This is a genomic window from Mesonia algae, assembly GCF_003253545.1.
Classification (GTDB): domain Bacteria; phylum Bacteroidota; class Bacteroidia; order Flavobacteriales; family Flavobacteriaceae; genus Mesonia; species Mesonia algae.
Map to the genome: position 1 here is coordinate 1 of NZ_QKYV01000010.1, position 57,671 is coordinate 57,671.

Sequence of the window (57,671 nt, forward strand, 5' to 3'; positions counted from 1 at the left end):
TCGACTTGCATGTGTTAGGCCTGCCGCTAGCGTTCATCCTGAGCCAGGATCAAACTCTTCATCGTTGTTTTTTAAATATATTTACAATACCTTTAAATATCAACTGGAATTTTTAATTACTAAAACTTACGTTTTAATAAAGACTCAAAACTTATTCTATAAAGCCTTAATTTTTTTATTCGTCTTTCGTTTAACTTGCGTTAATCGAAAATACACTGTCAATTCAATACTTCAATGAACTTTTTAAAAGTTATTCTCACAACTTTTCTTGCTAAAATAAAAGGAATCGAACCTCTTCTTTTCTCGCCCAACCAAGGGATTTTATTTTTGTTATTTTAAGAACTCTTAACACTTGCTGTGTTAGCGGCTGCAAATGTAAAACCTTTTTTTCTTTCTGGCAAATAAAAAATGAAATAATTTATTTTTTATTTTTTGAAAGCCAATCTCACAATGAACACACTCAACTCTATTTCGCTAAGCGGATGCAAAACTAATACTTATTTTTAATTAAACAAGCCTTTTTTGAAAATTAATTTTTTTATTTTTAACTCTCAAAAACGATCCTTAAAACTCAATGAACTACCGCGCTAAGCGGGGTGCAAATATACAACCCTTTTTCCCTAACCAACAAACAAAATCGCAACTTTTATTTAATATTTTCTTAACAACTTAAAAATGAATTATATGCAAAGTAACATTTGTTAGTATTAATCGTTGATCATCAAATATCATAGTATAACATCTATTAAAATTAGTTAAATCTTATAAGTTCTAGATGACATTTATATATCTTTCAATTATGGAATATTTTACTTGGCACCTATATATAATGAGCGGAATGTATATTATCGCTGGTCTTTTTCATTTTATTAGACCTAAAATGTATTTAAGGATTATGCCTAGGTACCTACCCGCTCATCTCAGTTTAGTTTACTTAAGTGGTCTTCTAGAAATTGCATTAGGTATACTTCTTTTATTTAAAGCCTACAAGGATTGGGCTATTTATGGTATCATTCTTATGCTACTCATTTTTTTATTAGTCCATTTCTATATGCTAAGTTCTAAGAAAGCTAGTGCTGGTATCCCGCGATGGATTTTATTATTAAGACTCCCTCTTCAATTTCTTCTTATATGGTGGGCCTACTTTTATTTAAAATTTTAATTCCGTGAAAACGTTATATGAAACCTTTACTTCTACCCGATTCTGAAATTTATTATGAAAATCATTTTTTAGATGATAAAGAAAGTATTACTCTTTTTAATACTCTTAGGAAAAAAGTGGAATGGCAAAAAGACTCCATTAAAATATTTGGAAAAGAATTTGACCAACCTAGATTGACTGCCTTGTATGCTGAGAATAATCAGACCTATTCTTATTCTGGAATTACTATGCAGCCAAAATTGTTTACACAAGAGCTATTAGATTTAAGAGATCGGTTAAAGGAGGTTACAGGAATTCATTTCACTACTTGTCTTTTAAATTTATATAGAGATGGACAGGATAGTAATGGTTGGCATGCAGACAATGAGAAGGAATTGGGTGAAAATCCGCCTATAGCTTCTATTAGTTTGGGAGCAGAAAGAGTTTTTAAATTAAAACACAATACTTTAAAGGAAGAAAAGAAAAAGCTACTTCTTGAGAATGGAAGCTTACTATTCATGAAAGGAACCACGCAACATTATTGGAAACACGAGATTCCTAAAACCAAAAAAATAGTTGGGGAAAGAATTAACCTAACATTTAGAATTATAACATAATTATGGAAAGAGATTTCACCGAAAGAGAATTAGATAGAATTATTGAAATGGCCTGGGAGGATAGAACGCCTTTTGAAGCTATTGAATTTCAGTTTAATATTTCTGAAGACGACGTTATTAAAATTATGCAGCGAGAACTAAAACCTTCTAGTTTTAGAATGTGGAGAGCTCGCGTACAAGGAAGAAAAACAAAACACTTCAAACTAAGAGGCGATGGTGTAAATACTTTTAAGTCTAAACAGCAAAAGCACATTTCTCAAAATAAATTATCTAAAAGATAATAAGATTAACAAGGTCACCGATTATAATAGATATAGGAAAGGATGGTTCGAGTTTGATTATCCGTAAATTTCATTTAAAATTTTAGCTAATCGAATCCCTCCTTTTTGCAATTGTTTTTTCAATTGAGGAAACCAATCATACATATACCTATATCCTAAATTTCTATTATCTTCTACAGACTCATATATTTTTTTTGCTAAAGATTGAGATTCTAAAGCCCAAGTTTCAGCACTTCCTTGTTTAATTTTTGAAATTTCAGATTTAGAAAGCTGTTGTGCGTGAGCAGACAATTCTGTAAAACTCATATCGTAACTGTCTATCATATTAGAATCCCATACACGATGCAAGTTAGATTTTTCACCAAACCACTCTACTTTAATATCGTTCCCTCCTCTATCTTCTGCTCTACCTACGTGCATAGGTTGATGTAGATCTCCTACCAAATGAACTAACATTTTTAAATAAAACTGTTGATCTTTAACCTCTGTATCTTTAGATTGTAATTTATTAATGCACTCTTCTATTCCCCACACTACATTTTCTTCTAGATCTTTTTCTATTTCTGCATAAGTCTTACCATCGGGAATATTTACATAATGCCATTTACTATAACCTCTAAAAGCTTTATCACTTTTAATCTCGTCTGCAAAAGTAGATCCCACTGCAATGGTATTACCATCCAGCAACTTGGTAATTCTTTTTAAAGCTTTTTTAGAAAGATGCTTTTGTGCGATTTGCGCAGTAGTTCTATGTCCATTTTGTCCCCAATCTTCGTTTGCAAAGATTTGCATAGAAGTCATGCTAATTAGTAAAAAAAGTAAACTTAGAGAGATTTGTTTTTTCAAAACTTATATTTTTTTCAAAAGTACAATATTGTTTTAAAAATTATTTCTCTTTGCTTCAACTTAATCTAAATTTAAAACAACATTTATCTCTACAAATCGTTTTATATTAGCAAAAATTGAATTTATCCTTATGAAAAAGTTTTGCTTTTTAATTTTAGCCACTATTACACAAATTTCCTTTGCACAATCTAATGTGATTGCAAACGATATTAAAATCAACCAATTTGTAGAAGGAACTCTTTTAACTAGCACTGCTAAGGAAAGTCCGCTTGTAATTATACTCAATGATGCTGGCGCAATAGACCGTAATGGTAATGAAAGAACTCAAACCAATAATGCTACTAAAAAATTAGCAGAAAGCTTAGCTCACCGAGGTATTAGTTCTTTTAGATACGACAAAAGAATTTTAAAAGCGCAAAAACTTAATCTGCAAGAAAAAGACTTCAGGTTCGATTTTATGGTCGAAGATGCCAAGACGACCATAGATTACTTTAAGAATAAACAAAAATATACCTCTATATATATTATAGGACGCGGACAAGGTTCTTTAGTAGGAATTTTAGCAGCGCAAAACAACGTAGACGGTCTTATAAGTATTGGCGGGGCAGCACAAAGTATAGATCAAACTATTTTAGGTAAAATCAAACTTCAAGCTCCTGGTTTAGCTCAAGATGCCACTAGCGCTTTCGCGGAATTAAAAAAGCGAGGCAAGGTTAAAAACTATAATCCAGCATTAGAGTCGATGTTGCGTAAAGATTTGCAGCCTTTTATGGCTTCTTGGATGGCTTACACGCCTACTCAAGAAATTCAAAAAATTAATATCCCTATACTTCTTATCCGCGGAAGCAAAGATTTACAATCCACTCCAGAAGATTTATCTGCTTTACAAAAAGCTTACCCTAATGCTTCCGTTAAGGAAATTGAAAATATGAATTACGTATTAGTAAATGTAGAGGGCAATAATGATATGGTGAACCAGAAAAGTTATTACCGTAAAGATTTGCTTATTTCTGAAGAACTTACTAAAACAATCTCACTTTTTATTGAAGATAAATAAGAAGTCCTTCCTCAAAATATTTGAAGTTTTGCTAAAGTAAGTATATTTACCAAAAATCAGATATTTTATGGAAAACGCACCTGTTTTTACGAACGATGCCATTGTTTTTGGAATACTAATGCTCATTTTAGCAGCTGTATTTTATACCTCTTCAGCCAAAACTGGCTTTTGGAAAAGCTTTTACAAAGTAGTACCCGCACTTTTAATGTGTTATTTAATTCCTGCAATTTTTAATACACTAGGAATTATAAGTGCAGAAGAATCTCAACTTTATTTTGTAGCCAGTAGATACCTTTTACCTGCTTCTTTAGTTTTAATGACATTAAGCATAGACTTAAAAGCAATTTTTAATTTAGGACCAAAAGCTTTAATTATGTTCTTTACGGGTACCATTGGTATTGTAATTGGCGGACCTTTAGCGATTCTTTTAATTTCTGCTGTTTCTCCAGAAACGGTTGGCGGATCTGGTCCAGATGCAATTTGGAGAGGTCTAGCTACTCTTGCGGGGAGTTGGATTGGTGGTGGCGCTAATCAGGCTGCTATGTTAGAGATATTCAAATTCAATCCAGAGAAATATGGAGGAATGGTATTCGTAGATATCGTTGTCGCTAACCTATGGATGGCGGTGATCTTAATGGGAATTGCCAAAACCGAAGCGATTGATAAATGGTTAAAAGCAGATTCTTCTGCGATTACCAAACTTAAAAATAAGGTACAAGATTATACTGCTGGGATTACAAGAAACCCTTCTTTAGCAGATTATATGATTATGCTAGGTTTAGCATTAGGTGCTGTGGGTATCGCACATTGGGGAGCCGACGGTATTTCTGCTGCTTTAATTAATAATTTTGAAGTATTTAATGATAAATCATCTGCTCTATCATCGTTTACTTCTACTTTCTTTTGGATGATAACCATCGCTACCCTTATCGGAATTTTACTTTCCTTTACTAAAGCCAAAAAATATGAAGGAGCTGGTGCTAGTAAATTAGGAAGTATTTTCATTTACATTTTAGTGGCAACTATAGGAATGAAAATGGACCTTTTAATGATTTTTGAAAATCCAGGTCTAATCGCTATAGGTTTAGTGTGGATGACCATCCACGCAGGCTTACTTGTTGGAGTAGCTAAACTTATTAAAGCACCATACTTTTTCTTAGCCGTAGGAAGTCAAGCTAATGTAGGTGGCGCAGCCTCTGCTCCTGTTGTGGCTGCAGCTTTTCACCCCTCTTTAGCTACAGTTGGTGTACTTTTAGCAGTGATGGGATATGTAGTTGGTACTTGGGCTGCATATTTATGTGCTGTATTAATGGAAATTGCCGCAGTAAGTGCCTAAATTCACTTGTCCTAAATTTGATTCAGTATTCATAATCTAATAGTACAGTTCAATAAAAAAAAGCATATTTGCACCCAATTTAAAAAAGAAGATGAAAAGAATATTTATTTTAACACTCACTATTTTAGTAATGGTTTCTTGCCAAGAAAAAGAAACTAATTTTAGCCTTAGCGGAAATATTAAAGGATTAAAGCAAGGGTCACTTTATTTACAAAAAATAAAAGATACCAGTATCGTAAATATAGATTCGGTTATTATTGATGGAGATTCTAATTACCTTTTAGAAGCTTATATAGATGAACCCGAAATCATGTTTCTATACTTAGATAAAATTGATGGAGACAAAAATGATGACATCATTGATTTCTTTGCGGAAAAAGGAGAAATGACCATCAACTCTACTTTAGACAATTTTGTGGCGAACTCAAAAGTTTCAGGGTCTAAGAATCAAGCTATATTAGAAGAGTATGAAGGAATCATTAAAAGGTTTAATGAGCAAAATTTAGATTTAGTAAAAGAAAGTTTTGATGCCCAAAAAGCAAACGACCAAGAAAAAGTATTAGCTATCAATAAATCGTATGAAAATTTATTAAAGAGAAAGTATTTATATACTGTGAACTTTGCTATCAACCATAAAGACAAAGAAGTTTCTCCTTATATTATCTTAACGGAAGCTTTTGATGCCAACATCAAATATTTAGATACCGTTTATAATTCTTACCAAAAAGAGATTAGAAAATCTAAATATGGTAAAGAGCTGAAAGATTTAATTAAAGAACAGCGTAAACTTTTGAAGCTAGAAGATAAAGTCAGTGATAAATAGTAATTTACAAATTCATAAAAAAAGGCGATGTTTTTACATCGCCTTTTTTTGTATTTACTAATTGAATTTTACATTTCTTGCATAATTTCAGCAAAGATCTCATAAGACTTTACCCTGTCTTGATGATTATAAATATGAGAAGCAACAATAATTTCGTCTACTTGGGTATCTTCTAAAAATTGTTTCGTGCTTTCCTTAATACTTTCCTTATTCCCAACAAACGCATATTTTGTCATCTGCTGAATGCTAGGGTGACTAGCAATTTCTTTTAATTCTTGAGTCATATTAGTGGGTGCTTGTACATAATCTATATTTCCAGTCACCACTCCTAAAATCATACGCAGCATAGAAGTAGAAAGCTTTTCGGCTTCTTCATCTGTATCAGCTGCAATTACATTTACTCCAGCAATGGTATAAGGCTTGTCTAAATATTTAGAGGGCTGGAATTTTTCGTGATAAATTTGCAAAGCTTTATGTAATTGTGCAGGTGCAAAATGACTTGCGAACACATAAGGTAAACCCTTTTGAGCTGCCACGTGCGCACTATCTGTACTAGAACCCAAGATATAAATAGGCATCTCTACTCCTTCAGAGATATATGAGCGTACCTTATCCTTATTTTCAGCAGAGAAAAAATGTTGAATTTTATCTACTTCCTCTGGAAATTGATATACAGCTTTCATACGATCAGATCGTATCGCATGTGCGGTTTCTTGATCTGTTCCTGGTGCTCTTCCCAAACCTAAATCTATACGGTTGGGATATAAATTACCTAGTGTACCAAATTGCTCTGAAACTACTAACGGAGAGTGATTGGGTAACATAATTCCGCCAGACCCTACTCTTATTTTTTTAGTTGCTCCAGCAATATGACCAATAAGTACCGATGTTGCAGAACTCGCAATACTTTTCATATTATGATGTTCTGCTAACCAAAATCTTGTGTATCCTAATCTTTCAGCCGCTTGTGCTAAATCTACACTTTTGGCAAAGGTTTGTCCTATAGTAGAATCTTTAGCAACACTTGCCAATTCTAAGATTGAATATGGGGTTTTCTTTTTCATAGTATTAGAGATAAAAAAACGCAACTCCTTTTGAGAGTTGCGTTTTATATATTAAAATATTTAAAGAACTTATTTCACTTCTTCGAAGTCTACGTCTTCTACATCGTCTCCGCTTTTAGCGTCGTCTGCTCCTTCTGCACTTCCGCCAGTTGCTCCTTGTTGAGCTCCGCCTTGTTGTGCTTCAGCTTGTGCTTTATACATTTCTTCAGAAACGCTTTTCCAAGTTTCATTTAACTTATCTAAAGCTGGCTCTATCTGCTCTAACTCTTTAGTTTCGTATGCCTTCTTTAATTCTTCTAAAGCATCTTCAACTGGTTTCTTCTTATCGTCAGAAAGTTTATCACCAAACTCTTTTAATTGCTTCTCTGTTTGGAAAATCATAGCATCAGCTTCATTAAGCTTATCTACTTTTTCTTTAGCTTTCTTATCAGACTCAGCATTAGCTTCAGCTTCTTGCTTCATTTTTTCGATTTCCTCTTCGGTTAAACCTGAAGAAGCTTCGATACGAATGTCTTGTTTTTTACCAGTTGCTTTATCTTCTGCGCTTACTTTTATAATTCCGTTAGCATCGATATCAAAAGTTACTTCAATTTGTGGAGTACCTCTTTGTGCTGGAGGAATTCCGTCAAGGTGAAATCTACCAATAGTTTTATTATCTGCTGCCATTGGACGCTCTCCTTGCAATACGTGAATCTCTACAGATGGTTGATTGTCTGCCGCTGTTGAGAACACTTGAGATTTTTTGGTAGGAATCGTAGTGTTCGCTTCAATTAACTTAGTGTTTACGCTTCCCATAGTTTCAATTCCTAAAGAAAGTGGTGTTACATCTAATAATAAAACGTCTTTTACATCTCCTGTTAAAACTCCTCCTTGAATAGCTGCTCCTAAAGATACTACCTCATCTGGGTTTACACCTTTACTTGGCTTCTTATCAAAGAATTTCTCTACTGCTTCTTGTACTGCAGGAATTCTTGTTGAACCTCCTACTAAGATTACTTCATCGATATCACTCTTAGAGATTCCAGCAGCTTTCATTGCTTTCTCACAAGGAGTGATTGTTCTTTTTACAAGATCAGAAATTAATTGCTCAAATTTAGATCTAGATAAAGGTCTAACCAAGTGCTTAGGTCCGCTAGATGTAGCAGTAACATAAGGTAAATTGATTTCAGTTTGGCTAGAAGAAGACAATTCAATTTTTGCTTTCTCTGCCGCTTCTTTTAAACGTTGTAAAGCCATTGGGTCTTTACGTAAATCGATATCTTCATCTTTGATAAACTCTTCAGCTAACCAATCGATAATTACCTCATCTACATCATCACCTCCTAAGTGTGTATCACCATCGGTAGCTAATACTTCAAATACTCCATCTCCTAATTCTAAGATAGAAACATCGTGTGTTCCTCCACCAAAGTCAAATACTACGATTTTTTGATCTTGTCCTTTTTTATCTAATCCATAAGCCAATGCTGCTGCAGTAGGCTCGTTAATTATTCTTCTTACTTTAAGACCTGCAATTTCTCCAGCTTCTTTAGTTGCTTGACGCTGAGAATCGTTAAAATATGCAGGAACAGTAATTACCGCTTCTGTAACATCTTGTCCTAAATAATCTTCTGCTGTTTTCTTCATTTTTTGAAGAATCATAGCAGAAAGTTCTTGTGGTGAATATAAACGACCATCAACATCTACTCTTGGTGTATCGTTATCTCCTTTTTTTACTTTATAAGCTACACGACCAGCTTCTCTACTAGACTCAGAGAATTTATTCCCCATAAATCTTTTAATAGAAGAAATCGTTTTTTCTGGATTGGTAACTGCTTGACGCTTTGCAGGATCACCTACCTTAATCTCTCCATCTTCTACAAAAGCAATCACAGAAGGAGTCGTTCTCTTACCTTCGGCATTAGGTATTACCGTTGGCTCGTTTCCTTCCATTACAGAAACACAAGAGTTGGTCGTACCTAAATCAATACCAATTATTTTACTCATAACTATATATTTTTATTTTTTTGTTTTTTAATTCGGTAAGCATATTTCAATCTCTGTGCCACTCAAAAAATTATGACAGGTTGTCACAAGCCTAAATATTCAACACTATAAAGATGACAAGCTTTCTTTAGTTTAGAGTTCTTTGTATTTTTCGCTTTAAGCGGAATAAAAAACACTGCCAGTTATGGAAAGCACAATTTTTTCTATCATATTTGTAATTACTAAAAATTAAACACTCTTTTCTTATGAAAAAGATAGAATGCATAAGTGTATTTGATATGCTAAAAATTGGCGTTGGCCCTTCTAGTTCTCATACTTTGGGACCTTGGCGTGCTGCACAACGATGGATAGATGAATTGAAAGGAAAAAATGTTTTTGAACAAGTAAAAGAAGTAAAAGTAGATTTATATGGTTCTTTATCTCTTACCGGAAAAGGGCACGCTACAGATATCGCTTCTATATTAGGGCTTTGTGGTTTTGATCCTGTAACGATGGATTTATCTTTACTAGATGAAACCATTGAAACCATTCATACTTTTAAAAGATTAGAACTTAACGGAGAAAAACAATTAGAATTTGATCCTACTACGCAAGTTATATTCAATAAGAAATTCTTAGAATTTCATCCTAATGGTATTAAGTTTACCGCTACTTTAGAAAACGGCAAAACTTCTTCTTCCACGTTCTATTCCATTGGTGGAGGCTTTGTGGTAAAAAAAGAAAGAAAAAATGCTAAACAAAATCAAAAAGAATTAGCTCAATTCCCATTTCCAATAGAGAAAGGAAGTGACTTACTTGCATTTTGTAAACAGGAAGGTAAAAGCATACCCGAAATTGTTCTAGAAAACGAGAAATCTTTACGTAATGAAGATGAAATTCATACAGGGCTAAAAGATGTTTGGGATGTTATGCTAGAATCTATGTATGTAGGTTGTCACACCGATGGTGTTTTACCGGGAGGATTAAATGTGCAGCGTAGAGCTCATGGGATGCACCAACGCTTAATTGGTGATGAGCAATATAACAATCCGCAAGAATGGTTAGAATCGATTCGTAATACCGAGGTGAAATTTAGACAAATTCTTAAATGGGTAAGTTGTTATGCCATTAGTGTAAATGAAGTTAATGCAGCATTAGGAAGAGTAGTTACTGCTCCTACTAATGGAAGTGCAGGAACAGTCCCCGCCGTTATGATGTATTATATGACTATTGAAAACCACGATGCGACTTTTGAACAACTAAAAGAATTTATGTTGGTTGCCGGAGAGATAGGAAGTTTATTTAAAAAAGGAGCAACTATATCGGCTGCGATGGGAGGTTGTCAAGCAGAAATTGGCGTTTCCTCTGCTATGGCTGCGGGCGGACTTACACATCTGTTGGGTGGTTCTCCCGAACAAATTTTAATGGCTAGTGAAATTGCTATGGAACATCATTTAGGTTTAACCTGTGATCCTATTGCTGGTTTGGTACAAGTTCCTTGTATAGAAAGAAATGCTATGGGAGCCATAAAAGCGATAAATGCCGCCGAAATTGCTTTAGAGAGTGATGCCAGCAAAGCTAAAGTTCCTTTAGATAAAGTAATTGAGACGATGTGGGATACAGCAAAAGATATGAACTCTAAGTATAAAGAAACATCGGAAGGTGGTTTGGCCGTAAAAGTAAGCTTAAGTGATTGTTAGAAATAAAATAGAACTAAGCTTTAGGGAAAAATTAAAATATTATAGAGTTTCTATTGGCTTTTGTACTATAGCAATATTTTGCTTATTCACTAATTTTAGCTTTAACCTTTCTCCTAATTACTTCACTTATACTTCAAGCAAAATTGGGTTAATAATTCTAGGTATAACTTTAATTATATACATTAAATTAAACCAAAAATTAAAATTTAAAAAGAAGAAATTAAATTTAGATAAAACTCTTTTTCTAAAAAAATTGAATGCATTGACTAAAAAACATTCTTGGTAAATTCATTCGCAAAATGAAAATTCAATTATTCTTAAAACCAATAGTAATGGAGCCAATGGTAGGTTTTTTCTATCTAAAAGTTATGGTGAAATAATATATATATTTTTTGATCAACAAATTTTATACTACCGAAGTATTTTTGATTTTGATAAAAATTTACAAATTACTATCCCTACAGGAGAAAATATTTTTAATGAGAAACTGACTTCTACTTTAGATAAAGTATAAAGTTATATCCACATCTATGAAGAAAAAAATTAAATTCCTTTTTATTTTCTTTTGTATCTTTTCCATTGCTTTATTATTAGTCTCAAATTATATAGTTACTAAAGCTGCTAAAAACAAAACATTTTCAACGCTTAGTGAAATTCCTAAAAATAAGGTAGGTCTTGTATTAGGCACCTCCAAGTACTTAAAAGACGGAAGACTTAATTTATATTTTACACACAGAATTAATGCAACTGTTCAACTTTTTAAAAGCGGAAAAATAGATTTTGTTCTCATAAGTGGAGATAACGGAAGTGTAAACTATGACGAACCTAACGATTTTAAAAATGAACTTTTAAAAAAAGGAATACCTGAAGATAAAATTTTCCTCGATTATGCAGGCTTTAGAACGTTAGATTCTGTAGTTAGAGCTAAAGAAATATTCGGTCAAAACAGTGTTACTATTGTTTCTCAAGAGTTTCATAATGAAAGGGCTATTTATTTAGCCAGTAAACACGCGGTAAGTGCAGTAGGTTATAATGCTAAAGATGTTTCTCTTAATTATGGATTTAAAACACAGCTTAGAGAATATTTAGCGAGGACAAAAGCTTTTTTAGATATTGTGATTGGAATAGAACCTAAGTTTTTAGGTAATAAAATTGAGATTAAATAAAAAAGCCCGTCTAAAAACGGGCTTTCTTCTGAATCACATTTAAGTTTTACTTTAAAGAATCTCCGTTCTTTATTTGTCTTTGTTTATTAATCTTCATTTCTAAAGAGTCATTTTTCTCTCCTAACATATCCATTAATGGTTCTAAGGAATTAACGTTCACGTTTACATCTCCATTTCCTATAGATTTTGCTAATTTTAAGATTGCTCCTATATTCATATCATCTCCTAAAACACGAGCTACTGCAAAGCCTTTTTCTTCATCATTCCCATAAATTACAATTTCATCTATAGAATCTTCATCACCTAAGTAGGATATGCGCACACCACTTTTAGAAGATCCCATTCTCATTAATAGACTATACTTTTCATTTTCTAAGATTTGTTCTATTGTAACGCGTTCTTCTTTATAGAATTCTTCATTTTCTCCGTTTAACGGTAAAGCTAGCACTACTGCTTTTTTTACCGATTTTAAAACTTCTTGATCTTTTGCAGGAAGTTGAGAGTTATCCCCTACAATTAAACTTGCAGGAACATCTAGCACCATAAAGTTCTTATTGTCTTGGTGGTCTACATAATAGCTCTGTAGGCTTGGCTCGCTTGTACAAGAAGCTAATCCCATTATCAAAACTAGAAGTCCTATAATATTTATTTTCTTTTTCATTTTTTTCTTAATTAACTTTTTCTAATTCTTCAGCTCCTGGTACTTCTAAATCTTTAGCCAACTTAGATACTTCCTTAAGATCAATATCTCCAGTTATAGAAAGCACTACTGTTATTGGTTTCCCATCTTCACTCCCTTGCATTAACATCATTAACTGACTAACAAAGTTTTTCTTACTACCAGGTTTAGAATAAAATTGAACATTCTTGTTATCATCTTTAAAGCTCATCAACTTCTCTAAAGAACCTGAGTTGATATGAGAATCAAAATCTTTTTTCATCTCTGCTCCTATCGAAGTATTTTCCGTAGAAATAACTTTAATGTCTTTTAAATTTTCTATAAGATTAATGTATTGCTGCATTTCTGGGTCATCACTATCTAAGTCTATTTCTGCTAAAAGCTTAAACATATTACTGGTAATGACCATAGCATTTACATCTCGCATCTTCTCATAACGCTCAAATTTTGATTGTGCATTACTAAAAATCGGAGCCAACATAATGGCTAAAACTAAAATTATACTCTTTTTCATCTTTACTTATTTTGTTGTTATTAATTTATTTTTTGTTTGGGGTAACTCTTTTAAATACATTAGATTTTCTTTGCTGTTAGCTACTGCACCTGTTACCATATTGAATAAATCTTGCGTGTTTTTCATAGCCAATTCATGGTTTCCTTCTACTACCAAATGCTCTTCTTGATAATTAGAAAATTGAAATACACTTATTGCCACCATCAATATAGCTGCTATAGAAGCAATACTGGCGTATAAACTCGTACGGCTACGCTTCCGCGGAAGCTTAATTACACGCTCCTCTTCATTTAAAACAATAGCTTTCTCTAAGCTGTAAAACTGAAATAAAGGACGGTATTGTTCTAAACGAGGCTCTACCTCTGAAGAAGAAAAATAATTTTTCAATATAGTTTCTTCTTGTACTGTGGTTTCTGCCTCGAGGTACTTCTCTAAGAGAGACTCTATTTTATGCAATTCCATAGTTATGTTTTTTTAATATTTCTTTTCTAATTTTTTTTCTGGCTCTAGAGAGTGCCACTCTAATCGCAGTCTGATTCATTTTTGTAATTTCTTCCATTTCATCATACTCTAACTGCTCTATATCTCTTAACTGAATAAGTAATTGCTCTTGATCTGATAAATTTTTTATGATCTCTTGTACTTTTAAAAGTTCATCTTTTGCTTCAATTTCTTTCTGTAAGGAGCTTTTCTTTCCATCTTCATAATTAGTATGAACGATTCTCAAGTTGTTATTCTTTTTTGCTTTTAATTGATCAAAACAATAATTCTTAGTAATGGTCATCGCTAAAGCTTGCGGACTTTTATAATCTTTCAATTTATCCTTCATCTTCCACAACCTTATCATCACTTCTTGTGTAGCATCTTCGGCTGCATCTTTAGAAACTAGCAATCTTAAAGACAATCGATAAATTTTATCTTTTATAGGATTTACAAACTCTAAAAATGCCTTCTGATTCAATTTCCTTTTATTTGGTGGTTTCTATAAGCTTGACGTCCCAATTTAAATTTTGTTACAAAGGATTAAAATTTAATTATATTGTACTTAACTTTATCCTTTATAAGAGTATATACTATGAAAAAAACCTATTCCCTTTTACTTATCATTATCTTTTCCCTTGTGGTCACTTCTTGTTTTAAAGATAGAGATGATGATTTTCAACATGCTAGCACTATAGAAATACAAGACTTTATCTATAACGCTATGCAGACGTTTTATTTGTATAAAGCAGATAAACCCGTATTGGCCAACAATAGTTTTAGCTCTACAAACGAACGTAATCAATACCTAAATGGTTTTAATACGCCAGAAGAACTTTTTGCAGATTTACTCTCTAGTCAAGATCGTTTTAGTTTTTTAGTAGATAATTATATTGAGTTAGAACAAGCCTTTAACGGAACCACCACTAATAACGGAATGGAGTTTGGTTTGGTGCAACTACAATCTACAGGAGAAATTTTTGGTTATGTTCGTTACGTTCTCCCCAATACTTCTGCTTCGCAAAATAACCTAGAAAGAGGAATGATTTTTAACCGAGTAGATGACCAAGTACTTACCGAAAATAACTTTAATCAACTTCTTTCTTCCAATAATTACAGTATAGGTTTGGCTTCTTTTGAAAACGGAATTTTAACACCGCTAGATGAAACTATTAGTCTTACTAAGCAAGAATATACAGAAAACCCTGTATTTATAGCGAAAACCTTAACCATAGAAGGACAAAAGATTGGCTATTTAATGTATAACGGATTTAGACAAAATTTTGATAGTGAACTTAATAACGCTTTCGCGGATTTTAAAGCAGATGGAATTCAAGATTTAGTCATCGACGTGAGATACAACAGCGGTGGAAGCATTGAAACTTGTAATGACTTAGCCAGTATGGTTACTGGACAGTTTAATGGAGAATTGTTTATTACTCAAGTTTATAATGACAATTTTGATGATTTTGAACGTGACTTTAACAATAAAATCTCTACCGATGAGTCTATAAATAGCCTTAATTTAAGTAAAGTATATATTTTAACTACCGGTAGTTCCGCTTCAGCGAGTGAATTGTTGATTAGTGGTTTAATGCCTTATGTAGATGTTAAGCAAATAGGAACAACTACTGTAGGAAAATTTCAAGGCTCAACAACACTTTATGATTCTAACAATTTTAGAAGAAACGGAGATAACCTCAATTTAAATCACACTTATGCTTTGCAACCTTTAATTTTAAAATCGGTTAACGCCAACGGCTTTACAGATTATGTTAATGGTCTAAACCCTACTATTGAAGTGAATGAAGATTATTCTAATTTAGGAGAATTAGGAGACCCTAACGAATCACTGCTTAAGGCTGCGATAGATGATATTTTTGGAAACGGTAGACCTTCTGGAAGAACTCAACCATTAGAAATAAAAAATATTGGAGAAAGTAAAATGTATAATGCTACCTACCAACGTATGTATGTAGAAACTAAATAAATTTTATTTATAAAAGACAAAAACCCGCTTTTTTGAAAAGCGGGTTTTTGCGTTTTATAAGCTTTTTAAAACTTTCTTATTGCTTTATCAGTTTAAATAAAGAGTTTTTCTTAGCAGAATTTACTTTCAACATATACATTCCTTTAGGTAAGTTTGAGATATCTAAAGTTGGATATTGAGATAAGTTTTCATACGTTTTGACTAACTTTCCTAAAGTAGAATAAATTTCAACAGTGTTTATTTCAACTTCACTTTCAACTTTTATAAAATTGTTAGCAGGATTAGGATAAATAGAAATACGATGCTTTTCTTCTTCTCCTACAATTAAGCTTTGCTGATTGATAACTCCTATCCCATCCAAATCAAATCCACTAGAATAAAAAGGAGTAGGAAAAGGATCATTTATCATATTTCCTTGACTATCGTAGGTTGCGTAAATAGGATCTATACTTCCTACAACATCAATTAATTTTACATGTGTTATATTATTTTTATCTAATAAAGGATTAGTAGCTAAATCATCCAAATCGAAAGGTGTTCCAAAAAAAGCAGCATATTTCCCAGCTAAATTGTAGAGGTATGTAGCATCTAAGTTTCCAAAACCTCCAACCTGGGTTTGGGTTTGAGTTTCGCTATGAGAAGGAAATCTAAAATAATTAACACCATCTGAACTTACTTCTACAAATGCCAATTCTAAAAAAGTTTCACTAAATGAATTTTCAAAAACAGCAAAATCAAATCCGCTACCATTTGCTATGGGAGTATCAAATGTTAATATAGCCTCTCCTCCATCTCCTAGACTTACTGCAGAATTTGTAACCATACCTATTGCATTACTAGGATCTCCATAGCTGGCGTAAACACTACCTTGATCTTCTTGAGAAGGATCTGCTATATTTACAAATCCTCTTTCAACTTCCACATTACTTGCCCAATCTATAAAAACAGAACTATTTGAAGCGATTGCAGTAGTTCCCGTTTGGCTCGCAGCAGGTGCATAAGACTGACTTAGTAATGCTATAGAATGAAAAAAACAGGCAAAAACTAATAAATTCTTTACTATCATTACTCTACAATCAATTTTAATGTTTGATGTTTCCCCTTTTGCATAACATTTACCAGATAGATTCCTGCAGAAAGAGAGGTTACATTTATACCACTATTAGTATAATTGGCTTTTTTAATTAAATTTCCGCTTAAGCTATAAAAGCTCACCTCAGCTTTTTCTTGAGTACTTAAATATAATTTTTCAGTAGTGGGGTTAGGGTAAATTGATAATTGCAACTTATCTTGAGAGGGTTGTACAAATAAATTGTCATTTTCATATTTATAAACTCCATTAGGAAGTGGCCCCACAGTATAATCATTTTGATAACTACCAGTAAGATCATAAGTAAAGACTTTTCCAGAAGAAATATAATCTACAGCATCAGTTAAATAAAAAATATCATCAATAAAAGAAAACCCATAAGCTATTTGTACGTTCGTAGTACTTACAAGGGGAGTAGTTGGTAAAGAAGTGCCTACAAAATCAAATTCAAAAATATTGTTATTTTCAACGTAGTAAGCTACTCCATTTTCAATTTCTAAGAAATCTGGATGCTCTCCATTTGAAAAATCAAATTCTTCTACAAGAGTATAATCTGTTAGATCTATTCTATAAAGTTTACCTAATGTTTCTGCTCCTGTCCACGCAGGTTTTCCTCCACAAAGTACATATAGATAATCATCATCTACTTCTAAGGAATTGGGAACGTCTGCTACCGTAATTGTAGTTACACTATAGTTGGTTAAGTCAATAACAGATACTGTATTTCCGTGACCATAACCTCCTTGGTGTCCTACAAAAAGAACATTTCCTTTCTTTACAATTTCTTCAGGCCCTTCAGCTACTGGGATATTATCGATAACCGTATAAGTTTGTAAGTCTATGACTGCAATATAATCATCTGTAGTAACTCCTGCATCACCCCAATTAGTGACATACGCCAATCCATTATCAAACTCTATATAACGTGGGTTATTTATACCGTTAGTAATGTTTGCGATGTGAGAAAAAGAAACTCTATCAACTACATTAATTTCACTTGAAACATTGGCGATAATATAAGCTTCATTTCCTTCAAACCCCATTCCTTGGGCAACCCCACCTAAACTCATCCCTGGGTTTTCATTGCTGAAAATATTGTTGGTTAAATTTCCTGAATTATCTAAATAAGATATAGAGGCATTTGCACTTCCTGCTCCTCCTTCATTTAAAATGAAAACTCCGTTATCATACGTATTTTGTGCAAAGTTATATTGTGAAATTAATCCCAATATGAATACCATTAGTAATGTGTAATTTTTTGTCATGATTGTCTAGTTCTAAAATATTAGTTATTAAAATAAAATCCGTTAGGAATAAGTTGTACTGAATAATTTTGGAGTAGTTCTCCTTCTATGGAATACGTTAGAATTTTTCCATTGGAAGTATAATCCTTAGCATCTGCTATATAAATAACATTATTATGAATGTTGAAAGCATATAATACCGCTATATTTTGTTCTTCTGTAGAAAATAATGGTTCTGCAGGTAAACTAAAATCTGATAAATTAATTTGATAAATATCTTTATCAATTATATAGTGCAAATCGTTGTTATTTTTGACTAGAAAATTTGGGTGTACTCCCTCTAAAAACTCTAACTCCTGCTCCACTGTTTGTGTAGCTAAATTGATTTTAAAAATTCCTGCTTTAGTTTCTTCTCCTGTCCAACTTTCTTTCCCTGAACATAAAACATATAGAAAATTATCTTCGACAACTAAATTAGTAGGAACATCATTTACCTCTATATTGCCTTCTAAAGTTTGGGTAGAAATATTAATTACAGAAATACTATTACCATAACCCCAACCTCCTTTATGGGCTACGTAAATTTTTCCGTTTGCTTTAACCATTTTTTCTGGTCCTTCTGGGACATCAATGACTTGAGTGACTTCGTATGTTTCTAAATTGATGATTGCAATATAATCATCACTCGTATCTGCGGGATCTCCCCAATTGGTAACATATGCCAAATTATCTTCAAAAATAATATGACGCGGATTTAAGATTTGCTCTTCAATGGTGGTTACATATTTAAAAGTATAACGGTTTACTACTTCAATTGTATTGGAGTTATTAACTACTATAAAAGCTAGATTTTCGTTAAAGTTCATACTTTGTGCGACGTCTCCTAATTCTCTATTGTTTTCAGTAGAAAAAATAGAATTATATACTGTTCCTTCTTCGCTTATAAAAGAAACTGATGCGTTGCTATAAGTAAATCCTCCTTCATTTAAAACAAAAAAACCGTTGGTATAATCTCCTTCAGGTAAATTAGGAGTTTCTGTAATATCATCATCAGAAGAACAGCTTATAAAAAAGACCATTACAAAGAACAAAAGCCAATTAGTTATATTTTTTATCATTTCTAAAAATTTAAATTTAAATATGCATTTACATTTCTACCAGGCATAGGCCTGTTGAGTACGCTTGCGTAAGAGGTGTTCCAAAGATTTAATAGTTGTACACCAATTTGATAGTTTTTCTTTTCTCCTAAAGTATATTCTACTCCTAGGTTAGCAACCATATAATCATCAAGTATATGTTCTGGAGCGTTATCGGTAGTTGTATAAACTTCACCGTTATTTAAGTATTGATAATAAGCCGAGAAATTTTTTATAGCATAAGAAAGAGAAGCTGTTAATTTATGATAAGGCACATAAATTAATTGATTTTGAGTGGCTTGATTTTCTGAAACAGTGTAAGCATAAGTCCCATCTAATGCAATTCTATGTATACCTATTTTTTTTTGAAGATGAGCAATAACTTCTACTCCATAAATTTTTACATTATCTGTATTTTGAGGTCGCCATACTCCTGATGCATCCGGAACCCAAGTCAATAAGTTTTCTACCGAATTATAATATCCTGTAAATTGTAAGGTATTTTTGTGAAGTTGAAATAGATTAGAAATTTCAGCTTGATAGGAAAGTTCTGGTTGAAGCTCTGTATTTCCTAATCCCTTCCAATATAAATCATTATAGGTAGGTATTCTAAAGCTTTTAGAAGTGTTTATTTTTATTTGATAAAAATCGGTTAACTGTGCGTTTATTCCTGCAGAATATAAAAAGGGATTTTCATAATTTTCATTGAGCTCTTGTCGAATATTTACTTCGTATAAAAATTTACGAGTTAACTGATGTTTTATTCCTACTATAACAGAACCTAGATTTCTACTTTCTTGAGTTATGTCAGATCCTCTACCATCATTTCTAGTGTAATTTAATTTACTTTGAAGCGATAATTTTTTGGTTAACTTATAATTCAAGTTATATTTTAGAAATAAACTTTCTACATTTCCGTAAGTATAAAATTCATTGTTTATGTTAGGGTAATATTCATAATTTTCAGTAATATAAGCTAGCTTAGCACTAGACCTTATTCGTTTGTAATCTCGAATCCACTCCACCAAGCTTCGGGTATTAAAATCATAATACTTAGTGGCTAGAGCATTGGGAGTTGGTAATGAGAAATTACGGTTACCATCAAAAATATTTGCAAATAGTCTTAACTCGTCAAATTTAGACAATTTTACACCTGCTGCTAAAGCGATATTTGTATTGTGGTACTGTCCATTTTTATTTTTTCTATCTGTACCTAAGTAAGTGTAATCATTATCAGATGAATTTCTGGAGTAACCCAACGATAAAGAAGTGTTTTTTTCTGAATAAGAAGTTTTATAACTGACTCCATAGCTATTAAAACTGCCATAATTTAAGAAAGCCGAATTTTTAAATCCCTTATTATAATCTAATCTATTTTTTAAATAAATACTACCCCCAATTGCATTACTCCCATCTTCCACTCCGCTTCCTCCGGGTTTAATTATAATTTGATCAAAACCTCGAGTATTTATAGTATTAAAATCTGTTTGTCCAGTAGTTTGTGAATTAATATTTATTCCATTCCAAAGAACAGCTGTTTGTGAAGCTGTTGTTCCTCTAAAGGAAGGAGAAGAAACCATGCCAGCTCCATTTTCTTTAAAATAAACAGTAGAATTAAAATTGAGTAAATTGGTTAAGGAAGCTTGATTACGTTTTAAAACGCTATCATTAAAAACTGTATAATTTTTAGTATAAGAAGAATCTTTAAGCCTATTATCTTTTAGCAAAACTTCTCCCAATACGTTTATAGAATCGTTTTGAGCAAATGCTTGGAAAGCACACAGGCTTAATAAAAATGTGAAAATAAAATATTTCATACACGTAAGACCTTTTACCCGAAAGTCTTCATTTTTTGGTTTAAAATTGGCAGGTCTCCTGGCTTGCGTCTTTTGGTTGATCCTTCCCGTTTTATTAAACAGTGGAATTGAAGTGAACCAAAAGCATCTCTACGAGACTAAGCTTACAGTTGCGGGAACAGCTTTCGCGTTTAACGAAATTCCCTTTTAATAAACAGCTAATTAACATTAACCGTTTAACCAATTTGGCTGCAAAAGTAAACATTTTGCCCACTTTACGCATCAGAAAATGAAATAATCTTACTTTTGTCAAAAATCATCTGCTTTGAAAAAAATCTTTTTCTTATTAAGTCTTCTATTCATATTTGCTTGTAAAGAGCAAAAAACAAAAGAATCTAATCTTTCTTCTTTTCAGGGAAAAGAAATTGAAGTTTCTAATGCTAATGGGTTTTCAATTACCAATTATGACGACTATAAAATAATAACGGTAAACAATCCTTGGCCAAAAGCAGAGAAAAAATTTACTTATGTATTGTCTAGAAAAGGGACTCAATTACCCACAGACCTAGCGTATGATCAAAAAGTAACCATTCCCGTAAAAAAGATTGTGGTTACTTCAACAACACATATTCCTTCTTTGGAAAGTCTAAAAGTTGAAAATACATTAGTAGGATTCCCAAATACTAAATATGTGTCTTCAAAAAATACAAGGGCTTTAATCGATGCAGGACAAGTAAAAGAATTGGGCAAAAACGAATCGATAAACACAGAGGTTCTTCTTGATATTCAACCCGATGTTGTTATTGGTTTTGCAGTTGAAAGTGGTAATAAAACCTTCGAAACCATTAAAAAAAGTGGTATTCCCGTAATTTATAATGGTGATTGGACAGAAGCCGATCCCTTGGGAAAGGCAGAATGGATTAAATTTTTTGGTGCTTTTTATGATAAGGAAGATCTTGCTTCTACACTTTTTAATCAAATTAAAACTGAATATAACAAAGCAAAAAAATTAGCTTCAAAAAGCGACAATCAACCTAGTGTTCTTTGCGGGGCGATGTATAAAGATGTTTGGTATTTACCTTATGGGGATTCTTGGCAAGCTAAATTTATTGATGACGCCAATGCAAATTATTTATACACCAACACTAGCGGTAACGGAAGTATTTCGTTAGCTTTTGAGAGTGTTCTAGAAAAATCTCAAAAAGCAGATTACTGGATTGCTCCAGGAGCTTTTACCTCTTATGATGCTATGATGAGTGCAAGTGAACATTACAATAAATTTGAAGCCTTTCAACAGAAAAAAATCTACTCTTTTGCCGGAGTAACAGGAGAAACTGGCGGTGCGTTATATTATGAGCTAGCACCCAATCGTCCCGATCTAGTTTTAAAAGATTTAATTAAGATCTTTCACCCAGAGGTATTACCTAATTACGAAACCACTTTTTTTAAGCCTTTAGAATAACTTGAAAAACCTAACTACATATTTATGGCTAGGAATTTTTATTTTAATTCTTGCCACCTTGTTAAACATTAGTTTAGGGTCGGTTTCTATACCTTTAGATGAAATTGTAAAATCTATTTTTCACTTAGAAGTAAGTAAAGAAAGTTGGCAATACATTATTTTAGAATATCGCTTACCAAAAGCTTTCACCGCCATTCTAGTAGGTTCTGGTTTAGCATTAAGTGGTTTGTTAATGCAAACCTTATTTAGGAATCCATTAGCAGGCCCTTATGTCTTAGGCTTAAGTAGCGGAGCTAGTTTAGGGGTCGCTCTTGTCATTATGGGCAGTAGTCTTTTTGGCGGAATTGCTGCTGGATTATTTCTCTCTAAATGGACTCTGGTTATCGCTTCCAGCATAGGAAGTTTTTTAGTGCTCCTCGCTATACTTGGCGCTTCTTTTAAAATTAAAGACACTATGGCGTTACTCATTATCGGTCTTATGTTTGCTAGTTTAACCTCTGCAGTAGTCAGCGTTCTTTCCTATTTTAGTCCGTCACAACAATTACAACAATACATATTTTGGTCCTTTGGGAGCTTAGGCAATCTGTCATGGGCAGAGGTTGGTATCCTTTTTCTTTTTTGGCTTAGCGGAATTATACTAAGCATCTTTTGTATTAAAAACCTTAATTCACTTTTATTAGGAGAACAATATGCCAAAAGCTTAGGCACCAATCTAAAGCAAAACCGTTTTCTAGTTATTTTTGCGACTAGCTTACTTGCCGGAAGCATTACCGCTTTTGCAGGTCCCATCGCTTTTATAGGTTTGGCAGTTCCTCATTTGGTTCGTCAAATTATACCAAGCAGTAACCATTTGGTTTTAGTTCCTGCTGTTATTTTAGGCGGAGCTATTCTAATGCTAATTTGCGATAGTATTGCTCAAATTCCCGGTAGCGAACTTACTTTACCCATTAATGCAATTACCTCTATTATTGGTGCTCCTGTAGTAATTTGGTTATTAGTTAGAAAAAAGAAGTTGATGTTTTAGGTATGAAAAATAAAGAAGCAAAAACAATTTTATCTACTCAACATCTTAGTATTGGCTATGAGGATAAAGTAGTAGCACAAAATATTGAGCTCAATATTAAAAAAGGGGAATTGGTAGCCGTTATTGGCGTTAATGGTTCAGGAAAATCGACATTGCTTAAGACCATTATTAAGGAGTTGACGCCTATTGCTGGAAATGTATTTTTAGAAGAGGTCGCTATAGAGAATATTTCTGCTAAAGAAATTTCAGAAAAAATAAGTATTGTTTTAACCGAAACTCATTTTTCCAAAAACTTAAGCGTCAAAGAGTTGGTGTCGTTAGGAAGACAGCCTTACTCTAATTGGTTAGGTATTTTAACCTCAAAAGATAAAGTTGCTGTTCAAAATGCATTAAACCTAATTGCGGTACAAGATTTAGCACATAAAAAATGTAGCGATCTTAGTGACGGTCAGCTTCAAAAAGTGATGTTAGCGAGAGCCTTAGCTCAAAACACACCTTTAATTATGCTAGATGAACCTACCACCCATTTAGACCTATATCACAAAGCATTTGTTTTCAAAATGCTCAAAAAACTTTCTAAAACTACTCAAAAAGCCATTGTATTTGCTACTCACGAAATTGATTTAGCTTTACAATTATGTGACCAAATTATTCTCGTTAATAACGGAAAAGTTATTCAACAAACTCCCGAGAATCTTATCAAAGAAAAGCACTTAGAGCACCTATTCCCAAGTGACCTTATTCAATTTGATTCAATAAGCAAAAGCTTTAAAATTAAAAGTTAAGTTTGTTAACTTAGCCTTGCTAATATGTATATTTGAGATATCATTTACCTTGATTTATGCAAGAATCTATACTTTTTATTGTTTCTACGATTTTTATTTTCCTTAGCGGAATTATACTTGGCTTTCTCATTAAGCACTTAAAAAGTAGTAAACAGATTAAAAATTTAGAAGCTTTTTCTAAACAAAAAGAACTTGAATCTCTTTCGTTAAAAGAACAGCAACAAAAATCTGAAACCTACTTTCTAGAACTTAAAGCAGAAATGCAAAAAGAGATAAAAGAAGTTTCTAGAGATCGAGAAGAGATAAGGAATGAAAAAGAGTTCTTTAAAAATGAGCTTACGCGGAAAAATGTAGAGTTCGAAAATCTAAGACAAAGAAACGAAGAGCAAAAAAGCGAGGTAGAACAGTTACAAGAAAAATTCAGTAAAGAATTTGAAAACTTAGCCAATAAGATTTTAGAACAAAAATCTGAAAAATTTACACTTCAAAACAAAGAGAATATTCAAAATATTTTAAATCCGTTGCAGGAAAAAATTAAAGTATTTGAAGAAAAAGTAGATCGAAATAGCGAAAACTCTCTTAAAAGACACGCCGAATTAGGTAAACAACTTCAATTTCTTAACGAACAGAATTTAAAAATAAGTGAGGAAGCAACCAATCTTACCAAAGCCTTAAAAGGAGATACAAAAATGCAAGGTAATTGGGGCGAGATGATTTTAGAAAGTGTCTTAGAACGAAGCGGACTTCAAAAAGACGCTGAATATTTTGTTCAGCAAAGTTTTCACACTTCAGAAGGTAAAAGAGTTATGCCAGATGTTGTGATAAAATTACCAGGTGAAAAGAGAATGATTATCGATGCTAAAGTCTCTCTAAATGCTTATGAACGCTATATAAATGAAGGGGAAGAGCATAAATCTACCCACCTTAAAAATCATTTAATTGCCATAAAAAATCGAGTAGATGAGTTAAGTAAAAAGAATTATCATCAACTCTACCAAATGGAGAGTCCAGATTTTGTATTGCTATTTATTCCTATTGAAGCGGCGTTTGCTATAGCTTCTAATGAATATCCACAATTGTACAGTGATGCTTTCGATAAAAATATTATTATTGTTACCCCTACCACCCTTCTAGCAGTTTTAAAGACTATTGATAGTATGTGGCAAAATGAAAAGCAAAAGCAAAATGCGATCATAATTGCGACACAAGCAGGAGCTTTGTATGATTCTTTTACCAATCTAACCGACGAGCTTTTAAAAATTGGTCGTCAGCTAGGCACGGTTCAAAGTAGTTATGATAATGCTATGAAAAAATTGACAGGCAAAGGAAATCTAATTAGACGCGTAGAAAAATTGAAAAAACTGGGGGCTAAAGCAAGTAAGCAAATAGATCAACAACTAATTAGTCATACCCAAGAGGATGAAGTTTAATCTTTATTTATTATGAAAAAAATACTTATTTATATATTATTAGCCATTGCGGTGGTCGCGATTGCTTTTTACTCTTTTGTATACTTTGTTCCTTACAGTGAAGGAACTAGGGCTGGTGAACTTATAAAGTTTAGTAATCGAGGTGTTATGGTAAAAACGTGGGAAGGTGAAATTAGTCAGGGAATTAGTGGAGCGCAAATTTTCAGTTTTTCGGTATTAGATAAAAATGAAGAGGTGATAGAAAAGCTTAATCAATATCAAGGTGAGTATGTAAAGCTCACTTACGTGGAAAGATACGGTACTTTTGTTTTTTGGGGAGATACTAAATATTTTATCAATAAAGTAGAACTTTCTCAATCTCCACATTTTAGAAGATAATATTAAAAAAACTAGCGCAAGGGATTGAAGCGACATCCTTTTTTGCATTTTTGCTGATGCAAAAATTGCAAAAAAGATATAGCGTAAAGCCCGACCCGTTAGGGATGCGCCCAAATAAAAATTGTACTACATGAATAAAGAATTTAAAACGGTTAAAGAATCTCAAGTCACGATTTCTGAATTGATGCTTCCCTCCCATTCTAATTTTAATGGAAAAATTCACGGAGGCTACGTATTATCACTTTTAGACCAAATAGCATTTGCTTGTGCCTCTAAGCACAGCGGAGAATATTGTGTGACTGCAAGTGTAGATACCGTAGATTTTTTGCGTCCCATAGATATTGGTGAATTAGTCACCATGAAAGCTTCGGTTAATTATGTAGGAAACACATCGATGGTGATTGGAATTCGAGTAGAAGCAGAAAATATTCAAACAGGAGATGTTAAGCATTGTAACTCATCCTACATCACTATGGTGGCGAAAGATAAAAATGGCGATAGCGTTAAAATACCTGGACTTATATTGGAAGATGAGAATGAGAAAAGACGTTTTCTAAAATCGGTTAAACGTATTAAAATAAAGCGCCATAGGAGTGATGAGTTTAATGAAACCGACTTTTCTTCGGAAAAATACTTAGAAGAATTTAGCTCTTACAGAGTACAAATTGTGTAAAAGTTAAACCTCTGCTAAGATCATTGACTTGCCTTTGTATTTTCCTTATATTCTGAGAAAACAAAATTATACTATGAAAACCAAATTATTATTATTACTCGTATCTGTAAGTCTTTTTAGTTGTGCACCGAATCTTGTGAATCAATGGAATATTGATAAGTATGAAGTTATTAATAGCAAAGGTCAAAATACAACTTCGCAAAATATTGGTACCATCGAGTTTAAAAAAAATGGTACAGGAAGTAAGAATATAAATTACAATGTTTTTCAAAATGATTTTAAAGACGAAAGCGGCTTTAATTATGAAATGAAAGAAGGCTACGTGATTATAAAAAGTGGCGATAAGAAAGATAAATCTGCTTTAAATAAAACTTGGATCATTGTAAGCGACAAAAGCAAAAAACAGGTTTGGAAATCTACAGATGGAACTGATAACGTTCAAATTTTAGAACTTAGTCGATAGATATAATTAAATTTATTTAATGACTTTATCGGAATATGTAAAAAAAAGAAATGGGGTTTCAATAGGAAACCCCAAGTCTTTGAGATACAATCTTTATAAATCCTTTGGAGCTGTAAATTTCTCTACTTTTTGGAATTTTTGGAATCCCATATTTGGATATTATTTAGGGAAGTTTATTTTTAAACCTCTTAAAAGTATCTTTTCTGTCTCGATTTCTTTAATATTTACTTTTCTTCTCTGCGGGTTGATACACGATATGGTTACCCTAATTTTTAAGGGATCAACATCTTTCTTATTTAGTGTATGGTTTTTAATTATGAGTTTAGCTGTCTTAATCACTAGACACTTAAAACAAGATCATTCAAAACAAAAATGGGTTATTCATGCTTCGATTAACCTAAGCATCATCAGCTTTTGCTTTTTACTATCATTATATTTTACACGAATTTTAATAAAGCCTTAAAACTCTTATATCTATATTAATTTTCCATAAGAAATAAAGTAAATAAGTAAACAAACCCAACCTGCAACTAATAATAAACCACCCAAAGGAGTAATTGGACCTAAAATTTTTATTTTATTTCCCTTAGCGGAAGAAATACTAAGACCATAAATACTAAAACTAAATAAAAGAGTTCCTATTATAAATAACCATACCATCACTACTTCTATGGAGTTTACCAAAGGAAGCTGAGTTCCTATAATTAAAAGTACTATAGCGTGATACATTTGGTATTTTACACCAGTTTCAAAACTTGCAATTTGTTCTGGAGTAAATATTTTTTTAAGCGCGTGAGCTCCAAAAGCTCCTAATATAATTGCCAATCCACCGTATAAAGTAGCTACAATTAGTGTAATTTCTTTGATCATTTTTTAAATAGTTTTATTAATTGAAAGGAACGCATAAGGTGAAAAAGTCCTGGTAAAATTATGGCACCTCCTATTAAAAGAGCAACTCCCAGACTCGTAATTACACTATTTGGAGCTACTCCTTCAAGAATGCTAAATTCTTTGGTTGAAGTAATAATTATATGAGGAAAATGAACTGTCATTGCTGCTGCAATTACAAAAAACACTTGAAATCCTGCTAAAACTCTTGTCCAAGTTTTTTGCTTTCTTTTTATCATCATCCATAAAGGAATTAAAAACAGTGCCGATAAACTAATGGCAATTATCGATATTGGATTGTGTATAAAATCCTGTATAAAAGCAACTTCTTTCCAATAACCATATCCCAAAATTAAAAATCCAAAAAACACAAGCACTATGGTAGCTACACTTGCTTTTTTTCTATAGTTTTCTAACTCATTATTTTCGTCGGCTTCACCAATTAAAAAGTTTGCAGCTATAAATCCGCATAAAGTGACATAAAATAAGCCTACAAGAATTGAAAAAGGATTAAGCCACCCTTTTATGTAAATGTCTGCAAAGCTTTGATTGGTTCCTTCTTCAAATAATTGAATATTTCCACCTACCAATCCGCCAAAAATCATCCCTAAAAAAAATGGAGTTACCACACTTGCGATTTTAAACATCCCATTATACCAAACTTGAGACTTTCCTTTTACCGCATCATAATGTCTAAATATAAAAGCGAGTCCGCGCATGGTAATCCCTAAAAGCATGAGCGTAATTGGAATGTGTAAGTACACTACAAAAATTTGATAATAAACAGGAAAAGCAACCCATAGGATTACAATAAGAATAATAATCCAAATATGGTTAGCTTCCCAAATGGGACCCATTACTCTGTATACCGTTTTTTTTGTTTTCTCCTGTTGATTTCTTGAAGAGAATAATTCTATAATTCCTGCTCCAAAATCAGCTCCAGCTAAAAGCACGTATAGGAATAAGGAGAAGAATAAAAAAAATAAAACTACGCTTAACATCATTATTCCTCGTTATTTAAAGCATTAATCTGTCTTATCATTAACCAACTTACCACAAAAGTAAGCAGTACATAAATGAAAGAATATGTAATTAAACTGTAAAAAATACCTGGCATGGGTGTTACAGCATCTTTGGTTCTCATTACATTATGGATTATCCAAGGTTGTCTTCCTACTTCGGTCACAATCCACCCCGCTTCTAAAGCTATAAAACCTAAAGGAGTTAATAGTGTAAAAAATAACCAAAATCTTTTTTTAACTCTCCAATGTTTCCATTTGGCACTTAAGAAATAAAGCAACCCGGCTAGTGCCAATAATGTCCCTATGCCTACCATGATTTGGAATGCATAATGAACAATAGCGACTGGAGGTTGATCTTCTATAGGAAAATCATTTAAGCCTTTTACTTCTGCATCAAAATCTCCAAAAGCTAAAAATGATAAGGCATTAGGAATTTCTATTTTGTAATTTACTTCTCGTTTTTCTTCATCTACAATTCCTCCAATATATAGCGGTGCTCCTTTTTTGGTTTCATAATGTGCTTCTAAGGCTGCTAATTTTGCAGGTTGCCTTTCTGCAATATCTTTGGCAGAAAGATCCCCGCTTATAGGTTGCAGTATAGCTGCTACAGCTGCAAATGAAATTGCTATATGAAAAGCCTTTTTATGCAACGGCTTATTTCTTCCCTTATAAATTTGATACGCATGAATTCCTGCTACAGCAAAACCTGTGGCAACAAATGCTGCAAGTGTCATATGTAGCGCTTGAGTGAACCAAGCTTCATTAAGCATTGCTTTTATAGGATCGATATTACTAAAAACTCCGTCTTTATAATCAAAGCCAGACGGTGCGTTCATCCAAGAGTTGGCGGCAACGACTAATATTCCTGAAAGAACACCAGAAATTCCTATAATCACTCCTGTAAACCAATGAAATTTTTCGGGTAATTTGTTCCATCCGTAGAGGTAAAATCCTAAGGCTATAGCTTCTACAAAAAAGGCTGCTCCTTCTAAAGAGAAGGGCATCCCAATAATCGGACCTGCATGTTCCATAAAACCTGGCCATAATAAACCTAATTCAAATGAAAGCGCTGTACCCGAAACAGCTCCTGTCACAAAAAAAATTGCTACCCCTTTTTGCCACGCTTTAGTTAACTTTAAATAAATTTCATCTTTTGTTTTGAGCCACTTGTAGTGCGAAATGACCATAAAAAAAGGCATCACCATGCCTATGCAAGCAAAGACAATATGAAAAATTAATGTTAGTGCCATTTGGAGTCTTGCTGCCTCTAAATTTTCCATAGTAAAGTAAGATTAATTGCTCTTTACAAAGATACAACAGCTAAAAAATATAGCCTTTTTAATCTTTTATAAAATCTATAATTTTAACGCTTTCGCGGAATTGACTAATTCTAAATTATCGTTTTATTAAGCGATAATTATATTTATCGTCCAAAAAGGCGATATTTGCATATATCGCTTAAAAAAACGATATTTGACTATGACTAGTATTATAACAGGAGATATTGTAGCTTCTCGAAAGAGGTACAATCCAGAGGAGTATTTAAGTAAATTACGCTATGCACTTGAAATTATTCAGCCCAAGAAATCGTTATGGGAAATTTTTAGGGGAGATAGTTTTCAAGTAGAAATAGAAGATCCTTTACAAGTTTTTTGGTCTACAGTCTACCTTAAAGCTGTAATTAAAACCGTAAAAAACTTAGATGTAAGAATAGCTATTGGACTAGGTGAAAAGACATTTTCTACAAAAAACTTGAGTGAATCTAATGGGTCCGCTTTTGTGAATTCTGGAGAGATCTTTGAGAATTTGAAAAAAGAGAAAACTAATCTCGCCATAAAAACTAGTAGTCCGTTTTTAGATAAAGAATTAAATACCTATTTTCAACTTGCATTAATTGCTATGGATAATTGGACTGTAAATTCGGCTGAAGTAGTTCAATTAACTATTGAAAACCCCAAATTAAATCAGCAAGAATTAGGGAAATTAATTGGCATCAAACAAAACACAATTAGTGAGCGACAAAAAAGAGCTTATTTGGAAGAGCTAAAGGCGTTCAATGAAATATTTTCTTTAAAAATAAAATCTATTTTATAATATGCTATTGGCCCTTCAACTCTTATTCGCACATTTTTTAGGAGATTTTCTTTTTCAACCTTACAGTTGGGTAAAAGATAAGGAACGCAGAAAATTAGCTTCACCCAAGCTTTATTTTCACATACTTATACATATTGCTCTCAGCTTTCTATTTATATGGGATTTAAGTTTATGGTATATTCCTCTAATTATTGGAATTAGCCATTTGGTTATAGACGCTAGTAAACTTCTTTTACAGAATGGAAGAAATAATCGGTTGTTATTTTTTATAGATCAAGCTCTACATCTCCTTGTTATAGGGTTTAGTGTTATTCTTTTCACAGAAACGATTGAGATAATAGAAGTTCCTACTGAATTATGGCTTTACTTACTAGGTGCTTTTTTAGTAACCAACCCAGCCTCTATTAGTATTAAAACAATTATTTCTGTATACACTCCAAAAACTGAAATTGAAGAAGATGAATCGCTTAACAATGCAGGAAAATACATAGGCATTCTAGAAAGGCTTTTAGTATATATATTTATTGTAACCAACCATTGGGAAGGAGTAGGATTTTTAATTGCCGCCAAGTCTATTTTTCGCTTTAGCGATCTTACTCAATCTAAGGATAGAAAACTCACCGAATACATTCTTATTGGTACTTTATTAAGTTTTGGAATTGCTATTGGCGTAGCGCTTTTAATAAATGTATTACAGCTTAACTTATAAATATTTAAACCCCGAGTTTTTCTCAGGGTTTAATAGCTTTTAGCTGTGGCTTTTGTAAAGGTTTATAGTTTATATAAACCTAAAAGTTTAGGGAGTTTAGGTTACCTAATTATTATCTACACTTATAAATTCTCCCGAAAGGGTAAAATATAAATCAACATCATTAGATAAATCTATTTCGTAGGTTGTATTTTCCTTATCAATCCCTACAATTTTTAAATCTGCATAGTTTTGAGTTACATAATTATTAATATTTTCTGGAACAATACCTTCGGGTAACTCTTGATTTTGTCCATCAACATCTACCCATTCTCCATCTGCCGTAAAATCAATTTCAAAACCATTAGATAAATCTACCTCATAGAGACCTCCATCAGAATCTTCTTGACTATTTTTCTCAATCCTTAAATAAGTAGCGTTGGGAAAATAATTTTCTACAAAGGCTATGGCATCTGCAGGAAGCTCACTAGCTTCGATTAATTGATCATTATTGTTTGAATCATCGTCACTATTGCAAGACATAAGTGTAAACATACTCAAACTTAAAAAAACAGAAGATTTTAAAATTTTTTTCATTATTACGAATATTTATTATTTTCAGTAAAAGTAATTAGAGAATCTGAAAAAATTTGGGAATAGCAATGGTCAAGTAGTAAACTAACAAAAAAAGGACACCATATGGTATCCTTTTTAAATATAGTGTATGATTACATTAACTCGTTAAATACATTTTTCTACGCGCATATAAGTCGTAAAAATCGTCATCTTTTAAACTATCTATAAATAAGATACTTTCTCCAGTACTTTTCATTTCTGGTCCTAATTGCTTATTTACATTATGGAATTTATTGAAAGAAAATACCGGTTGTTTAATTGCATAACCTTTTAATTGCGGATTAAAAGTGAAATCGGTTACTTTTTTCTCTCCCAGCATCACTTTAGTAGCATAATTTACATACGGCTCTCCATAAGCTTTTGCAATAAAAGGTACGGTTCTAGAAGCTCTTGGATTGGCTTCTATGATGTAAACCTTTTCATCTTTGATCGCAAATTGAATATTGATTAACCCTACAGTTTTTAATGCTAAAGCAATTTTATGAGTATGATCTTTTATTTGCTGAAGTACTAAATCACCTAAATTAAAAGGAGGAAGCAATGCATTAGAATCTCCAGAATGTATTCCGCAAGGTTCTATATGCTCCATAATACCTATAATGTACACATTTTCTCCGTCGCAAATCGCATCTGCTTCAGCTTCAATGGCTCCGTCTAAGTAATGATCTAATAATAATTTGTTATTAGGTATTCTATGTAGAAGATCTACTACGTGAGATTCTAATTGTTGTTTATTAATAACAATTTTCATTCCTTGACCTCCTAACACGTAAGAAGGACGTACTAAGATTGGAAAATCTAACTCATCTGCTAAAGCTAAAGCCTCGTCTGCATTCTCTGCTGTTCCAAACTCTGGGTAAGGAATATCGTTTTCTTGTAATAGGGTAGAGAAACTTCCTCTATCTTCAGCTAAATCTAATGCTTCATAGCTGGTTCCCATAATTTTTATTCCGTATCGATCTAATTTTTCAGCAAGCTTTAAGGCGGTTTGACCACCAAGCTGAACAATTACCCCTTCTGGCTTTTCGTGACGAATGATATCGTAGATATGTTCCCAGAATACAGGTTCAAAATAAAGTTTATCGGCAATATCAAAATCGGTTGAAACAGTTTCAGGATTACAGTTAATCATGATCGTTTCATAGCCACATTCCGCAGCAGCGAGAACACCGTGAACACAGCAATAATCAAACTCGATTCCTTGTCCTATTCGGTTAGGCCCAGAGCCTAATACAATAATTTTTTTCTTGTCGGTTACGTGACTCTCATTATCGGTATATACCGTTCCATCTGCACGCTGCACCTGATTTTCAAAAGTAGAGTAGTAATATGGTGTTTGCGCTTTAAATTCGGCTGCACACGTATCTACTAATTTATAAACTCTATTGATTTGAAGTTCGTCCCTTTTATTATAAACCTGGCTTTCTAAACATCCTAGCATATAAGCTACTTGGCGATCTGCAAATCCTTTTTGTTTTGCTTCTAGCAACAAGTCTTTACCAAGATTGTCTATCGTATAATTAGAAATCTCTTTCTCTAGCGTATAAAGTTCTTCGTATTGTTTTAAGAACCACATATCTATTTTAGTGATTTCGTGTATTCTGCTTAACGGAATTCCAAGCTGGATGGCATCATAAAGTACAAATACACGATCCCAACTTGCGTAAGTTAATTTTTGAATAATTTGATCGTAATCTTTGTATCCTTTTCCGTCGGCTCCTAAACCATTTCTTTTTATTTCTAGAGATTGAGTAGCTTTTTGTAAAGCTTCTTGGAAAGAACGTCCAATACCCATCACTTCACCTACAGATTTCATTTGAAGACCTAAAGTACGATCTGATCCTTCAAACTTATCAAAATTCCAACGAGGAATTTTTACAATTACATAATCTAAAGTTGGCTCAAATAAAGCCGAAGTTGATTTTGTAATTTGATTATCTAACTCATCTAAGTTATAACCAATCGCTAATTTTGCTGCAATTTTTGCAATAGGATATCCTGTTGCTTTTGAAGCTAAAGCGGAAGAACGAGACACACGTGGGTTAATCTCAATAGCAATAATGTCTTCTTTATCATCTGGACTTACCGCAAATTGAACGTTACATCCTCCTGCAAAATCTCCAATACTACGCATCATTTTGATCGCCATATCTCTCATTTTCTGAAAAGTGGCGTCACTTAATGTCATAGCAGGAGCTACCGTTATAGAGTCTCCTGTATGGATTCCCATAGGGTCCATATTTTCAATCGTACAAATAATAACAACATTGTCATTTTTATCACGTAGAAGTTCTAACTCATACTCCTTCCAACCCATCATCGCCTTATCAATCATCACTTCGTGAATTGGTGATATTTCAAGACCTCTAGTTAATATTTCGTCAAAATCTTCTTCTTTGTAAACAATTCCTGCTCCTGCTCCTCCTAAAGTGTAAGAAGCTCTAATTACTAATGGAAAACCAAAATCTTGTGCAATTTCTTTACCTCTTAGAAATGAAGTAGCGGTAGCTTGTGGTGCCATTGGGACACCTATTTTGGTCATTAATTCTCTAAACTGCTCCCTATCTTCAGTAATATTAATGGCATTAATATCAACTCCGATAATATTTACATCAAAATCTTTCCAAATTCCTTTCTCATCAGCTTCTATACAAAGGTTCAATGCTGTTTGTCCTCCCATTGTAGGTAAAACGGCATCAATTTGAGGATGTTCTTTTAAAATCTCAATTAAAGACTTTGTAGTTAAAGGTTTTAAGTATACATGATCGGCCATAGTAGGATCGGTCATGATGGTTGCTGGATTAGAGTTAATAAGAATAGTTTCTATTCCATCTTCTCTTAATGAGCGTAAAGCTTGAGTTCCTGAATAATCAAATTCACAGGCTTGACCAATAACGATTGGGCCAGAGCCTATAATTAAAATACTTTTAAGGTTATTATTTTTAGGCATTACAAAGGGTTGAATTTATGATACTTGTAAAAATACGTTAGATTTGGGTATAAAAAAAGGCGTTACGTAATGGTAACACCTTTATATTTAACAACTAATAAAAATCATTAGTGTTTATGTCTATTTTCTGAAGATACAGAAAGTTTCTTTCTACCTTTGGCTCTTCTTCGTGCAAGAACTTTACGCCCGTTTACACTTGCCATACGTTCTCTAAAACCGTGCTTGTTTTTTCTTTTTCTCTTCGAGGGTTGAAACGTTCTTTTCATCTTAAAATATCTTTAATCTTCGTTGAATATCTTATTTATAATTACCAAAGCAGTTATGCTTTTTAAACTGCGGGCAAATATACAACAACTTTTCAGTCTCACAAATCTAACTTAAAAATAATTTTAATTTATTTTTAATCACAAAAATAACTGTAAACTTCCTTACCTCCAAATCTATTTGTAAAGATTATTAATACTTCATTATTTTCATATTGATTCTGTAGATTTATGTTAAGCTTTCTTAAAAAATATGGTAGCAAAAAATATCCTTTTAAATTAGCCTATTAATTTAAAATCACCAACCATGAAAAAAACAAGCTTAATATTATCGGCAATTGCCTTAGTTTTTGCTACTTCTTGTAAGAATGACACTAAAAAAGAAGAGCAAAAGACCGAAACTGAAATGACTTCAGAACCAGAAGAGGCAAAAGAAGAAAAGGAAATTACTTTAACTAAACTAACAGGTTCTCCAGAGTTTGCAGATGCTAGTTTAAAGCTTAAATCTCCAACTGAAACCAATCAAGCAAAGAAAGACATTACTTTTGACTTCGAAGTTAAAAATTATGAACTTGGAGTACAAACTCAGCCAGAGCAACCAAATATGCTAGCTGCTTCAGCAAAAGGACAGCATATTCATTTTATATTAGATAATGAACCTTACTCAGCGCATTACGAACCTAAATTTTCTAAAACATTAGATCAAGGTGACCACGTAATGATTGCTTTTTTATCTAGATCATATCACGAAGCCGTAAAAAATGAAAATTCATTTGTAGTAAAAAAATTCTCTGTAGGAGAACCTACTGAAGAGCAGATGATGGAAGTAGATTTTGAAGCTCCGCATATGTTTTACAGCAGACCAAAAGGAACTTATAAAGGAGAAGACACTAAAAAAGTGATGTTAGACTTTTTCTTAGTAAATACAGATATCGCTGCAGATGGTAATAAAGTAAGAGCTACCATCAATGGACAAGAATTTATGTTAGATGATTGGGTACCTTACGTAATGGAAGGTTTACCTATGGGAGAAAATACAGTTAAGATTGAACTATTAGATGCCGATGGAAATTTAATAGAAGGACCTTTCAATCAAACTACTAGAACCTTTATGTTAGAAGAATAATTATTCTTTAATTATAAAAATTCATTAAGGCTACAATATTCTTGTAGCCTTTTTCTTATAAGAAATATTCACTACATTTATAGCCAACCATAACAACATTTTATGCAACCAGATTCGCTAATAGCTGAATTACAAAATAAAAACCCCAAAGCTTTTGAGCGTATCTATGAGAGGTATTCTGAGAGTTTATTTGGTGTCATTTATAATATTGTAAGAGACCAACATCTAGCTGAAGAGATTTTACAAGATGTTTTCATTAAAATCTGGAACAATGCCGAAGCCTATAATGACTCCAAAGGTAGATTCTTTACTTGGGCCTTAAATATTGCAAGAAATGCTTCTATAGATAAGACAAGATCTAAAGCATTTAAGAACAAAAAGAAAAACTTAACCGCTGATTTTTACGTAGATATACTAGAAGAAAAAAACAGTTTTGCTAATAGTGTTGACGCTATTGGTATTAAAAAATACATCAAGATTTTAAAACCCTATTGTAAACAAATTATAGAGCTTCTTTATTTTAAAGGTTATACTCAAGCAGAAACCGCCGAAGAGTTAGATACCCCTTTAGGAACTATAAAAACTCGCAGTAGAAACTGTATACAATCACTTAGAGATATATTAGTAAAGTAATGAATATACAAGAATACATATCATCAGGAATCTTAGAGCTTTACGTTTGTGGTGCTTTAACAGAAGAAGAATCTAAAGAAGTTAGTAATGAGCTTAAGAAATACCCAGAAATAGAAAAGGAGGTCGAGCAAATTGAAAATTCGTTAAATCAATTATCAACAGCTGCTGCGCCTTATAACCCTAACCAACTTCTGGCTATTATAAAAAACAAGTTACATCTAGTCGACAACTCCAAAACGATTCCGATTCGTAAAGAGAACAAGAAAACCAACATCGTTTTATACATCGGTTGGGCAGCAAGCATCGCGTTACTTATTGGTTTATTTTCGGTATTACAAGATCGTAATCAATTAAGAGAAAACTTAAACGTGGTTAATGCTCAAAAAGCAAAAATGGAGCAACAGATTAATGATGCTCATGCTTCCGCGGAAAAGAAAGAAGAATTACTGGCTATATTTAGAGATAAGAATATGGTGACAGTTCCGCTTGACGGACAAGAAGTTGCTCCTGAAGCTTACGCTGCTGTACATTGGGATAAGCAATCTAAAAAAGTTTATATCGATGCTAAAAACCTTCCTACGCCGCCAGAAGGAAAAGAATATCAAGTTTGGTCATTAACTTTAGACCCTCTAACACCAACAAGTATTGGTTTGTTATCTAATTTTAGTGATGATGAAAACAAAGTATTTATGTTAGAGAATATCAACTCTTCTCAAGCATTTGGTATTACACTAGAACCTAAAGGAGGGAGTGAAAGTCCTACCATGGAACAATTATATACTTTAGGTACAGTAAAAACCAGTTAAAATAAGGTTATAAGTATATTCAAAAGGCCCTTCAATTTCTTGAAGGGCCTTTCTCAACTAACAAAAAAACTTGAAAAAAACTAATCTAAAATTTCATAGCAATTTTTTTAATCTTTGACTATTCTATTTTCACAACTCGCTTTCAAATACTTACGAAATAATTATAGGTTTGGTTTTTAAATTTGATAAAATTTTATATTTGTTCTAAAATTTCTCTATGAACCCATCTGCCTCTGGTTGGATTAAGAAACATCTTCGTCATTTAAGTAAGGACAAAACGTTTCTTAGGTTTTCCCAACATCAATTTTATCATCAACTTAGAGCTAGTGGTTTTATTTACGCAAACAGTATTAAGAGTATATCCTATTTAGAAAATAGCAACTTTAAATATACTACAGAAGAGCTAACAAAAATTAATATGTTAGACGCCTTACTTTTTATATTTAAACAAAAACACCCTCAAACTTCTTTAGAAGAAGCTATAGAAACTATTATATTATTTTATACTCACTTAGAAAAAAAAAGCACATCACCTTTTAGTTTTCTAAAGTTAAAAATTTCTTCTGAAGAAAAGTTGGAAAAAATTCTGCAAGAAAGAATACAGATTAATAATTCTATCATTAAAAAGAATTTTAGTCACCTTATCACAAATGCTTTACTTTTTATAGATATTCTAGCTTTTCAGGAGTTTTTAAGGTCTAAAAAAAATATTCACCTTTATTTACAAGAGTTTGAATATCTGGTAGCGAGTATTGTCTATCAATCATTTAAATCTAAGAAAGAAACCACTAAATATGATCATTTAATTCTTGAGGTTTTAAAAAGTTCGTTCAGGTTTCATAAGCTAGAGATTACAAAAGAATATAGTTTTAATGCAAAACTTACCAATGATGTATTGGAAAAGTATTACCTCATCGATTTAGCTTGTATAACGGCTTATAATGATGAAAAAATTGAAAAAGAGGAGATTAAATTTATTAAAAATTTAGGGGACCAACTTCAATTAGAAAGAAACATTGTTGATATTTCATTAGTAGAAATGACTTCTTTCTTTACGGAATTTAAAAACCAAATTACTTACTTTCAACATTCTCATGCCCTCAATAATCTATACAAGAACACCCATAGAATGGTTAGGCTATTGGTGCTTAGAAATAAAAATAGACTTTTACGAGAATTATTTGAAAGTAAAGAGCTAGTGATTCTACTCTCTAAGTCTACACATAAAAATCTAACCGATGAAGAACGCATAAAAGTAAAGAGTCAATTATTAGATATTTGTAAATCTATACCTTCATTAGCGATATTTATTTTGCCTGGCGGAAGTGTCTTACTCCCCATTTTAATTAAATTTATACCTCAATTATTACCATCTGCTTTCAATGAAAATAGATTAGAAGATTAATTATTGCGCCAACCAATTTTTAAAATCTTTTACTCTTTCTCTACTCACAATAACTTCATCATCTTCAAATTTTTTCAGCTTTAGCTGAACACGACTATTAGTATAACTCAGCATATCTTCAATGGCATTAATATGAACGAAATACTTTCTGCTAATTCTGTAGAAAAAGTCAGGATCTAATTCTTCTTCTAGGTTTTCTAAGGTATAATCTACCAAATAGTTTCTCCCCGATGTAGTTTGCAAATAAGTTCCTTTATTTTCGCTATAAAAACAGGCTATTTCCTCTACGGGAAACATTTTTAAATGCTGACCTACCTTGGTTATAAACCTTCGTTTATAAACTTTTTGTTGTGGAACCGAAAGGATTTTTTGTAATTCTGTTAAGGGAAAATTCTCGTAAGATTTTTGCTTATATTTTTTTAGAAATTTATTGTAGGCGTGTTCTAACTCCTCTTGATCTATAGGTTTTAATAAATAATCTATACTATTTAATTTAAATGCTTTCAACGCATATTCATCATAAGCAGTAGTAAATATAATAGCGCTTTCTATACTTATTTCTTCGAAAATCTCGAAGGATAAACCATCACTTAATTGGATATCTAAAAATATAAGATCTGGATGAGGATTGGTAAGCAACCAAGAAATAGCACTATTTACTGAATGTAGTACCGTAATAACTTCTACTTCAATTTTAGCCAGCATTCTTTGCAGTCTGCGTGCTGAAGGTTTCTCGTCTTCAATTATAATAATATTCATATTCAGTTATTTTACTCCCATCTTTGTTGTGGTACTTCTTCTCCTTCTTCTTGCATATACTGAGCAATCTTTTTACGTTCCCAGTTTTTATTAAAAAAAGGATTTATTCTAAACGCACTGGCTGCATTAAACAACAACCCTACTCCCCAACCTGCTGCAGGCCACAAAACCCAAGGATATGCTTCAAAGCCATGTCTAAAATTTAAAAAAGCTAAAAAGCCAATGACTACAATATATGTGAATAGATGCACATAAAAGTCTTTCATCTCTTTTACTCTTTTCTTTGCTTCGTAATACCGTAATTCTTTACTTGTTTCCATCTTTTATAAATTATAAGTTTTTAAAATCATCTTCTTCCATATATTTTCTAATTTTTCGCTGTTCCCAGTCTTTTCCAAATAATGGATTGTAATTAAAGACTTCCATATAGTGAAAAAACAATCCTAGTCCCCAACCTGTTGCTGCAAATAAAAACCAAGGAATCTGAAGTCCGCTACTAAACCAATTCACAAAAAATAAAAAAGGTATAATTATGCAGTATGCGGTTAAATTTCCGTAAAAGCCCTTTTCTGCTTTTACACGTTCCTGTGCTCGTTCTAATTTTTCTTGATTTGTCATATCTTTATAAGATTTAATGGGTTCTTTAATAATTTCTACTTTTTTGGTTAGCATAGGCAGTTTTACAATAAAAAACGCCTTAGTGGTTTCTATATGCATTTTTCTAGAGGTCAATAAAGCATACCGTTGTTGAATATTTTGTAAACCAAAGCCAGAGCTTTTACCTAATATATTTTTTTTCTGAAGGTTATTTTTTACAATCAAAAATCCTTTTTCTTCGTAGATAGAAATCTCTAAAGGCTGATCTTGTGAGACTACGTTATGTTTTACAGCATTCTCTAACAATAGCTGAAGAGAGAGAGGTACAATTTTAGCCTCAGGGTTTAAAATTTCATTGGGTATATGAAATTGAATACTGTCTTCAAAACGCATTTTTAAAAGACCTATATAGCGTTTAGCAAAACTAAGCTCCTCTCCTACTTCTACTAATTCTTTGTTTTTTTGTTCCAACACGTATCTATAAACTTTAGATAACGAGGTGGTAAAATCTTGTGCTGCGTGAGGGTTTTCATCTATAAGTGAGGTAAGCACATTTAAACTGTTAAATAAAAAATGCGGATCTAATTGATTCTTTAAAGCATCAAATTTTGCTGATGCTGTTCCTGCAATTAACTTCTGCTCGGTTACCTTACTATCCTGTATAGCTTTATAAAAATAAAAGGCATGTAAAAATAGCGTAACGATAGTGGTAAGCAAAAAAGGAAATAAGTAATAAGATGCTTTTTCTTCGGTTAAAAATTTATTTAAACTATAATGCTGCTCTATAACGACTACGTGTAAAACTCTACAAATAAAATAGGCTAGTACCGTAAGTAATATAGATCCCAATACACCGTATACAAACCTAGATTTACTTTGTACTTTCCAGTCGAGTTTTCCGTCAAGGAAAATAAAATAAGCAAAATTCACTAAGGTAAGCGTACAAGTGTACAAGATAGTGATCAAAACATCTTTCCAGTTAGTGATCACAGCAATATCAAAACCACTAAAAATAAAGTCCATTAACACTATAAATAAGCTAACGACTATCGTAATTCTAAATAATATTTTGATATGTTTTAAACTCATAGTATTCATTAATTATAGAGCAAATATCCTCTAAAAGCATTAATTTTTAAAAAAGAAGTGACTCAATTGTAACATTTAAGGTACGAATTGTAATCTTTATTCCTTATCGGAAAGAAATAAATTCATATCAAAAACCAGCTTTGTTAAGTCTAAACAAAATTAAAGTTTCCAAACTGTAAGTAAGGAGCTTTAGCGCTAGGGTATACACCTAAAAGTAAATTATAGATAACTTTAAATTTAACTCTTCTTATTATCTAACCTATAATTTTGTCTTACAAATAAAACCAAAAACTTTATTCATGAAAAAAACTTACTTAAGCATTTTAATAGCACTTATTTCAATTACCTCTTTTGCTCAAGAAGCCTTAATTACGGGTTATGTAGATTCTCCGTGTAGTGGAGCAAATGGGAGAGTGTTAGAAATCTATGTAAATGGAACTATCGACTTCACAGGTTGGAACATTCAACGTCAATCTAATGGCGGAGGTTATTCTACCAATATAGATTTAAGCTCTTTTGCTACTATAAGCGACGATTTTATTTACCTAACTAATGATCAAGCCATTTTAAACGCAGAATTTGGAATTACCGCTAATGTTATAGAAAGTTCTGTAATTAGTTCTAACGGTAATGATGCTTTTCAAATTATAGACAACAATTCTGTTGTTATCGATCGCTTTGGGGAAGAAAACATAGATGGAGCTGGAACTGCTTGGGAGCACTTAGATTCTTATTATTTAAGAAATAACAGTTCTATCGCAAATGCAGGAAGTTTTGATGTAAACAACTGGACTTTTGGAGCATTAAATAGTTTAGATAATCAAGGTTTATGCAATTCTTCAAGTGCATTAAGTACAATGGTAAACTTAGGAAGTTTTACACCTGTTGTAACTACCGTTGCCGAAATAGAATTTGACGAAGCATACATTAGCGCTGTTGAAGGCTCGGGAACTGCTACCTTAAGCGTAACTATTTCTGAATTACCAAACTCAGACGCCAACATAGACGTTGCTATTTTAGTAAATGAAAGTACAGCTATAGACAATCAACATTATACGTATACCAATGAGACATTAACTTTTACCACGACGGGAAGTTTATCTCAAAGCATTACTATTACTATCCCTGATAATTTTGATGCTGAAGCAGATACATTTTTAGCTTTAGAGTTAACAAATCCGGTAAACGCAAATCTAGGAGAAGACAACCTAAGTGTAGTTTATATTTTAGATAACGAAGCGCACTCACCTATAGCTACTCAAAATTTAGATATTAATTTTGCAACAAGCTATGCGATTACAGGACCTAATCCAGGTTCAGAAATTGTTGCTCACGATGCTACTACAGAACGTTTATTTGTGATGAATAGCGGTAATGCTTCTGTAGAGATTTTAGATTTTAGCAGTCCGTTAAATATCACTTCTATTTCGACTATAGATTTATCGTCTTACGGAGACAGTAGTACAAGCGTAGCAGTTCATAACGGACTCGTAGCCGCTACAGCTGTTCCTAATGACAAAAACCTTAACGGAAAAGTTGTTTTTATGGATACCAATGGAGTTATCATCACTTCTTTAGAAGTAGGTTCATTACCTGATATGATTACCTTTTCTCCTGATGGAAATATGTTATTGGTGGCTAATGAAGGAGAGCCAAATTCTGATTACACCATAGACCCTGAAGGAACTATTTCTATTATAGATTTAAGCATTGCAACGGCTAATCTAACGCAAGCCAATGTAACTACGCTTAACTTTAATGCTTTTGACACTCAAGAAACACAACTTAAAGCAGACGGAGTTAGAATATTTGGACCTAATGCTACTGTTTCACAAGATTTAGAGCCAGAGTATATTACAGTATCTCAAGACAATACAACCGCTTGGGTAAGCTTACAAGAGAATAACGCTATAGCTGTAGTAGATTTAACAACTATGCAAATTACCAATATTTTACCTTTAGGATTAAAAGACCATAGCTTACCAAACAATGCATTAGATACTTCTAACGAGCAAGACTTTATCTTTATGGCCAACTGGCCAATAAAAGGAATGTATATGCCAGATGCTATTGCTAGTTATTCCGTTAACGGAAATACGTATATCGTTACAGCAAATGAAGGAGATGCTAGAGAATATGACACCTTTGAAGAAGAAGTTAATATAGAAGATATTGTTTTAGATGCAAGTGTATTTCCTAATCAAGATTTCTTAGAATTAGATGAAAACTTAGGTAAAATTAAAATAACCTCAGAGTTTGGAGATATTGATAATGATGGAGAATTTGAAGAAATTCATGTATTTGGCGGAAGGTCTTTTAGTATTTATGATGCTATAACAGGAGCTCAAGTTTACGATAGCGGATCTGATTTTGAGCGTATCATTGCCGAAGATCCTGTTTACAATGCAATATTCAACGCTACTGATGATGAAAATGAATTAAAAAACCGAAGCGATAATAAAGGACCAGAACCAGAAGCGGTGATTGTTCAAGAAATTGATGGTACATTTTATGCTTTTATAGCTTTAGAGCGTGTAGGTGGGTTTATGGTTTACGATATTACCAATCCGAATACGCCTGTTTTTGAAGGTTATTTTAATAATAGAAGTGTAACTCCAGGAGAAGGTGACTTGGCAAATCTAGGTGACTTAGCTCCCGAAAGTATTGTATACATAGCACCCGAAAATAATGCTGAGAACAAAGGGCTCATCGTTATTGCCAATGAGGTAAGTGCAACTATTAGTGTTTATACTTTAGAAAATAACGTTTTAACCACTGAAAGTTTTGAAGTAAATAACAGCTTTGTTGTTTACCCTAACCCAGCAACCTCTTCTAGAGTATTTTTTGCTCAGCCTACAACCTATGAATTATATGATATTCAAGGTAGAAAAGTAAAGGCTGCACAAAACTCAACTTTTATAAATGTTGACGGTTTAAATGCAGGAACATACATCGTTAAAAATGATGGAGGACAAACTCAAAAATTAATCATCAAATAATACTTCAAAAAAAATTAGCCAATATTTTTTGATCATAAGAGTCCACCGATTGATTTCGGTGGATTTTTTTTATTGGGTTTTGTAATTCAAAACACTCATCTTTGCAGTTACAAAAAAAAATTATCTCATTACATCTTCTTATAAAACATATCTTTCTACGGCACCGTTATTGGTTATCTATGTGATTCATCTTCTTTTTCTTTATTTTATTATCACAGAAGAAAAAAATCATATTTTGGCAAGCGCTCTAACCATGCTTCTCACTTTGTTGATTTCAGTAGCTTATTTATACTTATTTCAGAAAAATAAAAAATTGAAATTCAAAGATGCTTACCTTATCCTTGCGGTTATGCTTGGAGCTTTAAGTACTACTTTTTTAAACATAGAATTGCAATTAGGAGCGGTAATAAGTTCGGCTGCGGTAGGAGTTTTAGGTAGTTTTATTCCTGAAAATTTTCCTGCCAAACATAAGGGTATATCAATTCGTACAGCTATTTATTGTGGTTCATTTATAGGTATGGGAAGTATTCTTGTAAATAACCATTATCTTTTTATAGCTTTCGCCGGATTAATTAGCGGCATCTATTTTTGCATTACCTCAAATTGGTTAAATGGATTTGGAGGTAAATTAGGAACTTTGGCATTTGTAGGTGTAGCTATTTCTTATTTTTTAACCTATATATTCTTCAACTAAATGGAAATAATAATTTTTATCTTAGTCGGAGTTTTAGGTGCTACACTTCCTTATTATCTTCATAGAAAATTTAATGTAGAACCCGTTAAAGCTTCGGCTTTGCCTAGTTTAATCCTGGGGTTGATTTTTTATTTTTCGCCCATTATACTATCTAAAAGTTTACATTTTCATATTCCTATCCTATTTTTTGGAGCCTCATTTGTGGGGATGGTTAGCAAAAAAATATTACCAGGTTACTTGCAAGTAGCTAGTGCAGGAATCATTTTTACTTTACTGTACCTCAACGCAAGTAGCTTTTTTAATGGATACGGTGGCGGACTTGGAACTGCAGCTTGTATCTCTGTATTAAGCCTTTACGGAATTAAAAAAATAAAATCCTTAATCCGATTTATTTCCGTTAAGAAAAAATCTAATTAACCAAATCTTCGTTTTCTCTTTCCCCTTTAAAAGGTCTAATAATTAATCTAGCTGCTCTATCAAAGTTAATATAACTGTAGGTCCAATTAAAAAAAGTAACAATCCTGTTTCTAAAACCTACTAAAAACCAAAGATGAACAAACATCCAAATGAACCAAGCAAAAAATCCGCCAAAAGTAGATTTTTTTAAATCGACTACCGCTTTATTTCTACCTATAGTCGCCATGGTTCCTTTATCGAAATAGTCAAAAGGTTTTAACTTTTTCTCCTCTTGAATACGAATTAGGTTTTTTGCTAAATGCTCTCCTTGCTGAATAGCTGGTTGTGCAACCATAGGATGACCTTTAGGATATTTCTCGCTCTGCATAAGCGCTATATCACCAATCGCAAAAATATTATCGTAACCCTCTATTTGATTAAATGTGTTTACGGTATACCGGTTAGCTTTATTAACTAATGCACTTGCATTTAATCCTTGTACTGGTGCACCTGTAACTCCTGCACTCCAAATAAAGGTCTTAGATCTTAGATTATCATTTTTATTAGTTTTTACCACTACCCCGTCATACTCTTCCACCATAGTATCAAGATGAATTTGTACGCCCAAATCTTCCAAGAATTTTTTCGCTTTCGCGGAAGCTTTCTCACTCATAGGGGGTAATACTCTGTCGAGGCCCTCTAAGAGATGAATTTTAATTTCTGAAGCTTTTATATCTATATAATCTTTAGGAACTATGTTATTTCTCACCTCAGCAATAGCACCACTTAGCTCTACTCCCGTTGGTCCTGCTCCTGCAATTACAAAATTAAGTAAAGCTTCTCGTTCTTCTTTATTAGAAGTAATGGTCGCCTTTTCTAAATTTTGCAAAATCAAACTCCTTATATTTAAAGCTTGCGGAATGGTTTTCATTCCCATTCCGTTTTTTTCTATACTATCATTACCAAAATAATTGGTTTTTGATCCTGTCGCAATTACTAAATGGTCGTAGGTTAAATCCCCTATGGTAGAATGTAAAGTATTACTTTCGGCATCTATAGAAGTTACTTCGGCTAACCTAAAATACGCATTATCTACAGAAGCTATTAATTTTCGCAAAGGATAAGCTATAGAATCTGGCTCCAAGCTAGAAGTAGAAACTTGATATAATAAGGGTTGAAAAGTATGGTAATTGTGTTTATCAATTAAAACCAATTGAAATTTCTTAGTTTTAATCAGTTTTTTAAGAAGATGAATTCCTGCAAAACCTCCACCAATTATTACTATTCTTGGCTGGTTGTTAATGGGTATATTCATAAGTTAGGTTTGTTACAAATTTACCTTACTAAGAAATAAAACAGATTGCTTTTTAGAATATTTTATCATTCTGTTTGTAACATTTTAGAAATATTAGTACTAATATTCTGTAATTAGAGTAGTGAAAAAAGAAACCGAACATACATTCGTAAAGTTATTAGAAGAGCATCAAAATATCGTGCATAAGATTTGTCGTATGTATACTTACGATCAAGATTCGCACCATGATCTCTTTCAAGAAATTACGATTCAGCTTTGGAAAGCTTATCCTAAATTTAGAGGAGATGCTAAATTTAGTACGTGGATGTATCGTGTTGCTTTAAATACAGCGATTACACTTTATAGAAAATCGAAACGAAAACCTCAAACGCAAGATATAGAACAATTTAGTTTTAAAATTAAAGCAGAGGAATATGACGATACTACCGAGCAGCAATTAAAAATTATGTATGCTGCCATCAAAGAATTAAACGATATAGATAAAGCATTAGTTTTTCTCTATTTAGAAGGGAAGAATTATAGTGAAATTTCAGAAACTTTAGGTATTTCAGAAGTTAATGCAAGAGTGAAGATGAACAGAGTTAAGAAGAAACTAAAAGATATCTTAAGTGCTTAGGTTATGGATGAATTAGATTTATTAAGAAAAGATTGGAAAAATCAGGAAGAAAACCTTCCGCATTTTAAGGCAGAGCAACTTTATAAAATGTTGCTTAAAAAATCGTCTTCGATTGTGAAGTGGATTTTTATTATTAGCCTTATAGAATTAAGCTTTGGTATTTTAATGAATGTCCTATTTATGGATGATCAATTTTGGAAAGAAGTTGATAGTATTCATTTAAAAACTGCGACGATAATTATATATATTATTAGCTATATCATTACGGGTGTATTTATAACATTCTTCTATAAGAGATATAGAAAAATTTCTGCTGCCGATTCTTCTTTTAATTTAATGAAAAATATATTAAAAACGAGGAAAGTGGTAAAATACTACATCATCTACATCTTAGTATCTTCTGGGATTACTATGATGCTTTTTTATATTTATACACTTAAATATACTCCCGCAATTTCTCAAAATTTAGAAGATACAAGTTGGTTTACAATTATTGGTATAGGTTTAATTTGCATACTAGTACTTCTACTCTTTTTATGGGGAGTTTATTCTTTACTTTACGGAATTTTACTAAAGAAATTATTACGTAACTATAAAGAATTGAAAAACTTAGATTTTTAACTTTATGATGCTTCAAACATTTCCTTAATATTGTTTTAACATAACTTATAGTTAGCTTTGGTTCATCTATTTTAGCTAACCATAATGATAAAATATGTTTAAACATCTACTTGTTTGTACGTTAACATTTACCTTCCTTTTATTTTCTTTTTCTTCGATAGCTCAAAAAGTTTCTAACGAAGAAATAAAAAGTAGAATCGAAAATTACAAAGAACTCATTCGCGGGCCCTATAAAAAAATTGAGTGGTTTTGCGATGATGGCACGCGAAGAGATTCTAAGGACCCTTGCCCAGACAAGATTGGAGGAATTCAGCACGCTAGTTACAAAACTGAAATAGAAGAACTGCACAAAAGAAATCATCTATTCTTTGCTGATATTTTAGCATATACCGATAAAAGTGATTTTTGGGATGCTTCTTACAATCATTCCAGACTTAAACAATATGTATTAAACAAATATCTTAATCGCATAGATGATGGCTGGATTATGCGCAAAGCTCAATTTTATAGAGGTTCTGTGCAATCTGAAGATGAGAAAGAATGGGGTGTTGATTTCTACAATTGGCTTTTAGCTAATGACAATAGAGTTAAAGAAAATTTCCTATTAATAAAGCAATCTACTTTAGAGATTCCTCATAATGATGAAACACAGCAATCTCAAATTATTAGGACTCTTAGTAAAACCATAGCAGATGAGTACCCTAAATTTATGGATATTAGAACAAAAATTCATGGCCAACCTGCCGCTTCTGATATTCAGCTGGTAGAAAAATTTTCCAACAAACACGAAAAAGATCTCAAAGACAACTTAAAAAAAGATATTGATTCGCTTACTCAAGCGATGAAGTTATTTTATGCTCCTGTTAATTTATCTAGCTTTAACCAAAAAGCGAATGTTTTACCTAAAAATCATTACTTAAGAAATGAGTTAAAGAAATTTGCTTCTACCTCATCAGATTCATTATCAACTCAAGAATTGGTAGAAAACACCGCTAGTTTAATGTGCGATATTAGAAGTCATTTTTTTACGGTTAATAGTTCATCAGACAGACTGCAAATGTTAGATGCCTTAACCCAATTAGAAAGTATTATTTTTAAGAATGCTTCACAATGGAAACCTCAAACACTTCAGGAACAAATATATAAAGTTTACGTCTTAGCACAAGCCACTGCAAGTGCTGGTTATATAGAATGGTGGGAATGGAATAATCTAGAGAATAAGCTTCAGTTAACTAATAATAAAAATACTACTCTTGAAGAATTAGAAAAAATTGAAAGAGCCGCTAGAAGTCAAGTTGAGTGGAGTGCTTCTTTACTCCAGGCTATTTACCAAGAAGATATTAAAACTTATAATGAATTTGAACCTAAAATAAATGGTTTTATAGATAACGCTGTACGCTCTTCTATTGCTTTAAAATTAGGGGAATCGGTAAGTGAATTAAGTGATTTTATAAAAAAAGAAGCTCAGCTTTCTAACACCTTATTAGATGCAAAACACCCTAACGATGCTCGCGGACTTAATCCTGGTTATGCCAAAGGAAAACTGGTCATCGTAGAAGATGAACATATAGAAGTAGATCCAGATAAAATTTACATCTTCCAAAAGCCCCCATCAGATTTAAAACCCGTTGCCGGAATTGCTACCGTAGCCGAAGGTAATTTGGTTTCTCACGTGCAACTTTTAGCACGTAATTTAGGAATACCAAACAGTGTCATTTCTGCAGAAAACTTTGAAGAACTAAAGAAATATGAAGGAAAAGAAGTCTTTTATGCGGTTTCTAGCAAAGGAACAATTGTTTTAAAAGAAGCTAATGACCTAAATAACGATGAAGAAGATCTTTTTAAAGATAAAACCTCACAAAAGAAAGACTCTAAAATAAATGTTCCTATCGATAAGATTAATCTTCAAAAGAATGATTTGCTTAATCTAACCGAGATTGATGCTAAAAGTTCGGGGATTTATTGCGGACCTAAAGCTGCTAATTTAGGACAACTAAAAGCGATGTTTCCTAATAATGTAGTGAACGGATCTGTTATTCCTTTCGGAATTTTCAAAAGCCATATGGATCAACCTATGCCTCTACAAAGCGGTTCTTACTGGGATTATTTAAAAGCTACTTTCGCTCAAGCGGAAAAAATGAGAGAAAATAATATCAATGAGCAAGAGGTTGAGCAATGTCAACTCGATAGACTTTTACAACTCCGTGAGGCCATTAAAGATATAAAGCTTCAGCCTCAATTTGTCAACAAACTAGAACAAAGCTTTCAACTTAATTTCAATCAATCATTAGGTGAGATTCCTGTTTTCTTACGTAGTGATACCAATATGGAAGATTTAGGCAACTTTACAGGTGCAGGTTTAAACCTTACGGTTTTCAATGTACGAAATAAAGAAAAAATCTTACAAGGAATTCGAGACGTATGGGCTTCTCCTTATACTGAAAGGAGTTTTAAATGGAGACAAAAGTACTTGAACAATCCAGAAAATGTTTTCCCTTCCATACTTATTATTCCATCTGTAGATGTAGATTATAGTGGTGTTCTAATTACAAAAGGGATTAGTAATAATAACAGCGATGATTTAACTGTAGCCTTTAGTAAAGGTGCGGGAGGCGCGGTAGATGGACAATCGGCGGAATCTTGGCTTATAGAAATGCCAAAAGGGATTACCTTATTATCACCTTCGCGGGAAATGAACTATAATAGACTTCCGGTGAACGGAGGATTAGAGCAAAAAACTACAAGTCTTCATAACTCTATTTTATCTGCAAAAAATATCTATCAAATTAGAGAATTTGCAAAAAATATAAGAACTACTATTCCGCAAAAGACAGAAGCTTCTAACACGGGACCTTATGATGTAGAATTAGGTTTTGAAAATGATAAACTTTGGCTTTTTCAAATACGTCCCTTTGTAGAAAATGAAAACGCTTTAAGTTCTGCGTACCTTAATTCTCTGAACCCAGAGATAGATAATACTCAACAAATACCATTAAACACCAAACTATAGTTTATGAATTTTTTCAGTAAAACCAACCTCACATTTTTAATCATCACTACTACTATTGTTGCTGGATTAAATACTTTTTATCCTATAGATGGTTACAAATCCACTAAAATTTCTAGATTAGCTCGTCTTGAAAAGATAAAAAATGACAGTACGCAAACCTTAAACTTGCCTAAAGGCGCTTTACTTCCGCTTAATTGTATCGAATTACAACTTACCAAGAGGAAAGAGGATTCTGTAAATACTATTTTAAAAGAAGATAAAGCTTTCGCTGAAAAGTTAAAGAAAATAATTCCCTCAGGAAATTATTCTTTGACCGTCTTAGATATGACCAATCCTGATGATGTAAAATATGCCGCGCATAAAGAAAGTATTGGTTACCAACCAGGAAGTGTAGGAAAATTAGCCGTTGTGACTGCATTATTTACCCAGTTGCATAATATATGTCCGCAATCTTGGGATGCTCGCACCGCTTTACTAAAAAATAAACGCGTAAGAGCTGGAGATTGGGCAGTTTATGATCATCATACAGTTCCTATCTATGATATTGAAAAAGACAAATTAACCAAAAGGCAAGTAAAAACAGATGATGTGTTTAGTTTATACGAATGGATAGATCATACGATGTCTGTAAGTAATAATGGCGCAGCGAGTGTAGTATGGAGAGAGGCTTTATTAATGGCTGCTTTTCAAGGAGAATATGAGTATCTAACTCAGGAAAAAATAGATGCTTATTTTAAAGATACCCCTAAAAAAGAACTTACATTATTAGCTAACAAAATTGTGAATGAACCGCTTAGAAAAATTGGAATTACAAAAGACGAATGGCGTCTAGGTAGTTTTTTCACCTCTGGAGCTAATAAGTTTGTTGGTGATATTGGCGGTAGTATTGGTACGCCTTTAGGTTTAATGAAGTATTTAGTAAGCTTAGAACAAGGAAATTTAATTGATACCCAATCTAGTCTTGAAATTAAACGTTTAATGTATATGACCGACAGAAGAATACGATACGCTTATTCCCCAAAAATTAGAGACGCTGCGGTTTATTTTAAATCGGGGAGTTTGTATTCTTGTGACCGTTCTAACGGAAAAACTTGCGGAGAATATGCAGGGAATGTTTATAATTACATGAACTCTGTGGCAATTGTTGAACACCCAAACGGAAAAAAATATATGGTGTGTTTAATGACTAATGTGCTTAATAAAAATTCTGCCTACGATCATCAAGCTTTGGCGGGAAGAATAGACGATGTAATTCAAAAGGAAAGCATTTAATTTTTTAGACTTTCAACGGCTAACGTGGCAAAATTTCGGATACGCACATCGTTATCGGTGACCATACGATGGACTAGTTTTAGGTAACTTTTATCTTCTATATGTCTTAGTAAATAAAGAACGGCCAGTTTAATTCTAACATCATTCCCTTTTAGTAGCATCTGGAAACATTTGTATTCACTAGGCACAGTTAGTATTGAAGAGTCAATTTCTTGATTACTTGCACTTAAAATAGTGTTTTCTACTAGAGGTAACAAAGTGTGCCTTAAGTTGGGTTGTAGGAGTGTATCTAAGAATTCTATCGCGTTAGCGCGCACTTCTTGTTTATCACTTTTAATTCCGTTATAGGCAATAATCACATCTTTAGAATTATATTCTAATTCTAATAAAGTAAATATTTGTTGTAAGCCGTGATCTAAACGTTTCTCCAGAATTTCTATTAAGCTGTTTCTAGCAGAAAATTCTTCCATTTCACTATCGCTTACTAGCTCTAACTTATATTTTTTAGTGATTTTTTTCTGAAGTTCCATAGCTATCAAAGTATTGTGATACAATTTACACTCTGAAAGAATCAATCTCACCACATCTTTTTTACTGAACTTTAAAGACTTGTTCCTTTCCTTCATTTCTTGTAAAGACCGAGCAGCTTCCAAACGGATAATAATATCTTTATTCCGCAGTAGCGTAAACAACGTATTTACACTTTCTTGATTATTAAATCTAGCTAAAATATTAGGTATAAAACGTTTAGCATTTTCTGAAATCAGGTTATTTTTAAGTCGTTTAAGTAACATTTTTATAACTCCAGAACCATAAAGATGTAAAGCTTCTTCTGCTTCTTCTCTAAATTCTTTAGTTTCTAAAAAGCCTAATAAATCATCTACAAAAATGAGATTTGCACTGTATCCTGCAGCTTCAATAGAAGCCTTAATTACTTCTTGATTCCTGTTATTAAAATGCGCCTTTATAAAGGAGTAATATTTAGGCATACCCGCAAACCCAATTGCTTTAACCAATTCTATAGTTTCTTCTATTCTATGATTGTCGCTTGGTAAGTTAACGGCTGTAATTGCAGCTTCTAGCCTATTGTCTAAACTGTAACGTTGAGCTAATTTTTGGTTGTCACGAGATTCTTTCGCCAAACAAAACAAGGCTGCAGAAGCTATATATTCGTTTTCACTATTAAGGTAAGAGTCAAATAACTTTAAATCATTGATATCTGTATGTGTTAGTAAATATTGCATCGCAGCTAATACTACTTCATCACTTTTAAGGTTCACTAATTTTTCGACCTTTTCTACTGCTGTCCCTTTATCGAGTAGGTACAAGTTTCTTATAGCGGCTGCCTTAATTTCTTCTGAAGGATGATCTAACAATAATACTACAGCATCTTTTAATCGTTTATCTTTAATTTCATTGATCTTACTCAACATATACAATATCTCTGACTCCTCACCTTCCTCAAGAACCTTTAGTATTGTAATATTAGTCGATACACGATTTCCCTTCTTTTTTTTACTTAAGTGATGTTTATTGGTAAAATTGATTAAATTTTGTCTAAATGATTGAAAGTAGGTTTTTCTAACTTTATAGATAAAATAGAACCAAACAAGAAGAAGTACTAAAATTAAAATAGATACTTCTACTTCTCCAAAATTTAAACCTTTAATTACAAAAATTAATAGACAGCCCGCAATACCAGTTGCTACGCTATCTACCACCACATCAATAAACGATTTGGTTTTATTTTTTATATCTGTAGGTACTGGAAGCACCAACATTTCGGAAGCTGCTTTATTAATAGATTGTTTTAAACTTCCGTCAACGGATTTCATTAAAATAACTACCCTGAGTTCTGGAAAGATAATAAAGAGACCCACTGTCACAAGAATCCCCATAGGTAAAAGAATTAATGTAGAAGCTACTCCCCAAACTCCTACAATTTTTCTCGTTAAAAAAAGTTGAATAATTAAGGAGGCTAGATTAAAAGTAGAGAACCAAAAGCCAAAGAAAGAAGCTAGCTCATTAGAATCTAGTATTTTTTTAGATGCTAAATCACTAAACTGAAAATCTACTAATCTGGCTGTAATAACACTTACCCCTACAATTCCTGCTATGTAAGTTAAATGTTTTGATTTATAAATAAGCTGAAAAGATGACTCATTGGTAGCGTATGATCGCTGTTTTTGTCTAAAATACCCCAAAGACTTAATTTTTTTTCTCCAGATGTAATGCAACAAAGGAATACAAGCTAATAAAATCAAAGAAGCAACAACCATAAGATTATCATTTCCTATAGAAGGTGCTAAAAGATTAGTTACATAACCGCCAAAAATCCCTCCCGTAATTGCTCCTGCCCCAATAAAACCAAATAATCGTTTTGCTTCTCGAATATTGAAAACCAAATTCGCCAACACCCAGAATTGTGATGTCGTTAGTAGAGCAAAAATTGCCACCCAAACATAATAGAAGTATAAAAGCTCGGTAGAGAAGTAATCAAAATTGAGAAGAAATTTTAAGGATAAAAATATAGCTGCTGAAACGATTAAAGTAGTCGTTACAATCTTTAAGAGAGAAAACTTCTTTAGTGCTTTATTATAAAAAAAAGAACTTCCAATGGCTACCAATGCTACTAATAAATAAGCATTTGGCAGGGCATTAGAAGTTAATTTAGATAAAAACAACGCATTAATTGTAGGTTTTACAATTAATAGCGTTGTGATGATTAAGAATATATAGAGTTGCATTAGAAGCGAAATTCTCACTTCGCCACTCCTAATACCAAAACTCTTTTGTAAAAAAATTTTTATCATTTAAGGAAACTATGTGGTCTCCAAAGAACGTGATTTTTTAATTATTTTTTCAATTGGCTCTACTAAATCTCTTATAATTTGTTCTCCGTTAGCATCTTCAATAAGTGCTACAAGAATATACTTTCTTCCGTCTTTTCCCCATACTAAAACAGAATCTGCATGGTAGTTTCTCCAAGAACCTGATTTTCTAAATACTCTTGCATTTGGAGCTATTCTATCTAAAGTATTTACAAATTTGTGATGTAGGTGAGAGTTCTCCATAATATCTAGCATTTGCTTAGACTTTTCTGCAGAAACCAAATTACCTGTTAGCATTTGGTAGTAAAATCTACAAACTTGTTTTACGGTTGCAGCATGACTTAAACCTTTTAAAGGATCTGGATTTCTAGCACCAGAAGCAGCATAACGCTTACCTACCCAAAGACCTCCTCCATCTGCTTTATCGTATAATTTGTATGCCGGACTTTGAAGAACATCGGCTATTTTTTTATATCCTAAACGATCAATCATTCTTGTAGAAGCATGGTTATCTGAACGGTTGATCATTAAATTAAGATCCTTTTTTACCTCCTCAGTTTCCTTTAACTCACACTTTTCAATGGCATCCATAGATGCTAATAAAATAGCGATTTTAGGCAGACTTGCGGCGTACATCATTTCGGAGCTATTAATTCCTGCATAATGTGCTTCGTACACATTATTTAAATCAACTACTCCAATAGACATTTTTTTATTGTCTATTAATTTTTTCCATTGAGGGTTACTTAAAATCTCATCTTCTAGCAATACTTGCAAAGGAGCTGCAGTTATTTCTTCTAAAGGAATAATTTTTTTAAAATCGGTAAAAGGAAGAGCACTTTGCTGCGCAGATACAAACAAAGAGGTGAAGAATACAGTTAAAATAAGTAAAATTGGAGCGAAATTTCTTTTTGTCATAAAATAAGTATTTCTTTAAATTATTTTCAAAATTAGTGAAATGTTTATCATAACCAACTGAAAGTTAGTTTTTAACATTCTCCCACAATAACTACAAGCTTCTTGCCATAGTATAAAAATAATGTTAAAATTAGAAAATAATTTTACTCTTTATAACTCCATCTTCTTTGTTCATTCAATTTTTCTTGCTCTAACAATACTTCTTTAGGAATCACTTTAACAAACGAAGGATGTTGTTCTATCGCCATTTCGATCTTTTCTATAATACTATCTACAGAATCATTTTCATCAAATTTCAATGGCTCTTTAATCACCATAGACTGTAAAATTCCTTTCTTTTTAATCCTGATTCCTTTTTTATCAAAAGATCTCCTAAACCCGTCAATTACGATGGGCACCACTACTGGATTATATTTTTTTATAATGTGTGAAGTTCCTTTTCTTATAGGTTTCCAAGGTTTAGTTGTCCCTTGAGGAAAAGTAATTACCCAACCATCTTTTAGAGCAGTACCTATATTGGTAATATCGCTCATCTTCACTTGACGATTCACGTCTTTACCTTTTTCTCTCCAGGTTCTTTCTACAGTAATCGCTCCAGCATAAGAAACAATTCTAGCTAATAAACCTGCACGCATGGTTTCTCTTGCAGCAATATAATAGACGTTTAACTTAGGGTTCCATAAATACCCCACATTTTTTATAGAGTTAGTTCTTCCGCTAAGACTCGCATTAAAAACGTGAAACATCGCTACAACATCTGCAAAGTAGGTTTGGTGATTAGATACGAAAAGTACGTTTTTATCGGGCAGATTTTTTATAATTTCAGATCCTTCAATTTGCAACGCATTAAATCCGCGGTAACGCCTATGCGTCATAGAACCTAAAATTCTTATAATCCACTTT

53 protein-coding genes, 1 rRNA gene and 1 riboswitch (1 of these 55 running past the window's edge) are annotated in these 57,671 nt (G+C 32.5%); of the genes, 29 read left to right on the forward strand and 25 right to left on the reverse strand.

What is annotated here, in order from left to right; translation table 11 throughout:
• Nucleotides 1-65 (reverse strand): 16S ribosomal RNA (locus LX95_RS13660); the annotation flags it as partial.
• A 734-nt stretch (nucleotides 66-799) separates the two neighbouring features.
• On the opposite strand from LX95_RS13660, the gene LX95_RS14795 reads away from it, so the two are divergent.
• The 3 genes from LX95_RS14795 to LX95_RS13675 are packed head-to-tail and all read left to right on the forward strand — an operon-like array spanning nucleotide 800 to nucleotide 2,039.
• Nucleotides 800-1,162: a DoxX family protein gene (locus LX95_RS14795; protein ID WP_111542092.1), complete on the forward strand. Its 363-nt coding sequence runs from the start codon at nucleotides 800-802 to the stop codon at nucleotides 1,160-1,162.
• 17 nt (nucleotides 1,163-1,179) lie between these two features.
• The gene (locus LX95_RS13670) at nucleotides 1,180-1,758 is read left to right on the forward strand and encodes an alpha-ketoglutarate-dependent dioxygenase AlkB family protein (protein ID WP_111542024.1); all 579 of its coding nucleotides are present in this window, start codon (nucleotides 1,180-1,182) and stop codon (nucleotides 1,756-1,758) included.
• 2 nt (nucleotides 1,759-1,760) lie between these two features.
• The gene (locus tag LX95_RS13675; protein WP_111542025.1) at nucleotides 1,761-2,039 is read left to right on the forward strand and encodes a TIGR03643 family protein; all 279 of its coding nucleotides are present in this window, start codon (nucleotides 1,761-1,763) and stop codon (nucleotides 2,037-2,039) included.
• Nucleotides 2,040-2,096: 57 nt separating this feature from the next.
• On the opposite strand, the gene LX95_RS13680 is transcribed toward LX95_RS13675, so the two are convergent.
• Nucleotides 2,097-2,885, reverse strand: a complete 789-nt coding sequence (locus LX95_RS13680) for a S1/P1 nuclease (protein ID WP_245924784.1) — start codon at nucleotides 2,883-2,885, stop codon at nucleotides 2,097-2,099.
• A gap of 130 nt (nucleotides 2,886-3,015) precedes the next feature.
• Between LX95_RS13680 and LX95_RS13685 the strand changes: the two genes are divergently transcribed.
• The 3 genes from LX95_RS13685 (at nucleotide 3,016) to LX95_RS13695 (ending at nucleotide 6,101) form a co-directional block, all read left to right on the forward strand.
• Complete coding sequence (locus LX95_RS13685; RefSeq protein ID WP_111542026.1) at nucleotides 3,016-3,942, forward strand: alpha/beta hydrolase; 927 nt, start codon at nucleotides 3,016-3,018, stop codon at nucleotides 3,940-3,942.
• 67 nt (nucleotides 3,943-4,009) lie between these two features.
• Nucleotides 4,010-5,278, forward strand: a complete 1,269-nt coding sequence (locus tag LX95_RS13690) for a DUF819 family protein (RefSeq protein ID WP_111542027.1) — start codon at nucleotides 4,010-4,012, stop codon at nucleotides 5,276-5,278.
• 91 nt (nucleotides 5,279-5,369) lie between these two features.
• Nucleotides 5,370-6,101, forward strand: a complete 732-nt coding sequence (locus LX95_RS13695) for a DUF4369 domain-containing protein (RefSeq protein WP_111542028.1) — start codon at nucleotides 5,370-5,372, stop codon at nucleotides 6,099-6,101.
• A 68-nt stretch (nucleotides 6,102-6,169) separates the two neighbouring features.
• Here LX95_RS13695 and LX95_RS13700 read toward each other — a convergent pair whose 3' ends face one another.
• Both LX95_RS13700 and dnaK read right to left on the reverse strand, forming a co-directional pair.
• Nucleotides 6,170-7,165 carry an LLM class flavin-dependent oxidoreductase gene (locus tag LX95_RS13700; protein WP_111542029.1) on the reverse strand — a complete coding sequence of 332 codons (996 nt, stop codon included), beginning with the start codon at nucleotides 7,163-7,165 and terminating at the stop codon, nucleotides 6,170-6,172.
• A 69-nt stretch (nucleotides 7,166-7,234) separates the two neighbouring features.
• The gene (gene dnaK, locus LX95_RS13705) at nucleotides 7,235-9,151 is read right to left on the reverse strand and encodes a molecular chaperone DnaK (protein ID WP_111542030.1); all 1,917 of its coding nucleotides are present in this window, start codon (nucleotides 9,149-9,151) and stop codon (nucleotides 7,235-7,237) included.
• Nucleotides 9,152-9,396: 245 nt separating this feature from the next.
• On the opposite strand from dnaK, the gene LX95_RS13710 reads away from it, so the two are divergent.
• Both LX95_RS13710 and LX95_RS13720 read left to right on the forward strand, forming a co-directional pair.
• Complete coding sequence (locus tag LX95_RS13710; protein WP_111542031.1) at nucleotides 9,397-10,830, forward strand: L-serine ammonia-lyase; 1,434 nt, start codon at nucleotides 9,397-9,399, stop codon at nucleotides 10,828-10,830.
• A 530-nt stretch (nucleotides 10,831-11,360) separates the two neighbouring features.
• Nucleotides 11,361-11,996: a SanA/YdcF family protein gene (locus tag LX95_RS13720; RefSeq protein ID WP_111542033.1), complete on the forward strand. Its 636-nt coding sequence runs from the start codon at nucleotides 11,361-11,363 to the stop codon at nucleotides 11,994-11,996.
• Between the two features lie 46 nt (nucleotides 11,997-12,042).
• Here LX95_RS13720 and LX95_RS13725 read toward each other — a convergent pair whose 3' ends face one another.
• Genes LX95_RS13725 through LX95_RS13740 form a run of 4 tightly spaced genes read right to left on the reverse strand, consistent with a single transcriptional unit; the run spans nucleotide 12,043 to nucleotide 14,150 of the window.
• Complete coding sequence (locus LX95_RS13725; RefSeq protein ID WP_111542034.1) at nucleotides 12,043-12,657, reverse strand: DUF4252 domain-containing protein; 615 nt, start codon at nucleotides 12,655-12,657, stop codon at nucleotides 12,043-12,045.
• A gap of 7 nt (nucleotides 12,658-12,664) precedes the next feature.
• Complete coding sequence (locus LX95_RS13730) at nucleotides 12,665-13,189, reverse strand: DUF4252 domain-containing protein (RefSeq protein ID WP_111542035.1); 525 nt, start codon at nucleotides 13,187-13,189, stop codon at nucleotides 12,665-12,667.
• Between the two features lie 6 nt (nucleotides 13,190-13,195).
• Nucleotides 13,196-13,651, reverse strand: a complete 456-nt coding sequence (locus LX95_RS13735) for a hypothetical protein (RefSeq protein ID WP_111542036.1) — start codon at nucleotides 13,649-13,651, stop codon at nucleotides 13,196-13,198.
• Nucleotides 13,638-14,150 (reverse strand): RNA polymerase sigma factor, encoded by a 513-nt coding sequence (locus LX95_RS13740; protein ID WP_111542037.1) that lies wholly within the window; start codon nucleotides 14,148-14,150, stop codon nucleotides 13,638-13,640. The genes LX95_RS13735 and LX95_RS13740 overlap by 14 nt, the downstream gene beginning before the upstream one ends.
• 114 nt (nucleotides 14,151-14,264) lie before the next feature.
• Here LX95_RS13740 and LX95_RS13745 point away from each other — a divergent pair, with 114 nt between their 5' ends.
• A complete protein-coding gene (locus tag LX95_RS13745; protein ID WP_111542038.1) occupies nucleotides 14,265-15,659 on the forward strand; it encodes a S41 family peptidase in 1,395 nt (464 codons plus the stop codon).
• Nucleotides 15,660-15,735: 76 nt separating this feature from the next.
• On the opposite strand, the gene LX95_RS13750 is transcribed toward LX95_RS13745, so the two are convergent.
• Genes LX95_RS13750 through LX95_RS13765 form a run of 4 tightly spaced genes read right to left on the reverse strand, consistent with a single transcriptional unit; the run spans nucleotide 15,736 to nucleotide 20,946 of the window.
• Nucleotides 15,736-16,725, reverse strand: coding sequence for a T9SS type A sorting domain-containing protein (locus LX95_RS13750; protein WP_111542039.1), 990 nt, complete (start codon nucleotides 16,723-16,725; stop codon nucleotides 15,736-15,738).
• Nucleotides 16,725-18,014: a DUF5074 domain-containing protein gene (locus LX95_RS13755; RefSeq protein WP_111542040.1), complete on the reverse strand. Its 1,290-nt coding sequence runs from the start codon at nucleotides 18,012-18,014 to the stop codon at nucleotides 16,725-16,727. Before LX95_RS13755 ends, LX95_RS13750 begins: the two co-directional genes overlap by 1 nt.
• A 20-nt stretch (nucleotides 18,015-18,034) precedes the next feature.
• Nucleotides 18,035-19,111 (reverse strand): YncE family protein, encoded by a 1,077-nt coding sequence (locus LX95_RS13760; RefSeq protein ID WP_111542041.1) that lies wholly within the window; start codon nucleotides 19,109-19,111, stop codon nucleotides 18,035-18,037.
• 2 nt (nucleotides 19,112-19,113) lie between these two features.
• Nucleotides 19,114-20,946, reverse strand: coding sequence for a TonB-dependent receptor plug domain-containing protein (locus tag LX95_RS13765; protein WP_111542042.1), 1,833 nt, complete (start codon nucleotides 20,944-20,946; stop codon nucleotides 19,114-19,116).
• Between the two features lie 31 nt (nucleotides 20,947-20,977).
• A riboswitch (cobalamin riboswitch) is annotated at nucleotides 20,978-21,185 on the reverse strand.
• 65 nt (nucleotides 21,186-21,250) lie between these two features.
• On the opposite strand from LX95_RS13765, the gene LX95_RS13770 reads away from it, so the two are divergent.
• The 7 genes from LX95_RS13770 to LX95_RS13800 all read left to right on the forward strand — a co-directional run bounded on the left by LX95_RS13770 (nucleotide 21,251) and on the right by LX95_RS13800 (nucleotide 27,140).
• The gene (locus LX95_RS13770) at nucleotides 21,251-22,387 is read left to right on the forward strand and encodes an ABC transporter substrate-binding protein (RefSeq protein WP_111542043.1); all 1,137 of its coding nucleotides are present in this window, start codon (nucleotides 21,251-21,253) and stop codon (nucleotides 22,385-22,387) included.
• Nucleotide 22,388: 1 nt separating this feature from the next.
• Nucleotides 22,389-23,411 carry a FecCD family ABC transporter permease gene (locus LX95_RS13775; protein ID WP_111542044.1) on the forward strand — a complete coding sequence of 341 codons (1,023 nt, stop codon included), beginning with the start codon at nucleotides 22,389-22,391 and terminating at the stop codon, nucleotides 23,409-23,411.
• A gap of 2 nt (nucleotides 23,412-23,413) precedes the next feature.
• Nucleotides 23,414-24,196 carry an ABC transporter ATP-binding protein gene (locus LX95_RS13780; protein ID WP_111542045.1) on the forward strand — a complete coding sequence of 261 codons (783 nt, stop codon included), beginning with the start codon at nucleotides 23,414-23,416 and terminating at the stop codon, nucleotides 24,194-24,196.
• Nucleotides 24,197-24,252: 56 nt separating this feature from the next.
• On the forward strand, nucleotides 24,253-25,626 hold the full coding sequence (gene rmuC / locus LX95_RS13785; RefSeq protein WP_111542046.1) for a DNA recombination protein RmuC: 1,374 nt from the start codon (nucleotides 24,253-24,255) through the stop codon (nucleotides 25,624-25,626).
• Between the two features lie 12 nt (nucleotides 25,627-25,638).
• Nucleotides 25,639-26,004, forward strand: coding sequence for a 6-phosphogluconate dehydrogenase (locus LX95_RS13790; RefSeq protein WP_111542047.1), 366 nt, complete (start codon nucleotides 25,639-25,641; stop codon nucleotides 26,002-26,004).
• A 130-nt stretch (nucleotides 26,005-26,134) separates the two neighbouring features.
• On the forward strand, nucleotides 26,135-26,677 hold the full coding sequence (locus LX95_RS13795; RefSeq protein WP_111542048.1) for an acyl-CoA thioesterase: 543 nt from the start codon (nucleotides 26,135-26,137) through the stop codon (nucleotides 26,675-26,677).
• 73 nt (nucleotides 26,678-26,750) lie between these two features.
• Complete coding sequence (locus tag LX95_RS13800) at nucleotides 26,751-27,140, forward strand: hypothetical protein (protein ID WP_111542049.1); 390 nt, start codon at nucleotides 26,751-26,753, stop codon at nucleotides 27,138-27,140.
• A gap of 474 nt (nucleotides 27,141-27,614) precedes the next feature.
• Here the strand turns inward: LX95_RS13800 and LX95_RS13810 are convergent, their stop codons facing one another.
• Genes LX95_RS13810 through LX95_RS13820 form a run of 3 tightly spaced genes read right to left on the reverse strand, consistent with a single transcriptional unit; the run spans nucleotide 27,615 to nucleotide 30,330 of the window.
• Nucleotides 27,615-28,010, reverse strand: a complete 396-nt coding sequence (locus LX95_RS13810) for a DUF423 domain-containing protein (protein ID WP_111542051.1) — start codon at nucleotides 28,008-28,010, stop codon at nucleotides 27,615-27,617.
• A complete protein-coding gene (locus LX95_RS13815; protein ID WP_245924785.1) occupies nucleotides 28,007-29,032 on the reverse strand; it encodes a cytochrome d ubiquinol oxidase subunit II in 1,026 nt (341 codons plus the stop codon). Before LX95_RS13815 ends, LX95_RS13810 begins: the two co-directional genes overlap by 4 nt.
• The gene (locus LX95_RS13820; RefSeq protein ID WP_111542052.1) at nucleotides 29,032-30,330 is read right to left on the reverse strand and encodes a cytochrome ubiquinol oxidase subunit I; all 1,299 of its coding nucleotides are present in this window, start codon (nucleotides 30,328-30,330) and stop codon (nucleotides 29,032-29,034) included. The genes LX95_RS13815 and LX95_RS13820 overlap by 1 nt, the downstream gene beginning before the upstream one ends.
• A gap of 199 nt (nucleotides 30,331-30,529) precedes the next feature.
• Here LX95_RS13820 and LX95_RS13825 point away from each other — a divergent pair, with 199 nt between their 5' ends.
• Nucleotides 30,530-31,144: a SatD family protein gene (locus LX95_RS13825; protein ID WP_111542053.1), complete on the forward strand. Its 615-nt coding sequence runs from the start codon at nucleotides 30,530-30,532 to the stop codon at nucleotides 31,142-31,144.
• Nucleotide 31,145: 1 nt separating this feature from the next.
• The gene (locus LX95_RS13830) at nucleotides 31,146-31,853 is read left to right on the forward strand and encodes a DUF3307 domain-containing protein (RefSeq protein ID WP_111542054.1); all 708 of its coding nucleotides are present in this window, start codon (nucleotides 31,146-31,148) and stop codon (nucleotides 31,851-31,853) included.
• 105 nt (nucleotides 31,854-31,958) lie between these two features.
• Here the strand turns inward: LX95_RS13830 and LX95_RS13835 are convergent, their stop codons facing one another.
• The 3 genes from LX95_RS13835 to rpmH form a co-directional block, all read right to left on the reverse strand.
• A complete protein-coding gene (locus LX95_RS13835) occupies nucleotides 31,959-32,429 on the reverse strand; it encodes a PepSY-like domain-containing protein (RefSeq protein ID WP_111542055.1) in 471 nt (156 codons plus the stop codon).
• 136 nt (nucleotides 32,430-32,565) lie between these two features.
• Nucleotides 32,566-35,418, reverse strand: a complete 2,853-nt coding sequence (carB, locus tag LX95_RS13840; RefSeq protein WP_111542056.1) for a carbamoyl-phosphate synthase large subunit — start codon at nucleotides 35,416-35,418, stop codon at nucleotides 32,566-32,568.
• 107 nt (nucleotides 35,419-35,525) lie between these two features.
• Entirely contained in the window at nucleotides 35,526-35,684 is a 159-nt protein-coding gene (rpmH, locus tag LX95_RS13845) for a 50S ribosomal protein L34 (RefSeq protein WP_013071475.1), read from the reverse strand.
• A 304-nt stretch (nucleotides 35,685-35,988) separates the two neighbouring features.
• Between rpmH and LX95_RS13850 the strand changes: the two genes are divergently transcribed.
• From LX95_RS13850 to LX95_RS13865, 4 genes are all read left to right on the forward strand, one after another.
• Nucleotides 35,989-36,807, forward strand: a complete 819-nt coding sequence (locus LX95_RS13850; RefSeq protein ID WP_111542057.1) for a hypothetical protein — start codon at nucleotides 35,989-35,991, stop codon at nucleotides 36,805-36,807.
• Nucleotides 36,808-36,909: 102 nt separating this feature from the next.
• Nucleotides 36,910-37,440 carry an RNA polymerase sigma factor gene (locus LX95_RS13855; RefSeq protein WP_111542058.1) on the forward strand — a complete coding sequence of 177 codons (531 nt, stop codon included), beginning with the start codon at nucleotides 36,910-36,912 and terminating at the stop codon, nucleotides 37,438-37,440.
• The gene (locus tag LX95_RS13860; RefSeq protein ID WP_111542059.1) at nucleotides 37,440-38,246 is read left to right on the forward strand and encodes an anti-sigma factor; all 807 of its coding nucleotides are present in this window, start codon (nucleotides 37,440-37,442) and stop codon (nucleotides 38,244-38,246) included. The genes LX95_RS13855 and LX95_RS13860 overlap by 1 nt, the downstream gene beginning before the upstream one ends.
• Before the next feature lie 217 nt (nucleotides 38,247-38,463).
• Complete coding sequence (locus LX95_RS13865; protein WP_111542060.1) at nucleotides 38,464-39,651, forward strand: LETM1-related biofilm-associated protein; 1,188 nt, start codon at nucleotides 38,464-38,466, stop codon at nucleotides 39,649-39,651.
• On the opposite strand, the gene LX95_RS13870 is transcribed toward LX95_RS13865, so the two are convergent.
• From LX95_RS13870 to LX95_RS13880, 3 genes are read right to left on the reverse strand one after another with little or no spacing between them, the layout of a single operon-like run.
• A complete protein-coding gene (locus LX95_RS13870; protein ID WP_111542061.1) occupies nucleotides 39,652-40,410 on the reverse strand; it encodes a LytR/AlgR family response regulator transcription factor in 759 nt (252 codons plus the stop codon). It lies immediately after the preceding gene.
• 11 nt (nucleotides 40,411-40,421) lie between these two features.
• Nucleotides 40,422-40,730 (reverse strand): 2TM domain-containing protein, encoded by a 309-nt coding sequence (locus tag LX95_RS13875; RefSeq protein ID WP_111542062.1) that lies wholly within the window; start codon nucleotides 40,728-40,730, stop codon nucleotides 40,422-40,424.
• Between the two features lie 10 nt (nucleotides 40,731-40,740).
• Nucleotides 40,741-42,096, reverse strand: coding sequence for a 2TM domain-containing protein (locus tag LX95_RS13880; RefSeq protein WP_111542095.1), 1,356 nt, complete (start codon nucleotides 42,094-42,096; stop codon nucleotides 40,741-40,743).
• A gap of 299 nt (nucleotides 42,097-42,395) precedes the next feature.
• On the opposite strand from LX95_RS13880, the gene LX95_RS13885 reads away from it, so the two are divergent.
• The 3 genes from LX95_RS13885 to LX95_RS13895 all read left to right on the forward strand — a co-directional run bounded on the left by LX95_RS13885 (nucleotide 42,396) and on the right by LX95_RS13895 (nucleotide 46,206).
• On the forward strand, nucleotides 42,396-45,095 hold the full coding sequence (locus LX95_RS13885; protein WP_111542063.1) for a choice-of-anchor I family protein: 2,700 nt from the start codon (nucleotides 42,396-42,398) through the stop codon (nucleotides 45,093-45,095).
• Nucleotides 45,096-45,408: 313 nt separating this feature from the next.
• Entirely contained in the window at nucleotides 45,409-45,789 is a 381-nt protein-coding gene (locus LX95_RS13890) for a hypothetical protein (RefSeq protein ID WP_146240797.1), read from the forward strand.
• Nucleotides 45,790-46,206, forward strand: coding sequence for a hypothetical protein (locus LX95_RS13895; RefSeq protein WP_111542065.1), 417 nt, complete (start codon nucleotides 45,790-45,792; stop codon nucleotides 46,204-46,206). It begins immediately after the preceding gene.
• Here LX95_RS13895 and LX95_RS13900 read toward each other — a convergent pair.
• Nucleotides 46,199-47,500 (reverse strand): NAD(P)/FAD-dependent oxidoreductase, encoded by a 1,302-nt coding sequence (locus LX95_RS13900; RefSeq protein ID WP_111542066.1) that lies wholly within the window; start codon nucleotides 47,498-47,500, stop codon nucleotides 46,199-46,201. The genes LX95_RS13895 and LX95_RS13900 overlap by 8 nt on opposite strands.
• Nucleotides 47,501-47,621: 121 nt before the next feature.
• On the opposite strand from LX95_RS13900, the gene LX95_RS13905 reads away from it, so the two are divergent.
• From LX95_RS13905 to LX95_RS13920, 4 genes are all read left to right on the forward strand, one after another.
• Nucleotides 47,622-48,116: an RNA polymerase sigma factor gene (locus tag LX95_RS13905; RefSeq protein ID WP_111542067.1), complete on the forward strand. Its 495-nt coding sequence runs from the start codon at nucleotides 47,622-47,624 to the stop codon at nucleotides 48,114-48,116.
• Between the two features lie 3 nt (nucleotides 48,117-48,119).
• A complete protein-coding gene (locus LX95_RS13910; RefSeq protein WP_111542068.1) occupies nucleotides 48,120-48,737 on the forward strand; it encodes a hypothetical protein in 618 nt (205 codons plus the stop codon).
• Nucleotides 48,738-48,831: 94 nt separating this feature from the next.
• Nucleotides 48,832-51,747 (forward strand): PEP/pyruvate-binding domain-containing protein, encoded by a 2,916-nt coding sequence (locus LX95_RS13915; protein ID WP_111542069.1) that lies wholly within the window; start codon nucleotides 48,832-48,834, stop codon nucleotides 51,745-51,747.
• Between the two features lie 3 nt (nucleotides 51,748-51,750).
• Nucleotides 51,751-53,019, forward strand: coding sequence for a serine hydrolase (locus tag LX95_RS13920; protein ID WP_111542070.1), 1,269 nt, complete (start codon nucleotides 51,751-51,753; stop codon nucleotides 53,017-53,019).
• Here the strand turns inward: LX95_RS13920 and LX95_RS13925 are convergent.
• From LX95_RS13925 to LX95_RS13935, 3 genes are all read right to left on the reverse strand, one after another.
• Nucleotides 53,016-55,832: an Npt1/Npt2 family nucleotide transporter gene (locus LX95_RS13925; protein WP_111542071.1), complete on the reverse strand. Its 2,817-nt coding sequence runs from the start codon at nucleotides 55,830-55,832 to the stop codon at nucleotides 53,016-53,018. The two genes, LX95_RS13920 and LX95_RS13925, sit on opposite strands and share 4 nt — an antisense overlap.
• A 9-nt stretch (nucleotides 55,833-55,841) precedes the next feature.
• Entirely contained in the window at nucleotides 55,842-56,768 is a 927-nt protein-coding gene (locus LX95_RS13930) for a serine hydrolase (protein ID WP_111542072.1), read from the reverse strand.
• Nucleotides 56,769-56,911: 143 nt separating this feature from the next.
• Nucleotides 56,912-57,671: the 3' portion of a lysophospholipid acyltransferase family protein gene (locus tag LX95_RS13935; protein WP_111542073.1), read on the reverse strand. 47 nt of this gene lie beyond the right edge of the window; only the last 760 of its 807 coding nucleotides appear in the window; its start codon lies off the right edge, out of view; its stop codon occupies nucleotides 56,912-56,914.

Excerpts from the sequence above, each read along its gene's own strand:
- LX95_RS14795 (WP_111542092.1), top strand. The coding sequence starts at position 800 with ATGGAATATTTTACTTGGCACCTATATATAATGAGCGGAATGTATATT.
- LX95_RS13670 (WP_111542024.1), top strand. The coding sequence starts at position 1,180 with ATGAAACCTTTACTTCTACCCGATTCTGAAATTTATTATGAAAATCAT.
- LX95_RS13675 (WP_111542025.1), top strand. The coding sequence starts at position 1,761 with ATGGAAAGAGATTTCACCGAAAGAGAATTAGATAGAATTATTGAAATG.
- LX95_RS13685 (WP_111542026.1), top strand. The coding sequence starts at position 3,016 with ATGAAAAAGTTTTGCTTTTTAATTTTAGCCACTATTACACAAATTTCC.
- LX95_RS13690 (WP_111542027.1), top strand. The coding sequence starts at position 4,010 with ATGGAAAACGCACCTGTTTTTACGAACGATGCCATTGTTTTTGGAATA.
- LX95_RS13695 (WP_111542028.1), top strand. The coding sequence starts at position 5,370 with ATGAAAAGAATATTTATTTTAACACTCACTATTTTAGTAATGGTTTCT.
- LX95_RS13700 (WP_111542029.1), bottom strand. The coding sequence starts at position 7,165 with ATGAAAAAGAAAACCCCATATTCAATCTTAGAATTGGCAAGTGTTGCT.
- dnaK (WP_111542030.1), bottom strand. The coding sequence starts at position 9,151 with ATGAGTAAAATAATTGGTATTGATTTAGGTACGACCAACTCTTGTGTT.
- LX95_RS13710 (WP_111542031.1), top strand. The coding sequence starts at position 9,397 with ATGAAAAAGATAGAATGCATAAGTGTATTTGATATGCTAAAAATTGGC.
- LX95_RS13720 (WP_111542033.1), top strand. The coding sequence starts at position 11,361 with ATGAAGAAAAAAATTAAATTCCTTTTTATTTTCTTTTGTATCTTTTCC.
- LX95_RS13725 (WP_111542034.1), bottom strand. The coding sequence starts at position 12,657 with ATGAAAAAGAAAATAAATATTATAGGACTTCTAGTTTTGATAATGGGA.
- LX95_RS13730 (WP_111542035.1), bottom strand. The coding sequence starts at position 13,189 with ATGAAAAAGAGTATAATTTTAGTTTTAGCCATTATGTTGGCTCCGATT.
- LX95_RS13735 (WP_111542036.1), bottom strand. The coding sequence starts at position 13,651 with ATGGAATTGCATAAAATAGAGTCTCTCTTAGAGAAGTACCTCGAGGCA.
- LX95_RS13745 (WP_111542038.1), top strand. The coding sequence starts at position 14,265 with ATGAAAAAAACCTATTCCCTTTTACTTATCATTATCTTTTCCCTTGTG.
- LX95_RS13750 (WP_111542039.1), bottom strand. The coding sequence starts at position 16,725 with ATGATAGTAAAGAATTTATTAGTTTTTGCCTGTTTTTTTCATTCTATA.
- LX95_RS13755 (WP_111542040.1), bottom strand. The coding sequence starts at position 18,014 with ATGACAAAAAATTACACATTACTAATGGTATTCATATTGGGATTAATT.
- LX95_RS13760 (WP_111542041.1), bottom strand. The coding sequence starts at position 19,111 with ATGATAAAAAATATAACTAATTGGCTTTTGTTCTTTGTAATGGTCTTT.
- LX95_RS13765 (WP_111542042.1), bottom strand. The coding sequence starts at position 20,946 with ATGAAATATTTTATTTTCACATTTTTATTAAGCCTGTGTGCTTTCCAA.
- LX95_RS13780 (WP_111542045.1), top strand. The coding sequence starts at position 23,414 with ATGAAAAATAAAGAAGCAAAAACAATTTTATCTACTCAACATCTTAGT.
- rmuC (WP_111542046.1), top strand. The coding sequence starts at position 24,253 with ATGCAAGAATCTATACTTTTTATTGTTTCTACGATTTTTATTTTCCTT.
- LX95_RS13790 (WP_111542047.1), top strand. The coding sequence starts at position 25,639 with ATGAAAAAAATACTTATTTATATATTATTAGCCATTGCGGTGGTCGCG.
- LX95_RS13795 (WP_111542048.1), top strand. The coding sequence starts at position 26,135 with ATGAATAAAGAATTTAAAACGGTTAAAGAATCTCAAGTCACGATTTCT.
- LX95_RS13800 (WP_111542049.1), top strand. The coding sequence starts at position 26,751 with ATGAAAACCAAATTATTATTATTACTCGTATCTGTAAGTCTTTTTAGT.
- LX95_RS13810 (WP_111542051.1), bottom strand. The coding sequence starts at position 28,010 with ATGATCAAAGAAATTACACTAATTGTAGCTACTTTATACGGTGGATTG.
- LX95_RS13815 (WP_245924785.1), bottom strand. The coding sequence starts at position 29,032 with ATGATGTTAAGCGTAGTTTTATTTTTTTTATTCTTCTCCTTATTCCTA.
- LX95_RS13820 (WP_111542052.1), bottom strand. The coding sequence starts at position 30,330 with ATGGAAAATTTAGAGGCAGCAAGACTCCAAATGGCACTAACATTAATT.
- LX95_RS13825 (WP_111542053.1), top strand. The coding sequence starts at position 30,530 with ATGACTAGTATTATAACAGGAGATATTGTAGCTTCTCGAAAGAGGTAC.
- LX95_RS13830 (WP_111542054.1), top strand. The coding sequence starts at position 31,146 with ATGCTATTGGCCCTTCAACTCTTATTCGCACATTTTTTAGGAGATTTT.
- LX95_RS13835 (WP_111542055.1), bottom strand. The coding sequence starts at position 32,429 with ATGAAAAAAATTTTAAAATCTTCTGTTTTTTTAAGTTTGAGTATGTTT.
- carB (WP_111542056.1), bottom strand. The coding sequence starts at position 35,418 with ATGCCTAAAAATAATAACCTTAAAAGTATTTTAATTATAGGCTCTGGC.
- rpmH (WP_013071475.1), bottom strand. The coding sequence starts at position 35,684 with ATGAAAAGAACGTTTCAACCCTCGAAGAGAAAAAGAAAAAACAAGCAC.
- LX95_RS13850 (WP_111542057.1), top strand. The coding sequence starts at position 35,989 with ATGAAAAAAACAAGCTTAATATTATCGGCAATTGCCTTAGTTTTTGCT.
- LX95_RS13855 (WP_111542058.1), top strand. The coding sequence starts at position 36,910 with ATGCAACCAGATTCGCTAATAGCTGAATTACAAAATAAAAACCCCAAA.
- LX95_RS13860 (WP_111542059.1), top strand. The coding sequence starts at position 37,440 with ATGAATATACAAGAATACATATCATCAGGAATCTTAGAGCTTTACGTT.
- LX95_RS13865 (WP_111542060.1), top strand. The coding sequence starts at position 38,464 with ATGAACCCATCTGCCTCTGGTTGGATTAAGAAACATCTTCGTCATTTA.
- LX95_RS13870 (WP_111542061.1), bottom strand. The coding sequence starts at position 40,410 with ATGAATATTATTATAATTGAAGACGAGAAACCTTCAGCACGCAGACTG.
- LX95_RS13875 (WP_111542062.1), bottom strand. The coding sequence starts at position 40,730 with ATGGAAACAAGTAAAGAATTACGGTATTACGAAGCAAAGAAAAGAGTA.
- LX95_RS13880 (WP_111542095.1), bottom strand. The coding sequence starts at position 42,096 with ATGAGTTTAAAACATATCAAAATATTATTTAGAATTACGATAGTCGTT.
- LX95_RS13885 (WP_111542063.1), top strand. The coding sequence starts at position 42,396 with ATGAAAAAAACTTACTTAAGCATTTTAATAGCACTTATTTCAATTACC.
- LX95_RS13895 (WP_111542065.1), top strand. The coding sequence starts at position 45,790 with ATGGAAATAATAATTTTTATCTTAGTCGGAGTTTTAGGTGCTACACTT.
- LX95_RS13900 (WP_111542066.1), bottom strand. The coding sequence starts at position 47,500 with ATGAATATACCCATTAACAACCAGCCAAGAATAGTAATAATTGGTGGA.
- LX95_RS13910 (WP_111542068.1), top strand. The coding sequence starts at position 48,120 with ATGGATGAATTAGATTTATTAAGAAAAGATTGGAAAAATCAGGAAGAA.
- LX95_RS13915 (WP_111542069.1), top strand. The coding sequence starts at position 48,832 with ATGTTTAAACATCTACTTGTTTGTACGTTAACATTTACCTTCCTTTTA.
- LX95_RS13920 (WP_111542070.1), top strand. The coding sequence starts at position 51,751 with ATGAATTTTTTCAGTAAAACCAACCTCACATTTTTAATCATCACTACT.
- LX95_RS13925 (WP_111542071.1), bottom strand. The coding sequence starts at position 55,832 with ATGATAAAAATTTTTTTACAAAAGAGTTTTGGTATTAGGAGTGGCGAA.
- LX95_RS13930 (WP_111542072.1), bottom strand. The coding sequence starts at position 56,768 with ATGACAAAAAGAAATTTCGCTCCAATTTTACTTATTTTAACTGTATTC.